General features: G+C 69.5%; 58 protein-coding genes and 1 pseudogene (2 of these 59 cut by a window edge). 42 read left to right on the forward strand and 17 right to left on the reverse strand.

All coding sequences use genetic code 11. From position 1 onward, the window contains the following. Window positions 1–229 carry the 3' portion of a PadR family transcriptional regulator gene (locus AC5L36_RS12240; RefSeq protein WP_441215571.1) on the forward strand. It extends 95 nt beyond the left edge of the window, so 229 of the gene's 324 nt are visible here — the last part of the coding sequence; its start codon lies beyond the left edge, outside the window; it ends in the stop codon at window positions 227–229. Continuing rightward, a complete protein-coding gene (locus AC5L36_RS12245; protein ID WP_441215572.1) occupies window positions 223–1146 on the forward strand; it encodes a hypothetical protein in 924 nt (307 codons plus the stop codon). The genes AC5L36_RS12240 and AC5L36_RS12245 overlap by 7 nt, the downstream gene beginning before the upstream one ends. A gap of 220 nt (window positions 1147–1366) precedes the next feature. Here the strand turns inward: AC5L36_RS12245 and AC5L36_RS12250 are convergent, their stop codons facing one another. Next, complete coding sequence (locus AC5L36_RS12250; RefSeq protein ID WP_441215573.1) at window positions 1367–2566, reverse strand: MFS transporter; 1200 nt, start codon at window positions 2564–2566, stop codon at window positions 1367–1369. Between the two features lie 48 nt (window positions 2567–2614). On the opposite strand from AC5L36_RS12250, the gene AC5L36_RS12255 reads away from it, so the two are divergent. Next, window positions 2615–3058, forward strand: coding sequence for a helix-turn-helix domain-containing protein (locus AC5L36_RS12255; RefSeq protein WP_441215574.1), 444 nt, complete (start codon window positions 2615–2617; stop codon window positions 3056–3058). 264 nt (window positions 3059–3322) lie between these two features. Here the strand turns inward: AC5L36_RS12255 and AC5L36_RS12260 are convergent, their stop codons facing one another. Further along, window positions 3323–4369 (reverse strand): alpha/beta fold hydrolase, encoded by a 1047-nt coding sequence (locus AC5L36_RS12260; RefSeq protein ID WP_441215575.1) that lies wholly within the window; start codon window positions 4367–4369, stop codon window positions 3323–3325. On the opposite strand from AC5L36_RS12260, the gene AC5L36_RS12265 reads away from it, so the two are divergent. Continuing rightward, entirely contained in the window at window positions 4343–5272 is a 930-nt protein-coding gene (locus AC5L36_RS12265; protein ID WP_441215576.1) for a helix-turn-helix transcriptional regulator, read from the forward strand. The genes AC5L36_RS12260 and AC5L36_RS12265 overlap by 27 nt on opposite strands. 216 nt (window positions 5273–5488) lie before the next feature. On the opposite strand, the gene AC5L36_RS12270 is transcribed toward AC5L36_RS12265, so the two are convergent. Then, on the reverse strand, window positions 5489–6097 hold the full coding sequence (locus AC5L36_RS12270) for an ATP-binding protein (RefSeq protein ID WP_441215577.1): 609 nt from the start codon (window positions 6095–6097) through the stop codon (window positions 5489–5491). A gap of 195 nt (window positions 6098–6292) precedes the next feature. On the opposite strand from AC5L36_RS12270, the gene AC5L36_RS12275 reads away from it, so the two are divergent. The 10 genes and pseudogenes from AC5L36_RS12275 to AC5L36_RS12320 all read left to right on the forward strand — a co-directional run bounded on the left by AC5L36_RS12275 (window position 6293) and on the right by AC5L36_RS12320 (window position 18857). Then, on the forward strand, window positions 6293–7057 hold the full coding sequence (locus AC5L36_RS12275) for an IclR family transcriptional regulator (RefSeq protein WP_441215578.1): 765 nt from the start codon (window positions 6293–6295) through the stop codon (window positions 7055–7057). A gap of 294 nt (window positions 7058–7351) precedes the next feature. After that, a complete protein-coding gene (locus AC5L36_RS12280) occupies window positions 7352–8782 on the forward strand; it encodes an extracellular solute-binding protein (protein ID WP_441215579.1) in 1431 nt (476 codons plus the stop codon). 25 nt (window positions 8783–8807) lie between these two features. Further along, on the forward strand, window positions 8808–10817 hold the full coding sequence (locus AC5L36_RS12285; protein WP_441215580.1) for an ABC transporter permease: 2010 nt from the start codon (window positions 8808–8810) through the stop codon (window positions 10815–10817). Window positions 10818–11043: 226 nt separating this feature from the next. Then, the gene (locus AC5L36_RS12290) at window positions 11044–11628 is read left to right on the forward strand and encodes a dihydrofolate reductase family protein (RefSeq protein ID WP_441215581.1); all 585 of its coding nucleotides are present in this window, start codon (window positions 11044–11046) and stop codon (window positions 11626–11628) included. A gap of 253 nt (window positions 11629–11881) precedes the next feature. Continuing rightward, on the forward strand, window positions 11882–12865 hold the full coding sequence (locus AC5L36_RS12295) for an NAD-dependent epimerase/dehydratase family protein (protein ID WP_441215582.1): 984 nt from the start codon (window positions 11882–11884) through the stop codon (window positions 12863–12865). A 136-nt stretch (window positions 12866–13001) separates the two neighbouring features. After that, window positions 13002–13970, forward strand: coding sequence for an NAD(P)-dependent alcohol dehydrogenase (locus tag AC5L36_RS12300; protein WP_441215583.1), 969 nt, complete (start codon window positions 13002–13004; stop codon window positions 13968–13970). 109 nt (window positions 13971–14079) lie between these two features. Further along, window positions 14080–14964 carry a hypothetical protein gene (locus tag AC5L36_RS12305; protein ID WP_441215584.1) on the forward strand — a complete coding sequence of 295 codons (885 nt, stop codon included), beginning with the start codon at window positions 14080–14082 and terminating at the stop codon, window positions 14962–14964. A 17-nt stretch (window positions 14965–14981) separates the two neighbouring features. Then, window positions 14982–15764: a methyltransferase domain-containing protein gene (locus tag AC5L36_RS12310; RefSeq protein ID WP_441215585.1), complete on the forward strand. Its 783-nt coding sequence runs from the start codon at window positions 14982–14984 to the stop codon at window positions 15762–15764. A gap of 228 nt (window positions 15765–15992) precedes the next feature. Further along, a pseudogene (locus AC5L36_RS12315) lies at window positions 15993–16250 on the forward strand (AfsR/SARP family transcriptional regulator); the annotation flags it as partial. A 27-nt stretch (window positions 16251–16277) separates the two neighbouring features. Further along, window positions 16278–18857 (forward strand): BTAD domain-containing putative transcriptional regulator, encoded by a 2580-nt coding sequence (locus AC5L36_RS12320; protein ID WP_441215859.1) that lies wholly within the window; start codon window positions 16278–16280, stop codon window positions 18855–18857. On the opposite strand, the gene AC5L36_RS12325 is transcribed toward AC5L36_RS12320, so the two are convergent. Together AC5L36_RS12325 and AC5L36_RS12330 are read right to left on the reverse strand one after the other, a co-directional pair. Continuing rightward, window positions 18838–19437 (reverse strand): alcohol dehydrogenase catalytic domain-containing protein, encoded by a 600-nt coding sequence (locus AC5L36_RS12325; protein ID WP_441215860.1) that lies wholly within the window; start codon window positions 19435–19437, stop codon window positions 18838–18840. The genes AC5L36_RS12320 and AC5L36_RS12325 overlap by 20 nt on opposite strands. A 48-nt stretch (window positions 19438–19485) precedes the next feature. Beyond that, window positions 19486–20268 (reverse strand): helix-turn-helix domain-containing protein, encoded by a 783-nt coding sequence (locus AC5L36_RS12330; protein WP_441215586.1) that lies wholly within the window; start codon window positions 20266–20268, stop codon window positions 19486–19488. 65 nt (window positions 20269–20333) lie between these two features. On the opposite strand from AC5L36_RS12330, the gene AC5L36_RS12335 reads away from it, so the two are divergent. Beyond that, the gene (locus AC5L36_RS12335; RefSeq protein ID WP_441215587.1) at window positions 20334–21140 is read left to right on the forward strand and encodes an SDR family NAD(P)-dependent oxidoreductase; all 807 of its coding nucleotides are present in this window, start codon (window positions 20334–20336) and stop codon (window positions 21138–21140) included. 57 nt (window positions 21141–21197) lie between these two features. Here the strand turns inward: AC5L36_RS12335 and AC5L36_RS12340 are convergent, their stop codons facing one another. After that, the gene (locus tag AC5L36_RS12340; protein ID WP_441215588.1) at window positions 21198–21368 is read right to left on the reverse strand and encodes a hypothetical protein; all 171 of its coding nucleotides are present in this window, start codon (window positions 21366–21368) and stop codon (window positions 21198–21200) included. Window positions 21369–21662: 294 nt separating this feature from the next. Between AC5L36_RS12340 and AC5L36_RS12345 the strand changes: the two genes are divergently transcribed. Genes AC5L36_RS12345 through AC5L36_RS12385 form a run of 9 tightly spaced genes read left to right on the forward strand, consistent with a single transcriptional unit; the run spans window position 21663 to window position 32040 of the window. Next, complete coding sequence (locus tag AC5L36_RS12345) at window positions 21663–21863, forward strand: DUF2997 domain-containing protein (protein ID WP_441215589.1); 201 nt, start codon at window positions 21663–21665, stop codon at window positions 21861–21863. Beyond that, window positions 21854–22441 (forward strand): 4Fe-4S cluster-binding domain-containing protein, encoded by a 588-nt coding sequence (locus tag AC5L36_RS12350; RefSeq protein WP_441215590.1) that lies wholly within the window; start codon window positions 21854–21856, stop codon window positions 22439–22441. The genes AC5L36_RS12345 and AC5L36_RS12350 overlap by 10 nt, the downstream gene beginning before the upstream one ends. Continuing rightward, complete coding sequence (locus AC5L36_RS12355; RefSeq protein ID WP_441215591.1) at window positions 22438–23976, forward strand: AAA family ATPase; 1539 nt, start codon at window positions 22438–22440, stop codon at window positions 23974–23976. The genes AC5L36_RS12350 and AC5L36_RS12355 overlap by 4 nt, the downstream gene beginning before the upstream one ends. A 7-nt stretch (window positions 23977–23983) precedes the next feature. Continuing rightward, the gene (locus AC5L36_RS12360; RefSeq protein ID WP_441215592.1) at window positions 23984–25840 is read left to right on the forward strand and encodes a hypothetical protein; all 1857 of its coding nucleotides are present in this window, start codon (window positions 23984–23986) and stop codon (window positions 25838–25840) included. Then, on the forward strand, window positions 25837–27630 hold the full coding sequence (locus tag AC5L36_RS12365) for a hypothetical protein (protein ID WP_441215593.1): 1794 nt from the start codon (window positions 25837–25839) through the stop codon (window positions 27628–27630). The genes AC5L36_RS12360 and AC5L36_RS12365 overlap by 4 nt, the downstream gene beginning before the upstream one ends. Continuing rightward, window positions 27630–28223 (forward strand): hypothetical protein, encoded by a 594-nt coding sequence (locus tag AC5L36_RS12370; protein ID WP_441215594.1) that lies wholly within the window; start codon window positions 27630–27632, stop codon window positions 28221–28223. The genes AC5L36_RS12365 and AC5L36_RS12370 overlap by 1 nt, the downstream gene beginning before the upstream one ends. Further along, window positions 28220–29836 (forward strand): Hsp70 family protein, encoded by a 1617-nt coding sequence (locus AC5L36_RS12375; protein WP_441215595.1) that lies wholly within the window; start codon window positions 28220–28222, stop codon window positions 29834–29836. The genes AC5L36_RS12370 and AC5L36_RS12375 overlap by 4 nt, the downstream gene beginning before the upstream one ends. 11 nt (window positions 29837–29847) lie before the next feature. Beyond that, window positions 29848–30255 (forward strand): DUF1257 domain-containing protein, encoded by a 408-nt coding sequence (locus AC5L36_RS12380; protein WP_441215596.1) that lies wholly within the window; start codon window positions 29848–29850, stop codon window positions 30253–30255. A 42-nt stretch (window positions 30256–30297) separates the two neighbouring features. Further along, a complete protein-coding gene (locus tag AC5L36_RS12385; RefSeq protein ID WP_441215597.1) occupies window positions 30298–32040 on the forward strand; it encodes a hypothetical protein in 1743 nt (580 codons plus the stop codon). Window positions 32041–32096: 56 nt separating this feature from the next. Here AC5L36_RS12385 and AC5L36_RS12390 read toward each other — a convergent pair whose 3' ends face one another. Continuing rightward, the gene (locus AC5L36_RS12390; protein ID WP_441215598.1) at window positions 32097–32267 is read right to left on the reverse strand and encodes a hypothetical protein; all 171 of its coding nucleotides are present in this window, start codon (window positions 32265–32267) and stop codon (window positions 32097–32099) included. A 714-nt stretch (window positions 32268–32981) separates the two neighbouring features. On the opposite strand from AC5L36_RS12390, the gene AC5L36_RS12395 reads away from it, so the two are divergent. From AC5L36_RS12395 to AC5L36_RS12430, 8 genes are all read left to right on the forward strand, one after another. Beyond that, complete coding sequence (locus AC5L36_RS12395) at window positions 32982–33395, forward strand: PPOX class F420-dependent oxidoreductase (protein ID WP_441215599.1); 414 nt, start codon at window positions 32982–32984, stop codon at window positions 33393–33395. A gap of 93 nt (window positions 33396–33488) precedes the next feature. Further along, complete coding sequence (locus tag AC5L36_RS12400; protein ID WP_441215600.1) at window positions 33489–33809, forward strand: three-helix bundle dimerization domain-containing protein; 321 nt, start codon at window positions 33489–33491, stop codon at window positions 33807–33809. A 159-nt stretch (window positions 33810–33968) separates the two neighbouring features. After that, window positions 33969–34154 (forward strand): hypothetical protein, encoded by a 186-nt coding sequence (locus AC5L36_RS12405; RefSeq protein ID WP_441215601.1) that lies wholly within the window; start codon window positions 33969–33971, stop codon window positions 34152–34154. A 272-nt stretch (window positions 34155–34426) separates the two neighbouring features. Beyond that, a complete protein-coding gene (locus AC5L36_RS12410) occupies window positions 34427–35398 on the forward strand; it encodes a fatty acid desaturase family protein (protein ID WP_441215861.1) in 972 nt (323 codons plus the stop codon). 525 nt (window positions 35399–35923) lie between these two features. Further along, complete coding sequence (ppk2, locus tag AC5L36_RS12415; protein ID WP_441215602.1) at window positions 35924–36964, forward strand: polyphosphate kinase 2; 1041 nt, start codon at window positions 35924–35926, stop codon at window positions 36962–36964. Window positions 36965–37382: 418 nt separating this feature from the next. Next, the gene (locus AC5L36_RS12420) at window positions 37383–37553 is read left to right on the forward strand and encodes a hypothetical protein (protein WP_441215603.1); all 171 of its coding nucleotides are present in this window, start codon (window positions 37383–37385) and stop codon (window positions 37551–37553) included. A gap of 334 nt (window positions 37554–37887) precedes the next feature. Beyond that, on the forward strand, window positions 37888–38214 hold the full coding sequence (locus tag AC5L36_RS12425) for a GlsB/YeaQ/YmgE family stress response membrane protein (RefSeq protein WP_441215604.1): 327 nt from the start codon (window positions 37888–37890) through the stop codon (window positions 38212–38214). Beyond that, the gene (locus tag AC5L36_RS12430) at window positions 38120–38479 is read left to right on the forward strand and encodes an STAS domain-containing protein (RefSeq protein WP_441215605.1); all 360 of its coding nucleotides are present in this window, start codon (window positions 38120–38122) and stop codon (window positions 38477–38479) included. Before AC5L36_RS12425 ends, AC5L36_RS12430 begins: the two co-directional genes overlap by 95 nt. 214 nt (window positions 38480–38693) lie before the next feature. Here the strand turns inward: AC5L36_RS12430 and AC5L36_RS12435 are convergent, their stop codons facing one another. The 3 genes from AC5L36_RS12435 to AC5L36_RS12445 all read right to left on the reverse strand — a co-directional run bounded on the left by AC5L36_RS12435 (window position 38694) and on the right by AC5L36_RS12445 (window position 41132). Further along, window positions 38694–39533, reverse strand: a complete 840-nt coding sequence (locus AC5L36_RS12435; RefSeq protein ID WP_441215606.1) for a DUF1206 domain-containing protein — start codon at window positions 39531–39533, stop codon at window positions 38694–38696. 329 nt (window positions 39534–39862) lie between these two features. Then, window positions 39863–39991 carry a hypothetical protein gene (locus AC5L36_RS12440; protein WP_441215607.1) on the reverse strand — a complete coding sequence of 43 codons (129 nt, stop codon included), beginning with the start codon at window positions 39989–39991 and terminating at the stop codon, window positions 39863–39865. A 154-nt stretch (window positions 39992–40145) separates the two neighbouring features. Beyond that, a complete protein-coding gene (locus tag AC5L36_RS12445; RefSeq protein ID WP_441215608.1) occupies window positions 40146–41132 on the reverse strand; it encodes an alpha/beta hydrolase family protein in 987 nt (328 codons plus the stop codon). A gap of 73 nt (window positions 41133–41205) precedes the next feature. Between AC5L36_RS12445 and AC5L36_RS12450 the strand changes: the two genes are divergently transcribed. Both AC5L36_RS12450 and AC5L36_RS12455 read left to right on the forward strand, forming a co-directional pair. Beyond that, window positions 41206–42141 carry an AraC family transcriptional regulator gene (locus AC5L36_RS12450; protein WP_441215609.1) on the forward strand — a complete coding sequence of 312 codons (936 nt, stop codon included), beginning with the start codon at window positions 41206–41208 and terminating at the stop codon, window positions 42139–42141. A gap of 210 nt (window positions 42142–42351) precedes the next feature. Then, on the forward strand, window positions 42352–42852 hold the full coding sequence (locus tag AC5L36_RS12455) for a DinB family protein (RefSeq protein ID WP_441215610.1): 501 nt from the start codon (window positions 42352–42354) through the stop codon (window positions 42850–42852). A gap of 90 nt (window positions 42853–42942) precedes the next feature. Here AC5L36_RS12455 and AC5L36_RS12460 read toward each other — a convergent pair whose 3' ends face one another. Together AC5L36_RS12460 and AC5L36_RS12465 are read right to left on the reverse strand one after the other, a co-directional pair. Further along, the gene (locus AC5L36_RS12460; protein WP_441215611.1) at window positions 42943–43494 is read right to left on the reverse strand and encodes an SMI1/KNR4 family protein; all 552 of its coding nucleotides are present in this window, start codon (window positions 43492–43494) and stop codon (window positions 42943–42945) included. 16 nt (window positions 43495–43510) lie between these two features. Beyond that, entirely contained in the window at window positions 43511–43876 is a 366-nt protein-coding gene (locus AC5L36_RS12465) for a winged helix-turn-helix transcriptional regulator (protein WP_441215612.1), read from the reverse strand. Between the two features lie 57 nt (window positions 43877–43933). Between AC5L36_RS12465 and AC5L36_RS12470 the strand changes: the two genes are divergently transcribed. After that, window positions 43934–44782 carry an SDR family oxidoreductase gene (locus tag AC5L36_RS12470; protein WP_441215613.1) on the forward strand — a complete coding sequence of 283 codons (849 nt, stop codon included), beginning with the start codon at window positions 43934–43936 and terminating at the stop codon, window positions 44780–44782. Between the two features lie 144 nt (window positions 44783–44926). Here the strand turns inward: AC5L36_RS12470 and AC5L36_RS12475 are convergent, their stop codons facing one another. Further along, a complete protein-coding gene (locus AC5L36_RS12475; protein ID WP_441215614.1) occupies window positions 44927–46129 on the reverse strand; it encodes an alanine--tRNA ligase-related protein in 1203 nt (400 codons plus the stop codon). Between the two features lie 18 nt (window positions 46130–46147). On the opposite strand from AC5L36_RS12475, the gene AC5L36_RS12480 reads away from it, so the two are divergent. Together AC5L36_RS12480 and AC5L36_RS12485 are read left to right on the forward strand one after the other, a co-directional pair. Beyond that, window positions 46148–46753 carry a hypothetical protein gene (locus AC5L36_RS12480; protein ID WP_441215615.1) on the forward strand — a complete coding sequence of 202 codons (606 nt, stop codon included), beginning with the start codon at window positions 46148–46150 and terminating at the stop codon, window positions 46751–46753. 133 nt (window positions 46754–46886) lie between these two features. Beyond that, the gene (locus AC5L36_RS12485) at window positions 46887–47486 is read left to right on the forward strand and encodes a winged helix-turn-helix transcriptional regulator (RefSeq protein WP_441215616.1); all 600 of its coding nucleotides are present in this window, start codon (window positions 46887–46889) and stop codon (window positions 47484–47486) included. Here AC5L36_RS12485 and AC5L36_RS12490 read toward each other — a convergent pair whose 3' ends face one another. Then, window positions 47487–48608, reverse strand: coding sequence for a DNA alkylation repair protein (locus tag AC5L36_RS12490; protein WP_441215617.1), 1122 nt, complete (start codon window positions 48606–48608; stop codon window positions 47487–47489). A gap of 145 nt (window positions 48609–48753) precedes the next feature. Between AC5L36_RS12490 and AC5L36_RS12495 the strand changes: the two genes are divergently transcribed. Beyond that, entirely contained in the window at window positions 48754–49473 is a 720-nt protein-coding gene (locus tag AC5L36_RS12495; RefSeq protein ID WP_441215618.1) for a hypothetical protein, read from the forward strand. 59 nt (window positions 49474–49532) lie between these two features. Here AC5L36_RS12495 and AC5L36_RS12500 read toward each other — a convergent pair whose 3' ends face one another. Continuing rightward, window positions 49533–50186 (reverse strand): GntR family transcriptional regulator, encoded by a 654-nt coding sequence (locus AC5L36_RS12500; protein WP_441215619.1) that lies wholly within the window; start codon window positions 50184–50186, stop codon window positions 49533–49535. 153 nt (window positions 50187–50339) lie between these two features. Between AC5L36_RS12500 and AC5L36_RS12505 the strand changes: the two genes are divergently transcribed. The 4 genes from AC5L36_RS12505 to AC5L36_RS12520 all read left to right on the forward strand — a co-directional run bounded on the left by AC5L36_RS12505 (window position 50340) and on the right by AC5L36_RS12520 (window position 53108). Continuing rightward, window positions 50340–51050, forward strand: a complete 711-nt coding sequence (locus tag AC5L36_RS12505; RefSeq protein ID WP_441215620.1) for an alpha/beta fold hydrolase — start codon at window positions 50340–50342, stop codon at window positions 51048–51050. Between the two features lie 69 nt (window positions 51051–51119). After that, complete coding sequence (locus tag AC5L36_RS12510; RefSeq protein WP_441215621.1) at window positions 51120–51797, forward strand: trimeric intracellular cation channel family protein; 678 nt, start codon at window positions 51120–51122, stop codon at window positions 51795–51797. A 143-nt stretch (window positions 51798–51940) separates the two neighbouring features. Beyond that, window positions 51941–52483, forward strand: a complete 543-nt coding sequence (locus AC5L36_RS12515) for a MarR family winged helix-turn-helix transcriptional regulator (RefSeq protein ID WP_441215622.1) — start codon at window positions 51941–51943, stop codon at window positions 52481–52483. 76 nt (window positions 52484–52559) lie between these two features. Beyond that, window positions 52560–53108: an SgcJ/EcaC family oxidoreductase gene (locus tag AC5L36_RS12520; RefSeq protein WP_441215623.1), complete on the forward strand. Its 549-nt coding sequence runs from the start codon at window positions 52560–52562 to the stop codon at window positions 53106–53108. A 305-nt stretch (window positions 53109–53413) separates the two neighbouring features. Here AC5L36_RS12520 and AC5L36_RS12525 read toward each other — a convergent pair whose 3' ends face one another. Together AC5L36_RS12525 and AC5L36_RS12530 are read right to left on the reverse strand one after the other, a co-directional pair. Further along, window positions 53414–54643 (reverse strand): serine hydrolase domain-containing protein, encoded by a 1230-nt coding sequence (locus AC5L36_RS12525; protein ID WP_441215624.1) that lies wholly within the window; start codon window positions 54641–54643, stop codon window positions 53414–53416. A gap of 201 nt (window positions 54644–54844) precedes the next feature. Then, window positions 54845–55269 carry the end of a LysR family transcriptional regulator gene (locus AC5L36_RS12530; RefSeq protein ID WP_441215625.1) on the reverse strand. 661 nt of this gene lie beyond the right edge of the window, so the window shows 425 of its 1086 coding nt (coding positions 662–1086); its start codon lies beyond the right edge, outside the window — the gene reads right to left on this strand; it ends in the stop codon at window positions 54845–54847.

Below are 55269 nucleotides of genomic sequence, written 5' to 3' on the forward strand. Positions count from 1 at the left end.
CCTGCCAAGCGGCACCCTGTACCCGCTGCTGCGCAGGCTTCAGGATGCCGGTTGGGTCGTTGCGAAGTGGGAGCAGGTGGATCCGGTCGCGGCGGGTCGGCCGGCGCGTCGCTACTACCACCTCACCGCCGAGGGGATCGAGCGTGCCGAAGCGGCCCTGGCCGAGCTGAGGACGGCGACCACCTCACCCAGGCCGGCCGGTGCGCCACGGACGAGGCCGGCGTGGTGACGCTGTGGCTGGTCCAGCTGTTGCTCCGGATGGCGGCGAAGCGCTGGCCAAGGCACCTGCGCGACGAGATGCTCGCCGAGTGGCGAGGCGAGCTGCATGAGCTGGCCTCGCGGCGACAGCAGCGGCGGATGCTGTGGTTCGCGGCGAGTCTCGCGGCGACTCGCCCCCGCCTGGGCGGCCGGGCGCCGTTGTTCGATCCGGACGCGTCCATCGGCCGGGTCCTCCGCCACGCGGCGTTGCTCGTCGCGGCCCCAGTCGCCTGCGTGTGGCTCGGCCTCTTCGGCACGATCGGGCTTGTCCTGAGCGTGCCGCTCGTCATGCTCGCGTGGGTCGCGGGGCTGACAAGCCCACTGTTGCGGCCCTGGTCGGTCGTGGGCGCCGTCGTGTTACCGGCCGTCGTCGTGGTCGTGGCGACGCCGTCAACGATGCCGTCCTTCGACGAAGCGTGGCGTATGCCGACCGCGACGTTGGTGTGGGGGGCGATACTGGCCGCCGCGATGCTGGTCGCTGTCCGGCTCTCCCCGCGCCTCGCGGTGCTGGTGGGTGGTGCCGGCGCCGTCGCGGGATGCTGGCTCGCGTCCACGCTCGCGGTGGCACCGCACGCGGCGAGGCTTGGTCTTGACCCCAGTTACACGGCGATGTGGTATCCGGCTGACCTGTTGTGGCCGGGACCCATCGACGTGCCGCTCGGCGTCCTGCCAACCACTCCTGACAACTGCGTCGGTGTCGACGGTGTCTGCACCAGTGTCCGGCCCGCCGTCAGCATGCTGACGGATTTCACCGAGGGCTATTCGACCTCACTTACCATGATCGCCATATACGCCCTGGCGTACCTGGTCGCCGCCATGTCCACGTTGGACCTCGACGAGAACCCGCTTCCGTCCACGGTCAGCCGCCCCGTCCACAGTGGCGGGTAGGGCACGAGACGATCTGGACCAGGAGCAGGTGAGCTGTTCGAGGCGGGGCCGTCCGCCGTCGGCGATCGATGACGCGCTCATGGCGGGGTCAGCCCGTCTGACAGTGGCTGTCGTCTGGACTGTCGGTTAGGGGGCGCATTCCTCGTAGCGCTGGCGTGCGTGCTGTTGCGGTAGTGGCGCCGTGATCGCTGAGAGTCTCGCTGGCGATGCGGGGGCACAGTTAGCGCGGTCGCGGTGCGGTCGGGAGCAGGATCGCGGCCATGAGGGCAGCGATCAGCACGGTGAGGCTGAAGATGATCAGGCCCATGCTCAGGTCGACCAGTGCCACGACTGCGGGGGCGGCCAGAGCGCCGCCAACGGCGGCGAGGGCGTCGCTGGTGTGGAAGGCGGCTGACACTCGCCCGCGTACCTGGTCCGGTGTGGAGGTTTGTAGATGGTGTCCGGTGGCGACCAGTGCGGCGGCACCGGGTAGGCCGCTGGCGGTAGCGGCGGCGACAGCGACCGGCAGGCTCGTCGTGGTGAACATGACGAGGAAGCAGAGTCCTACTGTGGCGTACCCGATCGCGATGATGGTGCGCGCGTGGTGGTGGACGATGAGCTTTCTGCTGAGCGCTGCCCCGAGTAGGTAGCCGATGCCCAGGCCGGTGATGAGGTTGCCCACGGCGCGGCCCGAGGCGTGTAGTTGTTGGGTGACGAACGGGACCAGCAGCGCGGTGAGTGCGGCGTTGGCGGTCCAGTAGAGGCAGCTGCTGGCGAGCAGGCCGCGCAATGACGGAGTGCGCGCGATGTGGTGCAGTCCTCGGCCCAGCTGGTCGCGAACGCGGGTGGTGCCGGTGGGCTGTGTGGTGGCGGGGATTGGCAGGCGGTTGATGATCGCGGCGGCGATGAGGTAGCTGGTTAGGTCCAGCAGGACGACGGCCTGAAACCAGCCGATGGCGGCCAGGTAGGTGCCCAGTAGCGGGCCGGCGATCCGCCAGGTGCTGTTGCTGATGGCCAGCAGGGCGTTGGCCGAAGCGAGGCTGGCCTCGTCAGCAACGACCGCGGGGGTCACTGCTTGAAAGGCTGGGCGCAGGAAGCACACCGCGAGGTTCTCCACGAGCAGGCCGAGGTAGATGAGTCCCACGCGGCCGGGGGTGGTGGCCGCTAGCATCAAGGCAACACCGGCGGCGCTGGCTGTGTTGGCGACCACCAGCACTGTTCGGCGGTTAAACCGGTCGGCCGCGACGCCGGCCCACGGGCCGATCAGCATGGCGGGCAGCGCCTGGATGGCCAGCGCCAGGCTGGTGGATGTCGCGGAGCCGGTCAGGGCGTAGATGTGCACTGGCACGGCGATGACCAGTAGCCAGGAGCCGAGGGCGTCCACGGTCGCGGCGATCCAGAGCCGGCGGAAGGCTCGGTGGTGCGCCAGCGTATGCCACATGCCACGGCAGGCTATCCCGTGGGAAAACTCTGTGACAAGATGTGTTCTGTGGAGATAGTCGAGTTGGGCAACGTGTTGCGGAACCGGCGGGTGGCGGCCGGCCGCACGATCGCTTCTGTGGCGACGGACGCCGGCCTGTCGGTGCCGTATATCGCCAACCTCGAAAACGGTCGGGGGAACCCGACGCTGGCCGCGGTGGCCAACCTCGCCACAGCTCTGGGTGCTCGCCTGGTTGTAGAACTGGTCGACGACGACGAACCCCGACGGACTGAACCAGAACGGTTGCCCGACTCGCTGGTGCAGTTCGCACGGGGCGCACGATTCTCGACCGAATCCACCCGATTGGCCAAGGCCACCCGATCACCACAAAGTGCGGTTCGTGAGCGTCTGCTGCATGCCATGGCGGCCATGGCCTGCCTGGTAGCCCGGCCACTGTCCGAACTGGACTGGCACCGAATCCTCGACACGGCAGTGCTGGTCACACGTGAGTAGGCCGCGGGGTGTCGGTCAGTCAGGCCGGGACCGGCGGTAGGGGCCGATCTTGGGTCGGGCGTTGGCGTGGGCGTAGCGGTGCAGGCGTTGCCAGCCGGTGCGTTGCCTTCGACCGCGCGGCGGACGTCGCGGGGTAGGCCGGGGTGGTTGAGGTAGCCTAGCGGGCTGGTGGCTGACGCCACCAACCCGCAGCGCAGGGGCATGACCAGCGACTAAAACCCGCGAGCCCTCAGCGGACCGTGCAGCGGATCTCCTGCTGGAATGCTAGGCGGCATCCCGCTGGTCCAGCCACTTCAGGATCGCCTCGGTCGTTTCCTCCGGTTTCTCCTGCTGGATCCAATGACCGCAGTCCAGGCTGACCACTTCCACATTCGGCACGAATTCCGTCAGTCTTTCAGACCTCGCGACCGTGTCGCGGTCGCCGTAGATCATGAGGGTGGGCTGTCGGATGATCGGGTCCACGTCCGCCAGCAGGCGCCAGTTGCAGTCCAGGTTTCGGTACCAGTTGATTCCGCCCGTGAACCCTGTTGATTCGAAGGCGGAGACGAAGACGGCCAGTTCGCTGTCACTCATGACGGGCTCACCGAGTGGGGTTTCCGCTCTGGCGAGGTTTATCAACGCATTGCCCGGCTGAGGCTCTGCGAGGGGCATGTTCTTGCGGTACAGGTTCCGAAGGAACTGGAACGTGTTCTCCTCGAACACGGCGTCCGCGACGCCCGGCTGCCGGTTGAAGTGGACGAAGTAGAAGTCGCTGCCGAGCACGGCTTCCATGACCTCGATCCAGGGCTTGTCTCCGCGCTCGAGGTACGGCAGGCTCAGGTTGATCACCTTGTCGACCCGGTTTGGGTGCAACAGGGTCAGCCCCCAAACGACGGCCGCACCCCAATCATGGCCGACAAAGGTGGCATCGTCGTATCCGTAGTGATCGAGCAGTGCGACGAGGTCACCCGACAGGTGCGCGATGTCGTAGTCGGTGACTTCGGTCGGGCGCGACGAGTTGCCGTAACCCCGCTGGTTCGGGACGATGACGTGGTAGCCCGCTGCCGCGAGGGCGGGCATCTGATGGCGCCAGGAGAAGGCGTGCTCCGGCCAGCCGTGACAGAGCACGATGGGGTTCTCCACGTTTTGCCGGCCGGCTTCGAAGACTTCGAGTTCCACACCGTTGACCGAAATGCGGGTTGGCTCGGGAAAATCGGTTGTCATGCCGGCATCTTGCCGACCCATACCGGTCACCTCGTGACCGGTTTTTGTGGAAGTGTTGTCGAGGTGCGAGCCGACCGGTTGATGGCCATCCTCCTTCTGCTGCAACATCGCGAGCAGGTGACAGCAGCGGGGGTCGCCCGCGAGTTGGAGATCTCCGAGCGCACCGCCCGCCGCGACCTCGACGCCTTGGGCATGGCCGGCGTGCCGGTGTACTCCATCCAGGGCCGGGGCGGCGGCTGGCGCCTCGTGGGCGGCGCCCGCACCGACCTGTCCGGGTTGACCGCGAGTGAGGCACGCGCCCTGTTCCTGGTCGCCGGCCCGGCCTCGTCTGTGACGCCGGCCGTGAAAGCGGCGCTGCGCAAGCTCGTCCAAGCCCTGCCGGAACCCTTCCGGGTGCAGGCCGAGGCGGCAGCGTCGTCGCTCGTCACGGACCCGCGGCGATGGGGGGCGAGCCGGGTCGAGCCCCGACCGCCTCACTTCCTCGACGAGCTCCAGGACGCGGTGATCCGCGGCGTCCAAGTCCGGCTCGGCTACGTCGACCGCGAAGGCAGCCAAACCGAGAGAACCGTCCACCCGCTGGGCATCGTCGCCAAAGGCCCGTCGTGGTACCTCGTCGCCGACACCGAGGCCGGTCGGCGGACCTTCCGGATCGACCGCGTGTCGTCCGCCGACCCGACCCGCGACCCCGTGCACCGGCCCGAGGACTTCGACCTTGCCGAGAGCTGGCGCGCGATCGCCGACGAGGTCGACCGCAAGCGAACACCTTTCGAGGCCCGGGCGGTATGCGCGCCCCACGGGATAGGTGTGCTCCAGATAGGGTTCGGCGGTCGGCTCGAGGTGGGAGGCACCACGACCGACGGCCGCATCGAGGTCGTGATCCGCGGCAGCGACGAATACATACTCGCCGGCGAGCTTGCCGGGCTCGTCGAATGGATCGAGGTGACCGGCCCTCCCGGTGTGCGAGACCACCTGGCCTCGATCGGCAACGCGCTCGTCGAGCGATACTGCTGAGACCGGCGCGCACGTCGCACGGCACAGCGATAACCGAGGTCGTCCGGTCCTTGATCGAACCGGCCGGCGGGCGGATCGTCGCCGAGTTCTTCGACGTCGGCCTGTCCCGCTCGCTGCCGTGGAAACGCCGCCCAAAAGCCGCCCGCCTCCTGGCCGCCCTCCGCGACCCAGGCCGTGGGTTTCGCCGCCCGCGCCGGCAAGACCGCACGCATGACACTAGAAGAGCTCAACACCGCGGTGGCGAGCAAGGCTCGGGAGTCCGCCTCGCCGAGCCCGTCCACGCGCAGCTCCGGCAAGCCGGCGAACACTTTCGCCGGTGCCGTCGGGGCACGGGTCGCGCAGCGCGAACACCATCGCCAACCGGTCCGCCTCCGCCCGCCGGGCCACGAACGCGAGGGTCTGTGCGGACGCCGCGTCCAACCACTGTGCGTCGTCCACCAGGCACAGCACCGGCCGCTCCTCCGCGACCTCGGCCAGCAGGCTCAAGGTCGCCAACCCGACCAGAAACCGATCCGGCGGATCCCCGTCCCGCTGCCCCAAGGCCACACTCAGCGCTACCTGCTGCGGGCCCGGAAGCGCACCGACCTGGTCCAGCACCCGCGCACAAACCTGATGCAACCCGGCATAAGCGAACTCGGTCTCGGCCTCCACGCCCACCGCGCGGACGATCCGCATCCCGGTCGCGGCGGCGCTCGCATGCTCCAGCAGCGCCGTCTTGCCGATGCCGGCCTCGCCGCGCACCACAAGCACACCGCTGCGCCCGGCCCGCGCCCGCGCCAGTAACCGCTCGACGCCCTCGCACTCAGCGCGTCGACCTCGAAGCATCGCTTGTTCCCCCACACCCGGGCCGAACCGGCGTCCGCCCCTGCTCCCCATCCGAGACCCCATGGTCCCGCAGCCAGACCTCGTCTGCCGACCGCGGGTCCGCGACCTACCGCGAGGGCTGCCGTTACGCTGTCCAGGTGCCGCTACGCGTGGAGGTCGTTGACGCGGGTCCGGCATTCCGAAAGGACTATCGACATGCCCCGCGTGGTACCGGCGGTCATCCGCGCACTCGACATCCTCGAACTGTTTCTGGACCGCCCTCAACTGTCGGCCCGCGAGGTGGCCGAGCGGCTCGACCTGCCCCGCACCACCGTCCACGAGCTGCTCGTCACGCTCGTGGCTCGCTCATACCTGATCTCCGTGCCAGGTCAGCCTGTGCGATATCGGCTCGGCATGCCCCTCTTCCAGCTCGGCTCGGCGTTCGCGGGCCGGCTTGACCTGGTCCGCGAGGCGCAAGGCGTCGCGCGGGAGGTAGCTGCGGCATGCGACGAGGCGGTCCTGGTCGCCGTACTCGACGGCGCCGACGTCATCTACCTCGTCAAGGTCGACAGCACGCACCCGGTCCGGATGGTCTCGGGGGTCGGCCGGCGGCTGCCGGCCCACTGCACGGCGGTCGGGAAGGTACTTCTGTCGAGCCTCGAGCCCGCGGGCCTGGACGCCGTCTTGGCCAACGGCGCCCTGCCGGCCATGACGCCGGCCAGCATCACCGACCCGGACCGCCTGCGGAAACATCTCGATCGTGTGCGGGACGAGGGCGTCGCGATCGACAACGGCGAGTCCGACACCGCCGTGCGCTGCGTCGCCGCGGCGATCCACGACCATACCGGCGCGACCGTCGCCGCGATGAGCGTCTCCGCGCCGATCATCCGCTGGACCCCGCAGGCGTGCGTGGCGTGGACCCAGCTGGTACGCGAGGGCGCGGCTACGCTGTCCGCCCGCATGGGGTACCGCCAGCCCTGATACCCGGGCCGGCGCTCGTGGTCGGCCCGCCACATCGAGACATTGACACCTCCCGCTGGTGTCCTCTACCGTCGCGTCCATTCGGTACGGTATCTCGAACCTCGTTCGAAATTTCGAACGGCGATGAGGCATGACTCGACCTTGACTTCCCGATCGTGGACGGCCCGTGTCCGTGCGCGGCACTCCAGCGAGACCCATCCAATACCTGAGTCACGCCGACATCGAGAAACGGCCGAAAGGCCCAGTACGCCTTGGGCGTGCGGCGGTGAGACGAGACGAAGGAGGCGAATCGCCATGGAGGACAACCCGTTGCGGTCTCGACGCGGCTTTCTCGGGTTGGGGGTGGGGTTACTCGGCGCGGCAGGTCTGGCCGCGTGCGGAGGCGGCTCGACGTCGCCGCCTCGGACGCAGGCCGAGGTACCGAAGGAGCTGCTCGACGCCGCGGCGTCGTTGAAGGGCACCTCGATGGGAATGCTTTCGCAGAAGCTGTACTCGGAGGCGGCGAACGCGGCGCTCGACAGCTCGATCGCGAAATTCGCCGACTCCACCGGGACGAAAATCGAGAACAGTCTGGTGCAGGCCGACGCCGGTGACGTGGTGGCCAAGCTCGACGCCGAGGTGAAGGGCGGCGTGGCGCGCGACCTGGCGTTCATGACCGACTCGCGATTCGTCGCGCAGTTCCACGCACTGGGCGACCTGGAGGACGTCACGGACGTCGTCGAGGCGCTGACGGCCACCTACGGCGAGCCCACCGCGGAGTCCAAGAACTTCTGCGTCTTCGACGGCAGGTGGTTCGCGATTCCCTACCACTTCATCGGCATCGGGTCGTTCCTACGCAAGGACTGGATGCGGGACAAGGGCATCGCCCCCAAGGACGTGTACACCTGGGAGGAACTGCGGGACCTGTGCCTGGAGATCTCCGATCCGGCCAAGCGCCGGTTCGGCTGGGGCATGACCATGAACCGGTCCGGCGACGGCAACGGCATCATCGAGGCAGTGATCAACGCCTATGGTGGCTCGATCGCCTCCAACGACGGCAGGAAGGTCACGTTCAACTCGCCCGAGACGGTGCAGGCGGTGACCTTCCTGGGCGACATCTACACCAATCCCAAGTTCAAGCCGATGCTTCCGCCAGGGGTGGCCGCCTGGACCGACTCCAGCAACAACGAGAACTGGCTCGCCGGGATCCTCGGCTACACCCGCAACCAATTCAGCGTCTACGCGGACTCCAAGACCAAGAAGAACCCCGTCTACGACAACACCCACGTCTTCGCCGACTGCATCGGGCCGGCTACCGACAAGCCCCTGCTCCTCGGCCAGTCCCAGGGCTTCGTCGTCTTCAAGGGCGCCAAGAACGCCGCGCTCGCCAAGCTCCTGGCGCAGTACCTGATCACCGCGCCCGCGCTGCTGGGCGTGGCGAAGGAGGCGCCCGGCCTGGCGCTGCCCGCCTGGGAGAAGGTCTGGGAGGCCGACCCGTTCTTCACCAGCGGCGACCCGGCGTTCCCCATCATGCGCAAGATCACCCAGCAGTCGCTGCCGCTGACCACGAAGAACGGGCTGAACTTTCCGCAGAAGGCCAGCGCGGGCCAGCAGGCCGCCGTCGGCGCCTACGTCCTGACCGACATGATGCAGCAGGTCATCCAGGGCACCGCGCCCGCGAAGGCCGTGCAGGACGCCCACGCGAAGATCGCGCAGGTCTTTACCCAGCAGGGCCTGCCGCAGTGAGCGAGCGAGCGAACCAGGAGACAAGGTGACGGCTGTCCGTCCCGCGCCGACTCCGGCGACGAAGGCGCCTTCGCCGCCGGGGTCGGGCTCACTCACGAAGGTCCAGCGGCGGCTGGGTCGGGACTGGCGGCTGGCGGCACTGTTCCTCGCGCCGACGGCCCTGCTGGTCGGCGGGCTCGTGCTCCTGCCGATCGCCCGGTCGGTGGTCACCAGCACGACGGAACGGCACGGGCCGGACAGCGTGTTCGTCGGCCTGGACAACTACCTGGCCCTCGCCAGCGACGAGCAGTTCCGCACGGGCGTGCTGAACTCGTTCGTCTTCACGGCGTACGCCGAGGTGTTCAAGGTGGTGCTGGGGCTGTCCGCGGCCTTGCTGCTGCACCACCGGCGGCGTGGGCGGTCCGTGCTGGCCGGGCTGCTCCTGCTGCCCTGGGTGGTGCCGACGGTGGTGACGGCGTTCAGCTGGCGCTCGCTACTCGACCCGATCTTCGGCAGCGTCAACATGCTGCTCACCTCGTCGGGAATCGGGCCGCTGCTGGCCGATCTGCGCCTGGTCGACACCTGGCCCGCCGGCTGGCTGTCCGACCCGTCGCTGGCCATGCCGTCGGTGATCCTCGTCAACGTGTGGAAGGGAGTGCCGTTCTTCACCGTCGCGTTCCTCGCCGGGTTGAAGGCCATCCCGGCGGACCAGTACGAGGCGGCGACCGTCGACGGCGCCTCGCCGTGGCAGCGCTTCGTCCACGTGACGCTGCCCGGACTGCGCCACGTGATGACCGTGACGGTGACCCTGTCGTCGATCTGGACGTTCAACAACTTCGACCTCATCTGGCTGCTGACGCAGGGTGGCCCGGGCGACGCGACGGCGCCGTACGTGCTCGTCGCCTACACCAAGGCGATCCTGCAACTCCAGTACGGCGCGGGGGCGGCGGTCACGCTCGTGATGGTGCCAGTCGTTGGCGCGCTGGTGTTCGTCCTGGTCCGGTTGCTGCGCCGGGACACCGACGCCGCGCCACCACAGTGGACGGAGAAGGCGCGGAAGACCCGGAAGGCACTGCCGTGGGTCATCGCCGCGGCGGTCACCGGTCTGCTGGCCTGGGCGTCACCACACATCTTCTGGAAGGCGGCGGTGGTCCTCGCCGCGATGGCACTTGTCGTGGCCGCGGTCGGCCGGGTGGTCACGGCGCTACGAAGTTGGGGGCGTGGCCGGGCGTCGTCCGTGGTGTCGGGCCTGGGATCCGCCCTGGCGCTGGCCGGCCTGCTCCTGTTCGTGCTCGGCCCGCTGTACTGGATCGTCGTCACGGCCTTCAAGACCGAGGGCCAGATCGTCATGCACGACCAGGACCTGTGGCCGACCCCGTGGACCACGCAGCAGTTCACCGACCTGTTCACCACCAAGCCCTTCGGCCGCTGGTACCTCAACACGGTGCTGGTGTCCGCGGCGTCCACCGCGGTGGCACTTGTCTTCGCCGCCCTGGCCGGTTACGCGCTGGCCCGGCTGCGGTTCCGCGGCGCGCAGGGCTTCACCGTCACGGTGCTGCTCACCTACGTGATGCCGGGCGCGCTGCTGTTCATCCCGCTGTACCAGCTGCTCATCGGGGCGCGCCTCACCGACTCGTTGTGGTCGCTGGTGCTGACGTACCCGACCTTCACGCTCCCGTTCGCCACCTGGCTGCTGACGGGGTACTTCTCGTCGATCCCGGTCGAGTTGGAGGAAGCCGCGCTGGTCGACGGCTGCACCCGCCTCCAAGCGTTCGGCCGGGTCGTGCTGCCCCTCGCCAAGCCCGGGCTGCTCGCGGTCGCGCTGTTCACCCTCACCAACGCCTGGAACGAGTTCCTCTTCGCCTTCGTGTTCATCACGAAGGACGAGTACAAAACCCTCCCCGTCGGCATGCAGTCGATGATCATCGGCGATGTCGTGCCGCAGGGACAGCTCGCCGCGGCGTCGCTGCTCGTCAGCATCCCCGTGGTCGTCATGTACGCCTTCGGGCAACGCTTCCTGACCGAGGGGCTCACCGCGGGCGCGGTGAAGGGCTGACCTATCGCTTGATCAGACCCTTGGTCAGCATGCGGCCTCACGCGGCACCGCTGCCGCGGCCCCGTCGAACAAGGGGGCCGCGGCAGGACGGTACCCGGGTCAGGCGGGCATCGGACCGAAGATGAAGCCGGTATGAAGGCATGCGAGCGTACGGTGCGCAAACGACGTGGATCGAGCGTTCGTGACGGCGAACCTCCCCACCAGTCCAGGAGGCGAAGCAATGGCAATGCTGACGGTCGACTACATCATCTCCCTCGATGGCTACGGAGCCGCCGAAGGCTGGCCGAGCTACTGGGGCCTGGAAGGGCCCGAATACCTTGCCTGGCTAAACGAGGACAGCCTCGCCGAGAAGGGCCTCGTCCACCTCATGGGCGCCAACACCTACCGGATCATGTCGCCGTGGGCCGGCAAGAACAACGACACCGCTTCACTGGCGCTGGACGCCGCGCGCAAAGTGGTGTTCTCGTCGACGCTCACCGAGCCGCTGTCGTGGGCCAACACCGAACTGGTGACCGACGACGCGATCACCACCGTGCGGGAGATGAAGCGAAGCGAGTCGGGGCAGCTGCGCACTCTCGGCAGCATCAGCCTGAGCCGGGCACTGATCACGGCCGGCCTGGTCGACCGGTTGCGTGTGGTCATCTTCCCGGTGCTCACCGGTAAAACCGGGCACGAGCCCGTGTTCGCCGGCTACCCGGACCTTTCTCTCTCGCTGGTCGAGAGTCGCAGCTTCGACACCGGCACCCAGCTGCTCGAGTACATACCCAAGGTGCTTGACGGCCCCCTGCCCCCCGGCCCCACCCGCGTGTAGCGCTCCCAGAGCGGCGGCCGCCTGGGCGCACCGCTTCAGCCGGCAGGCCGGAGCCAGCCGGCGGTCACCCGAGGCGGTCAGCCTGGCCGCTACCGGAGCCCAGGTCGACGGACCCAACAGCAGGCTGTGCACAAGGACGTACGCGGCACGCACCCGCCTATCCTCCGTGAGGTCACACACCCATCACCCGCGAGCCTGTATCAGCGGCGCGAGCTGGGCACGTGTCTTCGGCAATCGGACGTATGCTCCGGCGATGCGGGTGTTGGTGGTTGGTGGGACGAAGTTCGTCGGTCGGCATATCGTGGCCGCCGCCATCGAGGCAGGTCATGATGTGGCCTTGCTGCACCGTGGCCGCACCGGTGCGGGTCTCTTCTTGGACGCGGAGCATCGCCTGGCCGACCGTGACGATACGGCGGCGCTTTCGGCGGCGCTGGCGGATGGTGTCTGGGATGCGACGCTCGACGTGTCCGCGTATCTCCCCCGGCAGGTCACCGCGCTCGCCGACGCGCTCGACGGCCGCGGTGGCAGGTACGTGTTCGTCTCCACGACCTCCGTCTACGACCCGCGGACCGCGGGCTTCACCGAGGACGGACGCGTCGTCGGCGAGATCGACCCCGAGCCTGAGACGGTGACCGACGCGACGTACGGACCGTTGAAGGTTGGTTGCGAGCGGCTTGCCCGCGAACGCTTCCACGCGCCGTTGGTCATCCGCCCGACGTACGTGATCGGGCCTTGGGACCACAGCCAACGCTTCGACTACTGGGTACAGCGGATCGCACGCGGAGGCGAGGTGCTCGCGCCGGGCGACGCTGACGCACCGATGCAGGTCATCGACGCACGAGACCTCGCCGACTTCGTCGTGGCCTCGCTCGCGACCGGCCGGGTCGGCACCTTCCACCTGGTCGGGGCGTCGGCCACGTACACCTTTGGGGACCTGCTCGACGACATCGCGACCGGTGTCGGTGCCACGGACACGACCGTGACCTGGGTCGAAAACGCGTTCCTGCGGGCGGCCGGGGAGACCGCCCGGACGTTGCCGCTGTGGTCGGCCGGCGATCCCGTGGAGGATCTCGCGAGTACTGCGGACCCGGCGGCGTCGCTCGCTGCCGGCCTCAGGGTGCGGCCCGTCGCCGACTCGGCCCGCGATGTGCTCGTGGGTGGGCGACCGCTGGAGCGATTCATGACCCGCGATCGCGAGGCCGAGCTGTTGCGCCGATACCTCGGGCAGGGAAGCTAGCCGCTCATACAGCCGTTGAGCACGTTCCTACGCCGCGCCAGGCGATGTCAAGAACTCTTGACAGAGTGTCGGCGTTGCTTTACCTTACGTGTCAAGTTTGCTTAACATGGCGCGGGTCGTTCCAGAGGAGATGACGATGAAAGCCGCTGTCTTTACCACCTATGGCCCGCCCGACGTCGTCCACGAGGCCGATGTGGACACTCCGGTGCCCGGGCCCAACCAGGTGCTCGTCCGGGTCCACGCCGCGACCGTGACCGCGGCCGACAGCGCCTTCCGGTCGGGTACACCGCGGTACGCCCGTCTCTTCGCCGGGTTGCGCCGGCCGAAGAAGTCCGTGCTGGGCACCGAGTTCGCCGGCGAGGTCTCGGCGGTGGGCGCGGCGGTCACCCGGTACGCCGTGGGAGACAAGGTGTTCGGCGCCACCGACGTCGGCCTCGGAGCCCACGCGGAATACGTCTGTGTCAAGGAAGACGGGCCTCTGGCCACGCTGCCCAACGGCCTCGGCTATGCCGAGGCGGCGACACTCGTCGACGGCACCGCGTTGGCGTTCCTCCGCGACCACGCGAAGCTCCACAACGGACAGTCCATTCTCATCAACGGCGCGTCCGGCAGCGTCGGGGTCCAAGCGGTGCAGTTCGCCCGCTACTTCGGCGCCGACATCACGGCCGTGTGCAGCGGCGCCGGCGCCGAGCTCGTCACACGGCTGGGCGCGGACCGAGTCATCGACTACACCCGCACGGACTTCACCAACGAAGACCGCACCTATGACGTCATCTTCGACGTGGCCGGCACCAGCTCGTTCAGCCGCTGCCGGCGCCTGCTCAGGCGCGGCGGCCGGTATCTGACCACAGTGCCGTCGCTGGCCATCATGGTCCAGGCGCCATGGACCGCGGTGCTCGGCAGCCGGCGCGCGGTCATCGCCTTCACCGGGCTGCGTCCGGTGGCGGCGAAGGTGAAGGACCTGGCCCTGGTGAAGGAACTCGCCGAAGCCGGTCGGATCATCCCGGTGATCGACCAGACCGTCCCGTTGGCACGCGTCGCCGACGCGTACCGTCATCTCGACCGCAGGGGCAAGCGCGGCACCACCGTCCTCGACCTGCGGTAAACGTATCGGCTGCGCGGTTCGATGAACGCGATGATGCGGGTTGGATGAAGCCTCTCCCCATACTGCGAGACAAGGGACCGGAAAGCGGAAAGCAGGGGAGATCGGCGACATGCGCCAGATGGACGACAGCGACAGCGCTGCCGCATACGAACCCGAGCCACCGCCCGCCTCCTACGCCGAGCTCGGATGCTCGGTGAATACGGTCGCCCCGGCCGACCTGCTCCGCGGCTACGAGCGCACCCGTTTCCTGTACCCCGCCAAGCGCGAACGGGTAGCGGCGTTCCTGCCGGAGATCCTCGACAACTGGCGTCGGGGCATGGCGGGCGGCGACTCGGTACTCAGCGTCGTCACCCACGGCCAGCCCGGCGGCACGTGGGCATCGTTGAGCGGCTGGCGCACCGTCTACAAAGGCTGGCACCATCAGCACGTCGTCTCGACCGGAGGGCGCGGCGCGTCCCGCGCGGTCGTGCTCTCCGAGCAGGCGATGAAGATGCGCCACCGCGCGTGCGACTCCATCCAGGCCTGGTTCCAGCCGAGCAACAGGTACAGCCGCGCCATGTTCGGCCGCATCGCGGTCGTTGCCGGTCCGGACCGGTCCGCCGGGACCGACTTCCACTACCTCGCGGTGCCGCCGCGGGCGCCCAGCCAGGCGCCGGGCGTCACCGTCGTGCCGTGTGTGGACGGCGCCGGATCGGGCCTGCTCGACTTGGCCGTGCGCGCCCGCGGCCGGGTGTACGCGACGGCCGAGGAGCTCGATCAGGAAGATCTGTTACTCGAAAGGGTCGCCCGAGCACTCGTCGGCGCGGCCGCACCCGCCTACGCCGGCTTCCGGCCGGGATGGATACCCGTGGTGGTCGACGCGCTCCCGGCACCGCGGCGGCTCGGTGAGGGCGTGCGTCCGCTGCGGCGGTACGCGCAGGCGCTCTGGCTGCGAGCCGGCTTCCTCGCGGCGTACCGCCACATGGAGCGCCGCTACCAGCGGCCCGCCAGATGACCACCACGCGCTACCTCATGGAGGACCCACGTGAGGCGCGAAGACTAGCCGAGAAGGTGGACGCCGACGCGTGGGTCGCCACCTACCTGCGCCGGTACCTGCCCGACGCGCCGCGTGTCCTCGACGTGGGCTGCGGGCCGGCGGCCATCGCCACCCGCCTCGCCACGGCCGTGCCGCACGCGCGGGTGGTCGGTGTGGACGCCAGCGCGGAGCGGGCCCGCGTCGCACGCGAGTCGCTGTGCACGGTCGCCAACGGCAATGTGGTACGCGCTGACGCCACCGCGCTGCCGTTCCCCGACGGCGGTTTCGACCTGGTGTACATCCGGTTCCTGCTCGAATACCTCCCCGACCCCGCGCGGGCCGTGGTGGAGGCGGCCCGCGTCTGCCGGGCCGGGGGCACGGTGGTCCTCCAGGACGTCGACGGACAGCTCCTCCAGCACCATCCGCCCGACCCGACACTCCAGCGCCAGCTGGAGACGGCCATGGCGGGGCTGCGCACCACCGGCTTCGACCCGTTCGTGGGACGCAAACTGTTCGCCCTCGCACGCGCCGCCGGGATGAGTGTTCGCGACCTGCGCGTGGAGCCGTACCACCTGATCGCCGGCGAGGTCGACCAGCACACGCGACGGCTGTGGGCTCTCAAGCTCGACATCGCCCAGCCGGCCGCCGCGCGGGCCCTGGGCAGCCGCCAGGAAGCGGACGCGCTACGCAACAGGCTCCTTGCCTACCTGGACCGAGACGACACGCTCACCTGGTCGTCCCTGTTCACCGTATGGGCCAGTCCCGGCGGTCACAGCTGACCGCTTCCGAGCAGCCCGAGCCGCCGTCGATGTGCTTACCTCCTGCTGTCGGCGTGCTCACGCTCACCATCGACGGTTTTCCGCATGCCTGGGCGTCCGCGCTTGCGCGACGCTTACGCCGCGCTGACGCGACCCTTACGCGGGTGCGAACCGCGCCGGTTTACGGCTCTGCCGACCCGATCTTGCTCGTATCGTGGCTGCGTCAACGGTGTCGGCGAGGGCTGTCTGATGGATTTCCGGGTGCTCGGTCCGCTGGAGGTTCGCGACGAGTCGGGCCGTGTCGTGGCTTCCGTCCGGCGAAAGCCACGAACACTGCTGGCCCTGCTCCTGCTGCGGCCGAACAAGCCGGCGACGGCGGATGTCCTCATCGACTCGCTCTGGCCGCAGCGGCCACCCGCGTCCGCGACGGCGAACCTCCAGTCGTACATCTCAGACCTCCGGCGAGTGCTGGACAGCCCGGCCCTACCGGGACGGGAGCGGATCGTCATGACGCGCGGCGGGTACCACCTGCGGGTGGAGCAGGACGAGCTCGACGCCACTGTCTTCGAACGGCTGTCGGCTGACGGACGCCGGCACCACGCGGACGGGTGGCCGGCGGCGGCCGCCGATGCGCTGCTGCGCGCGCTGGCCCTGTGGCGTGGTCCCGTCCTGGAGGGCATCGCTCTGCCGGAGGCAGGCCAGCTGGAGGCCGAGCGCATGGAAGAACTGCGTCTGACCACTATGGAGGATGCCTTCGATGCTCGGTTGGCCCTCGGCGCACACGCGGACCTCGTCCCGGAGCTGCTGACCTCGACCGCTCGGCATCCGCTGCGGGAGCGGCTGTGGGGACAGTTGATGCTCGCGCTGTACCGCTGCGGTCGCCAGGCCGAGGCCCTGGAGGCCTACCAGCGGTGTTGCCGGTTGCTGGACCAGGAGCTCGCCGTCCGGCCGGCGCAGGCGCTGGCCGATCTGCACCGGCGCATCACCGCCGCGTCTCCCGACTTGGCGCTGTCGACGACCGGCGGGACCGGTGCGCCGGCGTCGGTCCCGCCACGTCAGCTGCCCGCCGACGTCTCGGCTTTCACGGGCCGCGCCGACCACCTGCGGCAGCTGGATTCTGTCGCGTTCGGGCTCGACGGCCGGCCCACCAGCCTGGTGATCACCGGCACCGCCGGGGTTGGCAAGACGACTTTGGCGGTGCATTGGGCCCACCGCGCGGCCGGTCATTTCCCCGACGGGCAGTTGTTCCTCAACCTGCGCGGCTTCGACCCGTCGGGGTTGCCGATGACCTCCGCCGAAGCGATCCGGGTCCTGCTCGAGGCCCTCGGTATCCCGGCCCACCGCATGCCCACCACAGTGGAGAGCCAAATCGGCTTGTACCGGAGCACGTTGGCGGGCAGACGCATGCTCGTGCTGCTGGACAACGCCCGGGACGCCGAGCAGGTACGCCCCCTGCTGCCCGGTATGCCGACGTCGCTGGCCGTCATCACCAGCCGGAGCAAGCTGACCGGCCTGGCCGCCACGAACGCCGCCCGGATCCTGCCCGTCGACCTACCCGACGCTGACGAAGCACAAAGCATGCTGGCCCGCCGCATCGGTCCGCACCGGACGCTGGAGGAACCGCGGGCGACCGCCAAGCTCGTCGAAGCATGCGCGCGGCTGCCACTGGCGCTGGCCATCGTGGCCGCCCATGCCAGCGCCCACCCCAACCTTTCCCTGACGGGCCTCGCCGACCAGCTGCGCTCGTCGAACGACGCCCTGGGCGCCTTGACCGACGCGGACGCCGCCACCGACCTGCGTAGCGTCTTCCTGCTGTCCTACCGCGCGCTGAGCCCCGCGGCGGCCGAGCTGTTTCGCCAACTCAGCGTCAATCCCGGTGCCGACATTGGTGTACCGGCCGTAACAAGCCTCGCTGGCCGCAGTGCCCCCGCGACGCGCCCGCTGCTCACGGAGCTGTCCGGTGCCAACCTGCTCACGGAGCACGCACCTGGCCGGTTCACCAGCCATGACCTGCTGCGCGCCTATGCTCGCGACCTTGCCGGCGAACCGCGCGGCGAACACCTGCGGCAGGCCGCCGAGCACCGGCTGATCGACCACTACCTCCACACAGGACACGCCGCGGCGCTGCTGCTCAATCCACATCGGGACGGCGTCACCCCGTCGCTCGCCGCCGAAGGCGTAACGCCGGAACGCCTCGAAGATCCGGAACAGGCGCTCGCGTGGTTCAGAGCCGAACACGCCAACCTGCTCGACACGGTGGAGCTCGCGGCCTCGTCCGGCTACGACGCCCAAGCCTGGCAACTGGCCTGGGCTCTGACGAACTACCTGGACCGGCAGGGATTCTGGCACGAGCTGATGGGCGCCCAGCGCGCGGCGCTGCGGGCGGCGCGACGGTTGGCCGATCCGTCCGCGCAGGCCCACGCCCACCGCGGCCTGGGGCTTGCGTACGCGAGCGTGGGCCAGCTCGACGAGGCTCCCGCACACTACCGGGCGGCCCTCGACCTGTACCAGCGCGCGGACGATCCCGTTGGACAGGCGCACACTCACCGGAACATCGCCTGGGTGCACGGCCAAACAGGCGACCACGCCCAGGCGCTACAGCATTCCGAATCCGCCCTCGCACTGTTTCGGGCCGCCGGTCTGCGCACGGGCGAAGCCAACAGCCTCAACGCCGTCGGCTGGTACAGCGGGCTCATGGGCCACCACGAACGCGCCCTGGCCTACTGCCGGGACGCGCTCGAGAAGCTTCAGGAGCTCGGCCACCAGACCGGTGAGGCGTACACCTGGGACAGCCTCGGCTACATCTACCGGCATCTCGGTGACCACACGCAAGCGGTCGCCTGCTTCCAGCGCGCGGTCGCACTGTTTCGCGAGGCCCGCGACCGGTACTGCCAGGCCGATGTGCTCACACATCTCGGTGATGCCCAGCACGCGGCCGGAACCCACGAAGCCGCCCGGGCGGCGTGGTCCGAGGCCGCGGACATCCTCGAACAGCTCGGACACCCGGACGGCGAGGCCGTCCGGACCAAGCTCCGTGACCTGGACCGGCGCCCGCAGGTCGGGCATGACGCGCCCCGCGGCGATACGGCGCGCGTCACATCCAGCTCCGGCTGACCGCCGTCAGCGTGTCACCCGAGCGCGCCCGTACGAGGGCTCGTGGCGGCGGGGCGGCCGGAAGCGCGAGATACGCACGCTGCGGCACCGCTCGTACGTGGATCGCCCACTCCGCGTCGTAGCCGACATCGATGACCTCCTGCGGGATCGCGAAATGATTCCGGTCGAGGACCTTGCCGGAACCCTCTACACAACCCGCCACATGTCTTCGTATGGTTCGATGACGACCTTGATCGCTCCGGACGTGCGGTCGGCGGCGACACGGAACGCCTCGCTTGCGCCGGATCGCGTGCCGTGCGACAGCGCCCGGTTCGATCAGGCAGGCGTCACGAACATCGAGTGTGCTCGGCAATGGGAGCAGGGTGTACTCCGGGACCAGTACACGCTCGGCCATCCCGCCGTCACGGAACACCCCCAGGTGACCGTGACCGTCCTCGGTACAACGCTGAGTGGCGCCGCGACGGCACTGCTCGCACTTCCCGCCGTAGAGGGTCGGCTCGACGAACCAGGCTCGACCGTCCTCGCCGATCCCGGCGAACTCGTGACCATAGACGAAGCCGGATATACCGGCCGCGGCGATGGTCGCCTAACTGCCGGGGCACCGCCCGCGCGGTAAGCACGAAGCCGGTCAGAGAAGTCGCGCCAGGGCGTCCGCGGAAGGGCTGGCCGGCTCCGGGTGGTACACGATGATCACTTGGTCGTCGGCGCCGGCGATGGCGAGGCTCTGGCGACGCAGGGTGAGCCGGCCCACGTCGGGATGGTCGAACCGCTTGATCTCGTTTCGGGATGGGCGTACGTCGTGCCGCGCCCACAGCCGGCGGAAGTCCTCGTCGTGGGACCGCAGCTCGGCGACCAGGGCGGCGGTCCGCGGATCGTGCGGGTCGGCCGCCGCCCGTAGCGCGGCGACCGTCTGCTCGGCGATGTGTGGCCAGTCGGGAAACAACCGCCGGGCGGTGGGGTCGAGGAACATGTCGCGGACCAGGTTGCGGCCGGGGTGGTACATCGGGGCGAGCAGCATGGCCGCCTTGTTGGCCATCAGCACGTCGAACCGGCGGTCGCGGACGTACGCCGGCGTGCCGCCCCACGAGTCGAGCAACTGCCGCACCTCGGCGCCGGCCCCGCTCGGCTGGCGGCGGGCGGGGGCGGCCAGGGCGCGCAGGTGGGCGGCGGCGTCCGGATCGAGGCGCAGCGCAGTCGCCAGCGCGTCCAGCACCTGCGCGGACGGGTGCCGGTCGACGCCCTGTTCCAGCCTGGTCAGGTACTGGACGGAGACGCCGGCCAGCTGGGCGAGCTCGTCGCGGCGCAGCCCGGACACGCGGCGCCGGCCGTGCCCGGCGAGCCCGACCTCGCCGGGCTGTACGCGCGCCCGGCGTGCCTGTAGGAACTCACCGAGTAGGTTGCCGCGTGTCATTCCTGTCGAGGGTATCCCTATCAGGGTGCTGGCTGGCGACCGCCGGCGGGGGCACTGTCGAGGCCATGAAGACATGGTTCATCACCGGGGCGTCGCGCGGCTTCGGCCACATCTGGACGGCGGCTGCGCTGGAGCGCGGCGACCGGGTCGCCGCGGCCGCACGCCGGCGGGAGACGCTGCGGGACCTGGCTGACATGTACGGCGACCGCCTCCTGCCGATCACCCTCGACGTCACCGACCGCGCCCAGGTGTTCACCGCAGTGAACCACGCCGCGGAGACGTTCGGCGGGTTGGACGTGGTCGTCAACAACGCCGGCTACGGGCTGTTCGGAATGATCGAGGAGAGCACCGAGCAGCAGGCGCGGGCCCAGATCGAGACCAACGTGTTCGGCCCGCTCTGGGTGACCCAGGCCGCCTTGCCGTTCATGCGGGCACAGGGCCACGGGCACCTACTGCAAATCTCCAGCATCGGCGGCATCGCCGCCTTCCCCACGCTGGGCCTCTACAACGCCTCGAAGTGGGCGCTGGAAGGGATGAGCGAGGCGCTGGCTCAGGAGGTCGGCCCGCTCGGCATCAAGGTGACGATCGTCGAGCCGGGGCCGTACGGCACCGACTGGGCCGGCGACTCGGCGGCGCACACCGCCCCGATCCCGGCCTACGAGCCGATCCGGCAGGCGCGCCGAGCCAGCGCCACCGCCCGCGCGCCCCGCGACCCGTCCCACACCGCGGCGGCCATCCTCCGCCTCGTCGACACACCGGAACCGCCGCTACGGCTGTTCCTGGGCGGCTACCCGTACCCGATCGCGGAAAAGATCTACGGAGAACGGCTGGCCACGTGGCAGCAGTGGCGGGAACTGGCCGAGACGGCGTGACGCTTGAACGGTTCGCGTTCAGGAGAGCCGTCGTTGTGCCAGCGCGTCGGGTGCTGATCACTTTCTTTGAAGACGTTCGCGTACCTCTGGGACGGCGGCGCGGTAGGCCAGGGCCAGCAGTGCCCCGTCGGGATCGAGGGCCTGCCGCTGGGCGTCGTGACCGACGAGTGCTAGATACGCGGCACGGTCGGCGGGCACCGTGGGCGCCGCCGCCAGCAGGTCGAGCATGTCTGCCTCGGGCAGGCTTGAGGCTACGTCCCGTATCGCATCCTGCGCGGCGCGATTGCCTCTGGCGCAGGCCCGGACCAGCCGGCGCCATGCCCAGCGCGCCCGCAGCCCCCGGGAACCGTCCGGGCGTCGCTCGCGGCCCGCCGCGCCAGCCGGGCTGCGGCCTGCCCTGTCATGCCCTACACCTCCACGGTGGGTTGTTGGTCTATCGAAGCAGGTAGTCATCCGGGAGCACCGGTGGTTGGCGGGTTTGTCCAGGTTGGATGGCTGGCGTTCGACTTCTACCATTGGCGCGTGGCGGACGAGGTGGTGGAGGTCAGCATCGGCCCGGATGGCACGGTCGCGATGTCGGTGCGTGGGGTCGCCGGGATGGAGTGCCTGACGCAGACCGAGGATCTGGTTCAGCTGCTGGGCGGCGAGATCGAGTCGCGCGAGCTGACCGACGAGGCTTTTGTCGAGGTGGAGCAGGACGCCCAGGATCGACTGTGGCATTGACGGCGCTGATTACGCCGTGGCGGGTGCATGCCGTGCTGCCGCGCAGCGTCGCGAACGGGCCGGGGCAGCGGTTCACGATCTGGAGCCAGGGCTGCGCGCTGGCCTGTCCTGGGTGTTTCAACCCCGAGACCCACGGCCTCGCCGGCGGTGCCGTCCGGACCGTGGGCGAGTTGGTGGACGCGGTGCTGGCCGAGGTGCCGGGCATCGAGGGCGTGACGCTGACCGGGGGTGAGCCGCTGGAGCAACCCGGCGCGGTCGCGGCGTTCTGTGCGCAGGTCACGGCGCGGGCCGACCTCGGTGTCATCGTGCTGACCGGGTTCACCAGGGCGGAGATCGAGGCCGACCCGGCGCGGGCGGGCGCTGTGGCGGCGGTGGACCTGGTGGTGGCCGGCCGGTACAACCGGCGGATGCCGGTGGCGACCGGTCTGCGGGGGTCGGCGAACAAGGTGTACTGGGATCGCACCGGACGGTACCGGCCCAGCGAGCTGGCAGCGGTGCCGGAGCTGGAGGTCACGCTCGGGGTGGACGGCACGGTCACGGTGACCGGCATGGCGGCGCCGGGGAGGGCCTTGTGGTGAGCATCCAGGACGAGATTCGGCTGTACCTGCGCGCGCGGGTGGCGTTGATCGTGCTGGTCACGGTGGAGGAGCAGCGGGCGCTCGAGGTGCTCGACGAGGTCCGCCGGGGCCGCGACGCCGACTCCGACCTGGTGCTGTGGGACGTCGCCGACCGGTTCGCCTCGACGGCCGGTCGGCAGCTACCCGACGCCACCGACCCGATCGTCGCGCTCGACAAGGTCAAGGAGCTGGCGTTGAAGGCGCCGGCTCGGCGGGATCTGTACGTGCTCAAGGACTTCCACGAATTCTGGGGCAAGGATCCGCGGGTGCGCCGCAAGCTGCGGAGCCTGGCCCAGCAGCTGGTCTACACGGGTGCCTCCCTGATCGTCACCACCCCGTCCCGGGCCGTCCCGATTGAGTTGCGTGACGATGCGGTGGTGGTGGAGATGCCGCTGCCGACGGTGGAGGCATTGCGTGCGGCGCTGGACACGCTGATCGACGACACCAAGGGTGTGCGGTCCAGGCTGACGCCGCACGGCCGGGCCCGGCTGGCGCAGGCCGCCTTGGGGTTGACGGCGGCGCAGGCCAAAAGGGCGTTCGCCAAGGCGATCGTGCGTGACGAGGTGCTCGACGACCGGGGTATCGACGCGGTGGTGGCCGAGAAGAAGGTGATCATCCGGGAGAGCCAGGCGCTGGAGTTCTACGCGGCCGAGGAGACGCCGGACGACGTCGGCGGGCTGGACTCGCTGAAACGGTGGCTGGCGTTGCGCGAGCGGGCGTTCACCGAGGAGGCGGCCAGCTATGGCCTGCCCGCGCCGAAAGGCCTTGCCCTGATCGGGATTCCCGGCACCGGTAAGAGCCTGACCGCGAAGATGATCGGTGGCCTGTGGCGGCTGCCGTTGCTACGGCTCGACATCGGCGCACTGTTCGGTTCGTTGGTCGGTGAGTCCGAGGAGCGGGTCCGCCGGGCGCTGCAGCTGGCCGAGACGGTCGCGCCGTGCGTGCTGTGGATCGACGAGATGGAGAAGGGTCTGTCCGGTGGGGACGCCGACGGTGGGACCTCGCAGCGGGTGTTCGGCACGATCCTGACCTGGATGCAGGAGAAGACGAGCCCGGTGTTCGTCGTCGCGACCGCCAACGACGTGACCGCGCTGCCGCCGGAAACGTTGCGGCGCGGCCGGTTCGACGAGATCTTTTTCCTCGACCTGCCGACCGAAGAGGAGCGCCGGGAGATCATCTCGGTGCACCTGCGCAAGCGTCGCCGGGATCCGGGCACCTTCGACATCTATCACCTCGCGCAGGTCTCCGACGGCTTCACCGGGGCCGAGCTCGAGCAGGCCATTGTGGACTCCCTGTACCACGCGTTCTCCGAGGACCGGGACGTGCGCACCGCCGACGTCACGGCGGCGATCGGTCGGGCGGTGCCGCTGAGTCGCTCGCACCGCGAGGTGATCGAGCGGCTGCGGTCCTGGCTTCATGAGGGCCGCGCCCAGTCTGCCTCGTTCGCCGAGGCAGCTCAGGCCGAGCGGGCGCAGGTGCGCCTCGAGCTGAGTTGAGCGCGCCATGCGGGCGGGGCGAGCGAACCGGTTGGCCCGGCGGGCGGGCCGGCGGCGTCCGGACGGCACCCTGACGTGGCGGGCGCGGCGGGCCTGGGAGCGGCTCGCGGACGCGTCCCAGTCGCGGGACGACTTTTCGGCGGCGGCGCTGCACGAGGCGTGGCTGGCTGACCCGCGGGAGGACACGTGGGGGTACGTGGGCCGCTGGTGCACTCCGGCCGACATGTTCGCCGCGACGGTGGACCCGGATCGGGGCGCCGAGTCCCGGGCCGCGATCGGCGGCTACTGCGTCGAGCACGACCTGGTCCCGGACAACCCGGTGGAGCGTGCGCTGTTCTTCGTCCTGACCGGCCAGCATGAGAGGCACCAGGCGCTGGACCTGGACGGGACGCTGCTGGCCGCCGTCTACCGGGGTGCCACCGAGGCGACTCGGGAGGTGTTGCGGGAGACGATGGTCGAGCTGGGCGAGCTGAACCTGGTGCGGGTGATCGCCGACCGGCCTGACCGGGTGCTCACCGGGGCGGAGGCGGACTACTTGGCGAGGCAGGTCGCCGATGCTGGTGACTGGGAGCGGTTGTGGCGGCTGGTTCCGGTCATGCCGTTGGCCAGCGCCGTGCGGACGGCCCGGCTCTTTCCGCACTGGCGGCCGGACGACGGCGTGGGCCGCGACTTCTTCGCGCGGCTGGCCGGCACCAGTCCAGATGCGATCATCGCACTCGGCCAAGCCGCGGTGACGTCGCTGAAGCCCTGGTACCACCGCCGCGACCGGTGGAAAGGCGCTCCCTCGTTCGCGCCGGACAACTCCGAGATCGCGGTCAGGGGCACGCTCTTCACGCTGCCCCGTGGGCACGTGGTCGCAAGCTACGAAACGAGAACCCAGGAGTTGGCGCTCGGTAACGCGACGATCGTGCACGTGGCCTACGTGCGCCCGTACGGCCCGACGGTCATCCGCAACGCCCCCGGCCGTGCCCCCGAAACTCTGCTGCGGGGCCTGAACTCCTTGCACATCGGCAGCACACGGGGCGGGTTCGTCGTCGGCGCGCAGGACAAGCTGTGGTTCGGCAGCGCCACGCGCTCCTGGTCGCGGGTGGCGCGCGTCGAGTGGCCGGCCGACGTCGCGACCTCCGAGAAGACCCTGCTCGCTGCGGACCCGGGAAGCGGAAACCTCGCGTTCCACGTCGGCAATGGCGACGAGGGCGACGACGGCTACACGGAAGGTCTCGCGCTGGTCGATGCCAGCGGTCAGCTGCTTGCCCGTGCCAAACTCGACGACGACTTCGGCCACGTTCACGCGTTCTACGGTCCTGATCAGGTCCTCGTCGAGAGCTTGGGCAGTCGCCTCAGCCTGTGGCGACGGGACGGCTCCGACCTCGTGCAGGCCGCCGCGGCCGAGATCGATGCGAGCGTCGTGGCGCCGGTGCCGGCGCGCAACCTGTTGGTCGTCCGCCGAGAGGGCAAACCGGAGCTGGAGCTCCTCACCGAGGCCAGCAGGCTGGCGTGGCTCGACGCCAGCACGCTTGTCGAGGTCGACCCGCCAGCGGGTTTCCCCGTGCTGGACGGCCGGTTGGCTTCGTTCTCGCCCGACGGGTCGCTCGTCGCCGTGCAGGTGGAGAACAGTATCGAGGTGCACGACCTGGCGCTGCACCAGCTCGCCGACCTGGCCGCCGGCTCGCTGTCCCAGGGCCGCGTGGCGGACCTGGAAGCCGCGGCCGAGCTGCGCAAGCGCAAGGTCGCCCCACATCTCAGTCCGGCGGTGGAGTTGCTGCACGCGGGACTCGCGTACCGGTTCGCCACCGACATCGCGCTCGGAGCCGGTACCCGGATCGCGGGTGGTGCGTCCGACATCGCGCTAGGTGGGCAGTGACGGTGGTGTCGGCGGAGCGGCGGGCGCGGCGCGCGGAGCGGCGGCGCCCGGACGGCAGCCGGGGTTGGTTCGCCCGACACGCTTGGCGGAGCCTCGTCGGCGGGGCCGAGCGCGGCGACGTCATCGCGATCGATGCCCTGAGGCGGGCTTGGCGGCGGGACCCGGCCGGCGAGTTGTGGACCGTCGCGAGGCGCTGGCTTACGCCGGCCGACGTCCTGGCGGCGGCGGTGGAAAACGCGACCGACGCCTCGGCTGTGGCCGCGATCCGTGCCTTCTGCGCCGGCCACGGACTGGTCCCGGACGACGCGGTCGACCGCGCGCTGTTCTTCGTGCTCACCGGCCAGCGGGAGCAGTACCAGGCGCACGACCCGGACGGCTCGCTGCTGGCCCGCGGCTACCGCGCCGCCGACGAGCCGGCGCGGGAAGCCGTGCGCCGCACCATGATCGGCCTCGGCGACCTCAGCGCGTTGCGGGTCATCGCGGACCGCCCCGACCGTCCGCTCACCGCCGCGGAAGCGGACCACCTCACCGCGCGGCTCGCCGAAGCCGGTGAATGGGACCAGCTCTGGCGGCTCATCCCGACCGTCCCGATCGCCAACGCGCTGCGCGCCGCCCACCTGATCCGCAACTGGCGACCGGCCGACGGTCCCGGGCGGGCGTTCCTCGACCGGCTCACCGGCACGGCCCCGGACGCGATCGCCGCGCTGGGACCGGCCGCGGTGACTCGCCTGGACTTCGCCAAGGCACGGCGGCTCTCGTTCGCCCCGGACAACTCCGAGCTCGCGGTCGCGGGCGAGTCGGACGCCACGATCTTCGACCTGCCCGGCGGCAGCCCGGTCGCGAGCTACGACGGCGTTTACGAGATGGTGGCCTTCGGCGACGCGACGATCGTGTGCCGCGGCTGGTACGCCTACCGCTGGTCGCTCATCCGCTGCTCCCCGGAGCAGCCTCGCCAGGTGCTGCTGCCCGACACGGGCGAGAGGACGCTTGCCCGGACACCGGGCGGGTTCGTCGTCGCCATCCGTGATGGCATGTGGTTCGGCACGGCCGAGGGTCACTTGTCGCGCTTTGTGCCCTGGAACACGTTGCCCCCGGTGCGCCGAAAGACCAAGAGGCTGGTGTGCGCCAACCCGACGACCGGGTGGGTGGCGATCGACGGATTCGGCACCTTGCTAATGGCCGATGCGGACGGCTCGGTGCTGGCTACCGCCAAGAGCAACGGGTTCGGTGCAGGGGTGTACTGTGCGCCTGGACGCCTGATCACCGTCATTCCCAGTAGCAGCGGGCTCCACTATGACCACACGCTCCTGTCGTGGCGGTACGACGGCACGAACCTCGTTCGGGAGGCCGAGGCCGGGTGCCGGATGGTCGGGACCTTAGTTCCGGTGCCGGGGCACGACCTGGTCCTGACACATTTCGAGGACAGGCTCTGGCTCGACACCGGCACGCTCAAGGAAGCTGGCCCGCCATCGGCATTTCCCCCGTTGGGCGGGAGGCTCGTCACGTTCTCCCAAGACGGGTCATTGGTCGCCGCCGCGTCGCACACCGAGGTGGAGGTGCACGACCTCGCGGTGCACCGGCTCGCCGCGCTGGCCGACAGGTCGCTGACCGAGCTGGGCCGCTCGGGTCTGGAAACCGTTGGTACGCCAAGAGACCACCCGGCCGTTGCTGCCGTGCTCGGGCTGGTACGTGCCGGCCTGGAGTACCGGTTCGGCGCGGACATCGCGCTCGGCCCCGCCACCCGGGCCGCGGCACGCGGCGACGACATCGCGATCGGCGGTGCCGGCTGATGGCACTGTCGGCGGCGCATGCGGCTCTGCTGGCCGACCAGGTGCGGGGGCGCGGTCGGCTGGCCCGGTGGGCGCTGCGGTGGTTGGTCTGGACCGGCAATCGTGGCGATCCCAGGGCGACCGACACGGTGTGGGACCTGTGGCTCGGCGAACCACGTGGCGGGCTGTGGGCGGCGTTGGCCCGCTGGCGGCGGCCACACACCGAAGGCGGGCCGAGCCTCGTCACGCTTGGCCAGCCGGCCGCCGCGGCGGTCGTGATCGAGGCGGCGTGCCGGGCCGACCCCACGTGCCTGTTCGCCTCGCCGGACGGCATGCTCGCGGTCGGCGGCCAGGAGTTCGTCGAGGTGGCCGCGGCTGGGTGTAGCACGGCTGTGGTCGCCCTCGCCGACTGGCCGCTCGCCGCGACCAGCCCGGCCTACCTGTACGCGGTGACCTCCCAGCTCAGCCGGACCCCGCCGCGCTCACCCGTCCGGCTGTTCCTCGAGCTGCTCCGCGGGTGCCTGGCGTACAGGTTCGATATGGAGGTCGCGATCGGTGCGGCCGCACCGGTCCACGCGCGCGACGACGACATCGCCCTGGGAGGTCCGGCGTGACGGCCCGCATCGGTATCGACTTCGGCACCGCCAACACGGTGGTCGCGCGGTGGGACGAGGCACGCGGGCGGGGCGAGCCGGTCCCGCTCGACGGCCTCGACCTGAGCCGGCCGGCCGGCGAGGGAGTACGCCAGCGGGTGGTGCCGTCGCTGGTCGCCTACAGCCACACCGGGTCGCGGCGCTGGCTGGGCGCCCAGGTGACCGAGCGGCCCGAGCTGTGGGACGACCCGGACGTCACCGTCTTCCAGTCGACCAAGAGCAATGTGACCGGCCGGGCCATCGACATCGCCCGGACGGTGGGCGACCGCAAGGTCACCGCACGGGACGCGGCCACCCAGTTCCTCGGCGACGTCACCGCGCTCGCCGTGCTCGCGGTCGGTGCGGACGACCTGGAGATCGTGGCCACCGCCCCGGTCGAGACGTTCGACACTTACCGCGACTGGCTCGTCCGCGAGGTCGGCGCGGGGATCGGCGCGGCGCGGCTGCGGGTGGTCGACGAGGCCACCGCGGCCGCGGTCGGGTACAGCGCCCGGATGAGCCCCGGCGACGTGTTCTGCGTGTTCGACTTCGGCGCCGGCACGCTGGACGTCTCGGTGGTACGGGTGCAGGAGCCGGGCACGGCCGGCGCCGGCGCGGGCGTGCGGGCGATCGCCAAGGTCGGGCTGGACCTGGGCGGAAACCATGTCGACGCGCTGCTCGCCGAACACGCCGCGGCCGAAGCCCGGCTGCCACACGGCGACCCGGTCACCTACAACCGCGTGTTTCGCCGGCTGCTGCACTCCGCCGAGGCTGCCAAGGTCGAGCTGACCCGCGCCGAGCAAGCCGAGATCACCGCGACCGACCCGGCGACCGGCCGAAAGTACCGCAGTGAGATCACCCGGTCCCGGTTCGAGCGGCTGCTGCGCGACAAGGACGTGCTCGGCCGGGTCAACCGCGCGCTGCGCAAAGCCCTCGAGAACGCGGCCGCGAAAGGCTACCCAGCCGACGGGTTCGCCGGTGTGTTCCTGGTCGGAGGCACCAGCCTCATCCCTGCGGTGCAGGACCTGCTGCACCTGCAGTTCGAGCCGAGCCTCGTGCATCTCGACCGGCCGCTGGAGGCCGTGGCGGCCGGAGCGGCCGGCATCGCCGGCGGGCGTGAGCTGCACGACCACATCCAGCACGACTACGCGATCCGGCACGTCGAGCAGGCCACCGGCACGTACGAGTTCGAGCTCCTGGTGGAGGCCGGCACCGCCTACCCGACGCCGGAACCGGTCAAGTCGATCACGATCAAGGCGATCCACCAGGGGCAGCGGCGGATGGGCATCGCCATCTACGAACTCGCGCACGCCACCCACCGCGACGCCGGCGGCGACCTGGAGATCGTGTTCGACGCGCGCGGCGGGGCCCGTACCGTCGCGGTGACCCCACAGCAACGCCAAGAGCGGGCCACGCTGTGGCTCAACGAGGACAGCCCCACGTTCCTCGAAGCCAACCCTCCGGCCGCGGCCGGCGTCGACCGGTTCCGGCTGGACTTCCGGATCGACGCGCAGAAACGCCTCACCGTCTCCGCGTTCGACATCGAGCGGCGCACCTGGGTGCTACACGGCCACCCGGTCGTCCAACTGGCCTGAAGGGAGATCCGTTGTCCCACTTCACCCGGATCCGCACCCGACTGCGCGACCCCGAGATCCTGGCCGCGGCGCTACGCGAGGTCGGCCACCCAGACGTCGAGGTCCACGACCAGCCACAGACCCTCTACGGGTACCGGGGCGACGCACGCCCGGAGAAGGCCGAGGTGATCGTCCGCCGCGAGCACATCGGCACGGCGAGCAACGACATCGGCTTCGCCCGCCAACCGGACGGCTCCTTCGAAGCGATCATCAGCGAGTACGACCGGTCCAGATACAACGCCGCATGGCTGGCAAAGCTCACCCACTCCTACAGCCACGCCGCGACACTGCGCTACGCGGCGACGCACGGCTACGAGGTCGCCACCGACGAGCTCCAGCAGGATGGCACCCGCCGCCTGACCCTGCGGCGAGCCACCTGACCCATGGGCTGGTGGGAGAACCTCGTCACCGACCTTCGCATGATGGGGACCGAGGACCGAAGGGTGAAGGCGCGGCGGCTGGCGCGGATCGCCGAGCAGCGCGGCGCCGACGGCGTCCGGAGCCCGAAGGCACGCCGTGCGTTGCGCACCCTGTGCCGGATGGCGGAGGACGATCGCTGGTTGGTGGCCGTCTTCGACGCCTTCATGGACGAGCACAGGGTCTACAGCGCCCGGCATGGCGGTTTCGCCGCCGTCCGGTTGACACCGACCGGCAGCGTCGAACGTGCCTTCCTCAGCCTCTACACCGAACAGCTGGCCGAGTACGACGCACTCGACCCGGACGGGTCCCTCATCGCCAAGGCCTACCCGCTGGCGTCCGAGGCGACCAGGGACGAGCTGCGGCGGATCCTGGTGACGGCCGGCATGCTGCACGTGGTGCGGCTGCTGCCCACCGTCGGTGGCCGGCGCGGTGTCCAGGACATGTCCGAGGAGGAGATCGGCGACCTGGCGCGCCTGCTGGCCGAGCACGGCGAGTGGGCGCAGCTGTGGCGGCTGGTGCGGGACGCACCAGTGGCCGCCGCGGTGACCGCCATGCCGCTCTTCGGCACCTGGCGCCCCACCGACCCGGCCGACGCGGAGCTGTTCGACCGGTTCTCCGTTGCCGGCCCGGCTACGGTCACGTCGGTGGTCCAGCGGTCGCTGCGCCGCATCGGCAGCGGGGGAAGCCGCGAGGCGTCGTTCGCGCCGGACCTGTCCGAGATCGCCGTCGCCTACGAGAAGTCCATCACCGTGTACGGCCTCCACGACGGGCAGCCGGTCGTCACGTACAAGACCCGCCCCTTCGCCTCCGACCTGCTGCACCTCGGCGACGGCACCGTCGTGTACGTCGTTTCCAAGGGGCTGGCACGCCGGCTCGTCCGCCAACGCCGTGGCCAGCCCGAAGAGGTACTCGCGGACGGCCTCAATCTCGATCTGGCCAGGACCCCGTCGGGTTTCGTGGTCGCGACCGGGACCAGCCTGCGGCTCGGCACGGCCGCCGGTCCGCTCGGTGCCAAGGTCGACCTGGAGGCGCTCGGACTCGACGGGTGGCTGGCCCGCATCGCCGGCGATCCGGTGGCGGGGCTGCTCGCGATCGCGGCGAGCGACGGCACGAAATACGGGGTCGTGCTGCTGACCGCGGACCTCGAACCGCTCGCGCGAGGCACGGTGGACGACCGCCCGTGGGGCCTCCATGTGTCCGGCCCCGACCACGTACTCACCTGGGGCTCGGAGAGGGGCACGCTGCGGTCCTGGCGCCGGGAGGGCACAAGCCTCACCGTCGCCACCGAGTGTGAGGACGCCTTTCCCGAGTCGGTGCGCATGGAGCTGGGCGTCCCCGTCCGGCGGAACGTGAGCGTGCTGGCGTGGTACGACCCGGCCACCCTCGAACAGGTCGCTGGGCCGCCCGGCCACCGGTCGTCGGACGCACCGACGCCGGCACTGTCGCGGCACCGCGACTTCGCCGCGTCAGAGCCGAAATGGACCTGGCCGCGGGTTGGCCTGGAGGTACGGGACCTGCGCCTCTGCGAACTCGTCGACCTGATCCGCTGGCCCATCGCCAAGGCGACGCCGGCGATGCTGCACACCGTGGCCGCACTGGAGGGAGAGGACCTCGACGACGAGGCCGCCGCGCTGCTGCGTGCGTTCCGCGCCGCCGTCGAGTACAGGCTCGGGACCGACGTGGCGCTGGGCTCCCTCGCACGGCGGCGGGCGGACGACGACGACATCGCGCTGGGCGGTGGGTGACCGCTGAGCCACGGTCGGCGGACGCGCGTCGGCGATGGGCCGGATCTCGTGGTCGCCTACCTTGTCGCGGTCACCGGTTCGAAGCTGGCAAGCAGCTCCTCCAGCGCGTGCTGATCGGGGCCGACGAACGGGTCGGATCGGGGCGCCTCGGCGAGTATGTCCAGGAACTCTGTGGTCTGGCCCAGTGCCGGCGCAAGGTGCGTACTGAGGATGGCCCGCGGGTCCATCGCGCGCAGTGGCCGGACGGTCTGGTAGGTACTCGAATCAGGGCTGTCCGAGCCGCAGGCGCTACCGCGGCCTCAGCCGCTATTTGCCTGGACGCGTCCGACAACGCGTCAGCGATCGCACAAAGACCATCGCCGAGATCACCGGCGTCGAATGCCTCCGCCATTCGATGCAGAGGATCGCAGGCGTACGCCTCCGACGGGATCGGGGCCGCCGGCTCGGGTACTAGTCGTGCTCCCAGTGCGAGCGCAGGTACCGATACCAGTCGCGTGGACCCCTCCGATGGCAAGCAAAATCGATGGCACGCCAAGGATTTCGCCACCAGGGACCGGGGTGACACGGTGGACACTACACCCCACCGCCCCGTGTCACACCCATCCCTACGTTTCCGGCAGGCTACCGACTGCTGTTCCCGCCGACGGTCTGGTGAGCCGGCCTCCCGTCATTGACAGCCGCCGGCGTGCCATGCGCCGGAGTGTCTACTTCGGACACCGCGACCGCGGGCCAGCCACGAGCCGTGTGCTCGTCCCGGCACGACCAGCCCGTGGGCCGACGATCGTCCGCGCTGGCAGCCCCTGCCGTACCGCCACGAAACCAGCTCCTTCACCTGCGGCGGCAGCAGCACGACGACGAGGCATGCCGCGACGTGCAGGCCATCGAACCTGCTGACCGCACGGTCGAACCCGGCCCCTCACCGTCAGCGGTACGCTGGCGTGGTGAGCGCACTCGATCGTCTCGCTGGCGAGAAGTACCTGCTGTTGACCACGTTCCGCAAGGACGGCCGCGAGGTCGCCACACCCGTGTGGGCGGTCCGCGACGGCGACACCCTCGCGGTGTGGACGGTCGCCGACTCCGGCAAGGTCAAACGCATCCGACGCAGCGGCAAGGTCACGGTCGCGCCGTGCGACTTCCGCGGCAACCCACGCGGCGAGGCGGTCGCCGGCCACGCCGCCTTGACTGGCTCGGTCGCGGCCGACCAACACATCCGCGGCATCATGGCGCGCAAGTACGGACTCATCGGCCGGATGAGCATGCTCGGTAGCCGGATTCGACGCGGCCGCGACGGCACCGTGGGCATCCGCGTCACGCTAACCGAAACAACACCAGCGCCAGGATCGGGTGAGGCTTGATAGCGCTCCACTTCCGATGTTCATGATCGACTCGCCGACGGCAGGTGGCTGGCATGGGATGATTGAATCCTTCCAGCTAAGGCCGTGACAGCCATGTCGACACTGCACGTTTCCCAGCAAGCCCCCGTCCGGCTCGTTCTGCCAAATCCACCCGCACGCGGCGACGAGAGCGGGGACGCAGCACAGATCAGGTCTGGGTACGACGATGAGATCGCCGGGATCGTCGACCGGCTCGAGCAGCGGTACCCGCGCGAGGTGGTATCCGGATTCGACCTCGAAGGCCGGGTCCGGCGCGTTTACCGCCAGTTCGGCACCGCCCACGTCCGAACCTTCGTCGCCATCTTCGTTGAGCGCGTCGTGCGGCGTTCCATTGATGAGCCGTCCGTTGCCGCGTTCGGCGCAGTCGCGGTGTAGACGCAGGTTAGATCGCCTGGCGCGACGTGGCGGCGGACCCGGTAGCACCTTGCCGCTGGCCCGAGGCTGCTGATCGTCGGGCGTCGCGATCCTGCCGGTAGCGGCCGACTACGCCTGCGTCCCCAACAGCGCCATCGACGTGACGAACGCGAGGACCAGATGCAGGTCGACAAAGCCGACATCATCGCGACACTGCGATCCAGAGGGCAGCGGGAAAGGGCCGACTGGGTCGACCGAGAACTGCCCGCGATCATCGATACGTCCAAGAACGGCTCACTGCTGCGGACGCTTCACATCGACCCCGCCGCCATGGCACCTGTGAGCGGCGCCCCGCGAAACGGTTGAGCGGAGCCGCGCCGACGCTCCAGATCGGCCACCGGTAGCGCTGCGGCGTCGTGGACGATCCGTACGTTCACCTCCCGCGCAGAGCCTGATCACGTCGATCGCACCCGGGCGGCGAACCCCCGCCCTGGGTAGAATCAGGGCGACGCTTGCTCCGGACCCCGGCGACGTGATGACCGCTCTTTTGCCGGAGGCCCACAGTGAGCACCATTGACGTGACCATCACGCAGGTCCGCGCCGGTTCACCGCGCCGCGGCAGCGACTACGCCGAGCTTATGCGGCAGGTGCGCCAAGCCGGTCTGCTTGAGCGACGCCCGGCCTTCTACGCGGTGTACATCACCGCGTGTCTGCTCCTGCTCGCCGCCGGCTGGGCGGTGTTCGTGCTGTTGGGCGACTCGTGGTGGCAGCTGGCCACTGCGGCGTTCCTAGCCTTCGCGTTCGCACAGAACGGGTTCCTGGCCCACGACGCCGGGCACCGGCAGATCTTCCGATCCCGGCGTTCCAACGAACTGGTCGGGTGGGTGCACGGCAACCTCGGCATCGGGTTGGCGTTCGGCTGGTGGGTGGACAAGCATCACCGCCACCACGCCCATCCCAACCAGGAAGGACTCGACCCCGACATCGGCGGTGAGAACATCGTCTACACCAGCGCCCAGGCCGGCGCCCGACGCGGACTGGGACGCCTGGTGGCCCGCTACCAGGGTGCGCTGTTCTTCCCGATGCTGCTGCTGTTGGCCCTGAGCCTGCGCGTGTCCGGTGTGAAAGCGTTGATGCGCCCGGGCTACCGCAACCGGCTGCCGGAAGCGCTGTTGTTCGGCCTGCACATCGCGGCGTACCTGACCGTTGTGCTGCTGGTGCTGTCGCCGGTCAAGGCGCTGGTCTTCATCGTCGTCCATCAGGGACTGCTCGGCCTGTACCTCGGGTCGGTGTTCGCCCCCAACCACAAAGGCATGCCGATCCTGTCCAAGCACGACGACAGCGACTTCCTGCGCCGCCAGGTCCTGACCGCCCGCAACGTGCGCGGTGGACGACTGACCGACCTGCTGCTCGGCGGGCTCAACTACCAGATCGAGCACCACCTGTTCCCGCACCTGCCACGCCCGTCGCTACCCCGCGCGCAACCCCTCATCCGCGCCTACTGCCTGGATCACGGCCTACCCTACGCGGAGACCAGCTTGATCGACTCCTACCGGCAAGCCCTGCACCACCTGGACACCGTAGGGCGCGGCGACCAGCAAGGCGGATAGGTCGCCCCCCGGCCGACGGCCACTGACCGCACCTCGGGCACACCACGCCGGCCAATGATCTGCGACCCCAGTCCCCGGACGTCAGCTCAGCCGCTTGACGAACCGCACCGTTGTGGCCGGCCGGCGACCGGTAGCCGTGCGCCGGGTCCGCGTGGCGGAACACGTTCGTGCACGCCTCGGCGCCCACGACGCCGATCGCGCGCCCCACTGCTTCGTTCACGCTGCCGACACTGGACGAGTTCGAACGTGCCGTCGCATCAACGCGCGCGCCGTTTGGCGCGGCGAAGGCTGGCCGCCGCGCTGTGCCGCCTCGAGTCGAGCGGCACGCCGATTAACGTGATCGCCGCCGGGGCGGTCTATCGTTGTCATTCAGGCACGGCGTGCACTGCCGTCAACGAACCCGCTCCGGACCCCGGCGGTCGTCCGCGTATCACAGCGCGACGCGAAGAGGGGTGTGGAGATGGTTGTCATCGAACTGGCCGAGGTGTCACCGGCTCGGCCGGCCGCCGTGTGTGGATTGCCACGATGACCGGGGATTCCAGCATCCGCTTGGGCGAGAACGACGACCCGGACCAGCCAGAGGATGAACCTGGGCGCGCCGCTCTGGACGACGCCGCGGCGCCCCTTGCCGGCGAACCGGCGCCGTTGGCGCAGCCGGTCAGTGGCCCGCTGCTGGACCGGCTGGACGGCTACCGGGTGGTCGACGACGACGATGACGATCCGGTCCTGCTCACCCGCGACGGGAATCCGGTGGACACGTGGCGGGAGGGTTACCCGTACCAGGAGCGGCTCAGCCGGCAGGACTACGAGCGGGACAAGCGGCTGTTGCAGATCGAGCTGCTGAAGGTGCAGAGGTGGGTCAAGGCGTCCGGGGAACGGCTGATCGTGTTGTTCGAGGGGCGAGACGCTGCCGGTAAGGGCGGCACGATCAAACGGTTCGTGGAACACCTCAACCCGCGCGGTGCCCGGGTCGTGGCATTGGAGAAGCCCAGCGAACGCGAGTCCACGCAGTGGTACTTCCAGCGTTACCTTACCCACCTGCCGGCGGCTGGGGAGATGGTGTTCTTCGACCGGTCCTGGTACAACCGGGCCGGCGTCGAGCGGGTGCTGGGCTACTGCACCCGCGTCGAGTACATGGAGTTCATGCGCGAGGCGCCGGAGCTCGAGCGGATGCTGGTCCGCTCCGGCATCCACCTGGTCAAGTTCTGGTTTTCGGTGTCCCGCCGTGAGCAGCAAACCCGGTTCGTCATCCGCCAGGTCGATCCGGTGCGGCGGTGGAAGCTCTCACCCACCGATCTGGCCTCGCTGGATCAGTGGGATGACTACACCGAGGCCAAGGAGGCGATGTTCTTCTACACCGACACCGCCGACGCGCCGTGGACGCTGATCAAGAGCAACGACAAGAAACGAGCCCGGATCCAGGCCATGCGCCACCTGCTCGGCCAACTCGACTACAGCGACAAGGACATCGACGTGGTCGGCGCCCCGGACCGGCGGCTCATCGGCCGAGCCTCCCAGATTTTCGAGGACGACGAGCGGCCCGTCCCCCAGTTCCCTCAGCTGTAACGCACGCCGGCGAAGGTCTGCCCCGGTTCCGTCCCCCGTTCAGTCGACGGGTTCGGCCTCCGGCTGTTCGAGTCAGCCGATGTCGGGAACGAGAACGTACAGCCCCGCGACCTGGCCTTGAGGGTTGTGGGCGACGCGGTAGCGGGGTGTCACGCGATGTCCTTCCCGCCTCTCGCTGGAAGGGGATCCGGCGACGGGCCGCGGTCGGAACAACGGTGGTCCAGGGCGTCGATCGTCCGTGGCGCGGCTAGGGCCGCTGGTGGCGGGACGGGCGGCGCAGTTGGGTGATCCGGGCGGCGCCGACCACCATGGTGAAGATCGCGGCGCCCGACGCCGGCGATCAGCAGGGCCAAGGCCAGCGGCAGGGTGCCGTGCATCCACAGGAAGCTGACCTCGACGCTGCGGGTGTTCTGCAAGCATGAAGACGATCAGCACCACGAACAGCAGCGCGGCAACGCAGATCCCGAACCAGGCGGCGCCGGTGCGGGTGAGCGGCACCCGAGGTGTCGGCGATGTCATGGACGGGCCGTCCGCGGCCTGCGGCGACGCCGTGTGTGCCGGTGCGGCGAGCATCCCACGATCAGGATGACGCCGATTCCGGATACTTCGATCGCAGGCCTATTCGGCGCGGGACGCTCATCGGCCGGCAGCGGATCCGTGGGTGTCCAACGGGGCTGCGCCGTCCACAAGGTACGCCGCCTCCCAATCTGCCACCACGCCTCTGCCACCACGACTGCGGGGCGACCGGCGACGCCGGCTGAGCAGGTCCCAGGTCGCGGACCGCCGGTAGCGGGTAGCGCTGGCGTATTGACGTCTGCCTGGTTCGGTATCGCGCAAACCGTTTAGGAATCAGTCGATGGGGAACCCGACAGTGTGGGCCGCCCCGGCTTGCGGGAGATTGGCCCACCATCAAGGAGAGCGTCATGGGCGTTGTCGCCTGGATCGTGCTCGGTGCTGTCGCCGGCCTCATCGCCGAAAACCTCACCGGAAAGAAGGCCGGCCTGCTGCTGGCCACCGTCATCGGGATCGTCGGTGCCCTGCTCGGTGGGTTCCTAGGCAAGGAACTGTTCGGAGTGAAGACTCTGGACACGTTCTTCGACCTGAGCACCTGGGTCACCGCGATCATCGGCGCCGTCGTGCTGTTCCTGCTGTTCGGTGCCGTCCGGGGTCGCGGCGGACGGACGCGGCGCTCCGGCGGCGGGTGGCGTAGCCGCAGTAGGACAGCCTCTGGCCGCCGGAGCCGCTGGTAGCAGGTGGAACGAGGTCACGTTCCTGGACTGCACCGGTCTTGCCGCGCTGGTCGCGGTGCGCAACGCCGCCGTCCAAGCCGGAGGCCAGATGCGGGTCAGCCACCCGCAACCCATCGTGCGTCGGGTGTTGGAGGTGACCGGACTGCTGGCCGTGTTCACCGCCCCGACGATCGTGCCAACGCCGACGGGATCCGGACGCCCGTCCAGGCTCGCACCTGCCCTGGCGGCTGTGACGCAGCCGCCCGACCTGATGGTCGCCGCCTGAGCGATGTCCTGATGGCACTGGCTGATCGCCGCCCCTGCGACCGGAGGGTGGTCGCAGGGGCTATGGCCGCTGTGGCCTCGGCGAGGAAGCAACGACGTGCCGGGTGGCTGGGCTGGCGGCGACGTCATAGTAGGCGTCCCTTCCCGGGGGACGCTCACTGGACGGCACCCCCTTTGGTAGGGGCGACGCACCGCTGTGGGCGGGTTGTTGCACGTCAGCCGCGGCGGTAGCGGGCGTCGAACAGGCAGTAGACGCCGAAGCAGGCCAGCCCGGCGGCGACGAGCAGCAGCAGCGCGGTGCCGTAGGCCTGCGCGGCGAGGGTGGTGAGGGCGGCGTCGAACCCGACCTTCTTGTCCGGGCGGTAGCTGGCCGCCATGGTCACGATCAGGATGCCGATGATGGCGTACGCGACGCCGAGCGCGGGGTAGCCGACCTGTCCCAGCCGGATGGCCGCCCGACGGGTGGTGGGGTTGGCGGTGGACAGGTCGAGATCCGCGGTGAACGTCTTTCGCACCCCGCGGTGCACCAGCATCGCGGCGACCACGATCAGGGCGACGCCGGCCGCTCCTACCAGCAGTTGCCCGAGTGGAAGGGCGAGCACCCGGGCGGTGAAGGTTTCCTGCGTCTGCCCGGAGGAGCCGGCGCCGCCGGCCGCGAGTTTCCCGGCGCTGAGGGCCAGGACCCCGAACACCACCGCTTCGACGACGCTTTCGATCCGTTTACGGGTGCGCTTGTTTGGCGGTCGTATCCACCGCAGGCCCACCGCGGCCTCGCCGAGCTGCCACAACACGAGCGTGGCGAGCCCGACCGTGATGGTCCAGAGCAGTACTTGCCCGCCTGGCTGGGCGGCGAGGGTTTGCAACGCGCCGCCCTTGTCCGGCTTGGCGCCACGGGCGTCGAGCGCGACCTGTACGGCGAGGTAGGCGATCGTGAAGTGCACCAGCCCGTACGCGGCAAGACCTACTCGGCCGACGAGCTGAAAGTACTTGTTTCGGGTCGTCTGCCGCGCGGCGTCTGCCGCGACGTGACCGGCCTGGGCTACGGGTGCCGCCACAGTGGACCTCCAGGGGTGCGCATCTGATCGTGCCGGTGATGCGTCGCCCGGGGTCCGGGGGTCGACCATTGCCGTTGTGCCGTCCAGGTGACCGGACGGCGGGCCGGGGAAGGTGCTGGCTGCGTTCAACATGGACGCTAACAGTGGCCGCCGGCACGCGCGAGCCGAGGCGGGAGAAGGTGCGGGCCGAGCATGGCGGTGTCGTCGCGCGCCGCTGAGTGCTGCCGGCTGTCCACAAGCGGCGTAGTGTTGATCGCAGAGTTGGCTGGACACGCCGACGTTCCAGTCGGCGTTCGCGCTGACATTTCGTTGCCGCCCGGACCCCGCGGTCATTTGATCAGCGAATCCGGCGCTTTCAGCAGAGGCGCCGTCCCGGCCGGCTCACCCGCGGCGTGTCCCCCGTAACGAGCGTCGACCAACATGACCATGCTCGCCGAGCCACCCTCGATCATCGCCACCTTGACCCACCCCGGGACCACGCGTACCGGACGCCTCCTCCGCCAACGCGGTTACCCGCCGGCCGACGATGTCGTGCCGGGCATCGCGGCTGCCGCGGGGTCGGCTGGCCGGCGACGCCCGGCCGGCAGTTGGCCGCTTCACGCGCACCACTCCTTACGAGGTCATCGAATCTTTGCCAGGTGTGGTCTCCACCCGGCCCCACGGGGTGTCCATGCTTCGCAGCATGGTCACCGCCTCCTCCCAGGACTTGTCGTCCGGATAGAGCTCGCTACGCAGGTAGGCCCAGACCAGGGCGCGGAGCGCGGCGACCCGCTCGGGGTTCTCGTCGGTGGTCTCCGCCGCGTCGTAGGTGCTGATGCCGCCGAAGCTGTGCCCGGCTCCGTACAGCCACAGCAGGCTCTTGCGGCCCGGGCCCAGGCGGTAGGCGTCGGCTCGCCAGTCCTTGCGCTCGCTGAAGTACTCGTTGGTGTCGTCGTCGCTGGTGACGACCAGCGCCGGTGTGGTCATCCGGTCGAAGCGGGTGGTGCTCAGGATCGGCCAGTGCTCGGTCGCGTACGGCGCGAGGTCGTCGCCCAGGCCGGGCGCGCCGAGGAGCACACCCGCCCTGATCCGCTGGTCGGGCAGGTAGACCCGCGAGCCGTCGACCGGGTGGGTCAGTGTCGCGCCACAGAGCATCCCCACGGTGTGCCCGCCCATCGAGTGGCCGACCGCGGCGATGCGGCCATGGTCGATACGCCCGCCCAGACCTGGCACGGTGGCCTCGATCCGGTCGAGGTGGTCGAGGATCGTGCGCACGTCGTCGACCCGGGTACGCCAATAGAGTGGCGCCTCGAAACTGTCGGCCTCGCGCAGCCCGAGTGTCATCGAGTCCAGGTGCGTGGGCTGGATGACGACGAAGCCGTGTGCGGCCCAGAAGTGCGCGACCGGACCGTATCCGTACAGCGAGGACACGAAGTTGGACGGGCCGTTGCCGTGGGACAGCACGATGATCGGCAGTTCCTCCCCGGCCTCGGGGGCGGAAACCTTGATCTGTAGGTCGACGGCACGGTCGGAAACAGGTATGGCCATCGGGCCGTAGGAGATGACAGGACTGGCCTGGTTGACCGGGAAGCCGGCGGCTTCGCTGAAGGCGTCGCTCATGCCCATAGCCTGCGCGCCGAGTGCCGTACGTTGAATGGTTGTTAGTTCGTAATTCTTGTGCGAGAGTACGGGAATGGCTGTTGACGGCCTCTCCGCGGTGGTTGACCTGGTCGAGGTCCGCGGAGTGTTGTCCGGCGGGTTCGCCGCCCGGGGACGGTGGTTCACGCGCGCCGAAGTGCACCTCCCGCTCAAGTTCCTCGCCGTCCCATTCGGGCAGGTCCGCCTCACCACCGACGGCCTCGACACGCCGCTGACCCTCCAAGCCGGCGACGTCGCGATCCTCAACGATCGGTCGTGGCTGCGGCTCGACGGCGGCACAGGCGACGAGCCGCCACGCGAAGTCATGCCGGACGAGCACTTCTCGTTCGCCGTCGACCGCGAGCGCGACGACGTGGTCGTGGGCGGCCGCATCGACCTCAGTTCCGCCGGCCGGGCGCTGCTACTCAACGCGCTCCCGCCCGTGGTACACATCGGACCGTCGACCCCGGCCACATCCTCGTTACGCGGCTGCGTACACCGCATCGTCGACGAAATGACCAGCACCAAGCCCGGTGCCGCCTTCGCGATCCGCCAGCACGGCCAGCTCCTGCTACTCGAAATCCTGCGCACCTTCATGAGCACCAACGACCTGCCACCGGGCTGGCTCGCGGCCCTACGCGACGAACGCCTCAGACCGGCCCTCGACCTCATGCACGACCGCCCGGAACGCGCGTGGAGCTTGCACGAACTCGCCCGCGCCGCCGCCATGTCGCGCACCACGTTCGCCGTGCGCTTCCGCGAAGTGGCAGGTACGCCGCCGCTGACCTACCTCACCCGGTGGCGCATGCTCCTCGCCCAGCGGGCCTTACGCGATGGCAACGTCCGGATCGCATCTCTCGCAGCGAAGCTGGGCTACGCGTCGGAGGCCGCGTTCAGCACAGCGTTCAAACGCGAGGTCGGCGAAGCACCACTACGCTTCAAAAGCCACTTGGCGACCGGCACCCGTCCACCTGCTACCGCAGGTGCATGACGCGACCGGAGCCCTGAGCTGGCGGTAACGGTCGCTGGTCACAGCGCTCATCGGTGGATCGTGGACCGCGGGCGTGGCAGCGGAGGCCGGGGGTTTCGGCGAGCCCTGGCGAGCCGCCGGCCGCAGCGGTCTCCGGCGGGAGCGGCGGTCCGCAGCTGACGCGAATCCGGGAAACCTGTCTCGACAGGACCATGCGTTAGCCTCCTCCGCGTGGATCACTGCGACGAGTGCGGTTTTACCTACACCACCATCGCGGCGGAAGATCTGCCTCGCCGGCTGGAGGCAGCCGGCCCCCGGTTCGTCGCCACCCTCGCCACCATTCAGCACCCGCGCCGTCGTCCCGCCCCGTCGGTCTGGTCGCCGTTGGAGTACACCTGCCACGTCCGGGACGTCCTCCGGGTACAAGGCGAACGCCTGGCTCTCGCGTTGCGAACCGACAATCCGCAGTTCACGCCGATGGGCCGCGAAGAGCGAGCAATGCAATACGCCTACAACGACCAGGACCCGCAGACCGTGCTGACCGAGCTGGCGGAGGCCGCGAATGATCTGGCGCACGCCTTCGGCGCCCTAAGCCCACCGCAGTGGAACCGCACTGGCGTATACAACTGGCCAACTGTCGAGACACGCTCGATCCTCTGGCTCGGTAGGCACACCGTCCACGAGATAGAACACCATCTGATGGACCTCACACGCGGCCAGTCCGCCACGTGACGATCCGACGTCCGAACTGGCTACCGAGCCAGCAACAGATCACCCACCATGAACCCATCCTCGCGACCGGCCGGTGCACGCGTGTGGGGATCAACCCTCGTCGTCGTACGCGCTCTCGGGCCGCAGAGCCTGCACGAAAGACACGAAGTTGGGCGCCAGCACTGTTATCCGGTAGTCCCACTCCTGATCGACGTGGACTACTCGCGGCTCGCCGTCCGGGCCCACGTCGCGGTAGTCGAAGGCGATCATGTCGTGTCCCGCGGACGGGCAGGTGCCGAAGTACACCCCGATCGCCGGGTAGGCCCATTCGTCGATCCAGAACCGGCTGCCGGCTTCGCCCGCCAGTGAGTAGCGCTTCGCCCGTCCGATCCCCATGATCCCGTCGACTGCGACATGATCCTCGGCCCAGGTGGTGCGGCTCGGCGCTGGGCAGCACGCGTGGTGCGGCATTCCGCCGTTGTGCGACCGCATCAGCGCCACGTACGACGCCGGTAGCCGGTAGCCCAACTCCGCCTCCACCGAGGCGATCAGTGCGGTCGACGGAGCCGCGCCGACATAGGCGTCAAGCGCGTACTCGGTGTCGACCCAGAACGCGTCCATGTCAACGCCCGGGAAGATGCGCTGAACAGGCCCGTCGAACATGCGACTCCTCGCGGCGTCAAGCCGATGGTGTGTCAGGCTCGGGATTCGCCTCGCCCCACACCAGCATCGCGTACAGGATGTCACTGAGGCTGTATCCCTGCTCGGTCAAGGCGTACACCACTCGTGGCGGCACCTCGGCGTGGATGGTACGCGTGAGGATGCCCTGGTGCTCGAGCATCCGTAGCCGATCGGTGAGGGTCTTGGCGCTCGGCATGCCGAGGGCGGCCCGGAGCTCACCAAAACGCTTCGGCCCGCTCAGCAGTTCGCGCACCACCAGGGTGGCCCATTTGCCGTCGAGCACCCGCAGCGTCCGCTCGACTCCACAGCCGGATTCCTTCGCGCCGAGCAGCCGCGCCAGCCGCTCCCGGCCAATGGTTTCCATGGGGAAACAATATAACGTCTTGGGTACTAGTTGGGTTTGGTAACTATGGTCTCGCCCATGAGCGAAACCACCATCGTCGTCCACGGCGCCACCGGGACGCAGGGCCGCGCGATCGTCCGCGCCCTGCGCGCGGCCGGGCACCGGATCCGCGCTGTGGCCAGGCATCCGCGGGCAAGCACCGACCCGGCCATCGAACCCGCCGCGGCCGACCTGCTCGACCTTGACGCGCTCGTCGCCGCGTACGCCGACGCCGACGCGGTCATCGTCCAGCTGCCACTGCACTTCGCCGCCGACGCGCTGCGGCAGGCCGACGTCGTCCTCACCGCGCTCTCGAAAGCCGGCGTGGCCCGTGCGGTCTTCAACACCGGCGGCGTACTCCCGGCCGACCCGGTCGGCGTACCGTTCGTCGACGCGAGGCTCCGTCTCGCCGCACGCTTGCCCGACGCGGTACCGGTAGCCTCGGTGGTCGCGCCGGCCAGCACATACCTGGAAAACCTCGTGGCTCCCTGGTCGCGGATCCTGGTGCACCGCGACGGCGAGCTGCGATACCCACTCCCGGCGCACCTGGCGAACCCGTGGGTGGCGGCCGACGACCTCGGCGCGGTCGTCGCCGACCTCACTGTGGCGGCGGCGCCACCGACCGCGCGATACGTGGCCGGTCCCTCCGCCCTGACCGGTCCGCAGGTCGCCGCCGAGGTCGAGGGCGCGCTCGGCCGCCGGGTCCGCTGGCACACGATCGAGCCCGACGAGTACGCCCGGATGCTGACACCACATGTCGGGCCAGCGACGGCAGCGGGCATCGCGGCCGCGTACGCCAACCCCGCGCCGCAGGCGGACCCGTCCCTCCTCGTCCACGGCCCGACCACCGTCCGGGCCTGGGCCGCGCGGCAGGACTGGACCACGTGAACCACCGACGGCCCGCTCCGCGCCGACCACTTCCTGGACCCGCCGCTCAGGGTCGGCCGGCGCCCCGCCGGTGTCGGTAAACGGCACGCACGCCGACGACTAACGCGCCGACGATGAGCAGGAGGCCGACGAGCACCAGGCCCCTCAGTCTCCGGTGGTCTGACCGCGGACGACCTGGCCGTCGGTGTCGACCAGGCCGCGCACGAGCTCCGGGGGCAGGCCATGCGTCTCGTGCAGATCCTGGTAGTCGCGGTCGGTGAGGGTGCCGCGCGACAGCCGCCGCGACACCACCCGCCGCCCGCGCCGCACCAGGTCGTGGAAGCGGCGCTGCTCCTCCAGCAGCACCCGGCGCACCGGCTCGACGCCGGTGGACAGTCCGAAGTGGTCGACGGTGTGCTCGACCGGTCCGGATGGCAGGTCCACAAGCGTACGGGTCGGGTCTTCCCGCCACAGCACGGTCAGCACCCGCCGGACCAGGCGGCGCAGCACGTACCCGCGTCCGGTGTTCGACGGGCGTACCCCGTCCCCGACGACCACAATGGACGAACGGAGGTGGTCGCAAACGACGCGGGTGGACGTCTCGTCGAGCCGCCACAGCACCGGCACCGTCGACATCCATGGCTCGAAGACGTCGGTTTCGTACACGGAGTCCTTGCCCTGTAGCACGCAGAGCAGCCGCTCCAGCCCCAGTCCGGTGTCCACGCCGGGCCGGGTCAGCGGCCGCAGCGTGCCGTCGCCCAGGCGCTCGTACCGCAGCCCGACGTGGTTCCACACCTCGACCCACCGGTCGTCGGTGGTGGGCGTACCGCGTGGCGGCGAGTCGCCGGTCCACACGAAGATTTCCGAGTCGGGGCCGCACGGGCCGGTGGGACCGTTGGACCACCAGTTCTCCTCGCCGGTCAGCTCGACCGGCAGGCCCAGCTCACCCCAGGTCCGCATCGACTCGGTGTCCGGTCCGACCTGGCCGTCGCCGCCGAACACGGTGACGTGCAACTGGCCCGGGTCAAGGCCGAAGCCGTCGCGGAGCAGTTCGAGGCCCCATCGCAGGCTCTGCGGGCCGTCGTAGTCGCCCAGCGACCACGAACCGAGCATCTGGAACACGGTGAGGTGGGTGCGGTCGCCTACTTCGTCGAGGTCGGTGGTGCGCAGGCAGCGCTGAACGTCGACGAGGCGGGTGCCCTGCGGATGGGGGCGGCCGGTCAGGTACGGCGTGAGCGGGTGCATGCCCGAGGTGGTGAAGAGCACGGGATCGCCGGGCGGCGGGATGAGCGAGCTGCCGACGACGCGGCGGTGGCCACGCTCTTCGAAGTACTCGATGAAGGTGCGGATGGTCTGGTCGACATGCATGGCGATGGCCTTCCGTGCATGGCCGGACGGCGCGCACGGCGGTGCCTGGACACGAAACACCGGCGAGCCGATCTCGGCCGCCGGTGGGTGGGATTGCGGAGGTCAGGCAGCGGCGACCGTCGAGCTGGTAGCTCGCGCGGCCGTCACGGTCGTGATCCTCATGCGTCGACGGTAGCGCGTAAGGCACAGCGACGCCCGACATTTGTCCCTCCCGCGCCAGCGCCGAGGAGCGGAAGTCAGCCGTTCTTTCCCGACGACCAGGCCCAGGCGTGGCTGACCGACAACGTCCTGGCCGAGCAAGGCATCACGCCGGATGGCGGCGACTTCGCCGCCATCCACCGCGCCCGCAACGCGCTGTTCGGCGTGTGGGCCAACGCGGCACACCTGCTCGCGCAGGGACGTCCCGACGAGGAGGTCGGGGGCTACCTGTGTCGTTGGGGGCTCCTGTCTGAGGCCGACGCGGAAGGTGCGCTGCGGTCGCTGCGCGGCCCCGGCATGCAGCTCTACACCCTCGGCTACTACCACGGATGGCGACTGGTCGGCCGCTGGCTCGACGCCCCCGACCGCGATGACCGGATCCGCCGGCTCCTCACCGAGCAGCTCCTTCCTTCTGACCTACGCTGACGACCACAGGTGAGCACCGCCGACACCCCACACTCCTGTCTCAGGACTGGCCGATATCGGTTAAGCACCAAGTGCTTACTGTTGACGCATGCCACAGCGGAGTTATGAGGACGCCTGCGGTACCGCTTTGGCCATGGACGCCGTCGGCGAGCGGTGGGCCCTGCTGATCGTCCGGGAGTTGATCTTTGGTCCGAAGCGTTTCCGGGATCTTCGGGCTGGGCTGCCGCAGCTGAGTCAGAACGTGCTCAGCCAGCGCCTGCGTGACTTGGAGGAGAACGGGATCGTCCGGCACACCCGGTTGGGTCCGCCGGTCAGCGCGCAGGTCTACCAGCTGACCGACCGCGGCCGTGAGCTCGAGCCGACGCTCATCGCCCTCGCTCGCTGGGGCGCGAAGCAGCCGGCGCCGAAGGACGCGCAGATGAGCACCGACTCGTTCATGTTGATGCTCAAGGCCCTCTATCGTCCGCAGAGCCCTAGCGTCCCACCGACGACCGTTCGCCTGCACATCGCAACGGACACGATCGAGGTGGAGGTCGGACCGGCGGCCGTCGACGTCACCCGGGGCGCGACCGCGAAGCCCGACGTCACCATCACGTCGAGCGTGGCCGTGCTGCGCGAGGTCATGTTCACGGATCGCACGCTGGAATCGGCCGCCGAAGCCGGCGATCTGGACCTCACTGGGGACCCCGCGGCCGCTGCCCACTTCTTCACTCTCTTCAGGCCGCCCGACTGATCATGTCCGTGTTGGTTCGGTGACAAGCTCGAACTCGGCGCGCGGGGTTTCAACTCCATTGACCTGGAGGGAAATGGCGTGCGGTCCGGCGTAGTAGCGCCGCGTTGTGATGGGTCGGAAGGAGTGCACGCGCCGCACTTCGATGCTTTCCCCCGGGCGCACCGTGCCGGTCGTCAGTTTGAAGGTCTTCGGAGCCTGCGTGCCGTTCGCCTTGTTGTGGTGCACCACGTAGTCGACGGCCACGCGTACGTCCTCGCCACCGATGTTGCGGATCGTCCCGTGGACTTCGATCGCGTTACCCATGGCGACGAGGCTGCGGTCAAGGTGGGGGCCGTCGATGTCGAGCGATGCGGCCGCGGCTGGGAATCCCAGCAGGGACAAAGCGTCGGGGTGGCCACGCTTGACGAGGGTGCGCAGCCCGTGGCGGACTACGGCGGTCGTGTGCTCGTCGGGATCGGCGAGCCATCGCGCTGCCGTGTCGACGACCAGCTTTGGGTGGTCGCGGCTAATGTCGTTGAGATGGTTGGCGACCGAGCGGCGCACGTAGTCGCTGGGATCACGGTAGAGGGCGTCGAGGATCGGTACCGTGACGCCTTCCCGGCGGATCAGCTCGTTTACGCGCACCGCCCAGGGCAGGTACGGCCGCGTGCCCTCCGAGGCCAGACGGCGGGTGGCGACGTCATCGGAGGCGGTCCAGGACAGGATCGTCCGCAGTGCACGGTCGAGATCGTGGCGCAGGAGCGAGCGGATGGCGAACTCTGACGTCAGCAGCCCGGTCAGCTCCGCAAGCAGGCTCATGGCGTCGTCGAGCACCGTCGACCCACCGTCCTCCACAGCCTTGGCGGCGACCGCGGTGGTTACGGGCCAGATCATCCATCCGCTGAAGTCGGCCGCCACATCGCGCGCAGTCCGCACCACGTGGGCCAGATCCGAGTAGCTACCTGGGATATCGGCAAGCAGAGCGTCCCGTAGCACGTCCGCGCGAGCGCGGAGTGTCAGGCCGTCAAGTTGACCGGGCGCTCGCCGCAGGTGCGGCAGCGGCGCTTCGGGGGCGGCCGATCCGATGGCCTGCGCGAGGCGCTCCGCGGTGACCGCGCTGATGAGCTGGTCGGCGAACGGCATTGTCTTCCTCTCTTCGGTGGCGCAGGACGACGTTACGGCGCCGCTCCGACAGATCTGGCGGTGCGGGAATAACAGCCCGACAGGTAGCGCTGGCTAACTCATTGGTCCTTACTTAGGACCAGACGATACCTGTTCAGGAGGAACTGTGACTGACCTGCTCACCAAGGTTCTGGACGCCCACGGAGGGCTGGACCGCTACCGCTCCATCTCGACCATGACGCTGGACATCGAGTACAGCGGGCCCTTCTGGGACTTCAAGGGTCATCCGGACTTCGCCGGTACCGAGCAGGTGGTTGCCGACCTGCACTCGCAGAAGATCAGCCAGCGGCGGCCGGATGGGCGCACGGTGGAGTTCGACCGCGCCAAGAGCCTTGTGACGGTGACCTCGGCGGACGGGACGATCCTCGACAAGCTCGAGAATCCGCGAGCGACCTTCGAGGGATACACCAGCGAGACCAAGTGGGGCCTTGCCCAGATGGCCTACTTCCGCTGCTATGCGACGTGGCACTACCTGCCCGAGCCCTTCCTCTTCGCATGGCCCGGAGCCTCAACCGAGGAAGTCGCACCGTGGGTGGAGGACGGGCAGAGCTGGCGCGGACTCGATGTCACATTCCCTGACCACGTCGACACACACAACGAAACCCAGCGGTACTACTTCGACGACGACGGTTTGTTGCGCCGCATGGACTACCAGCCGGTGGTCAACGGCTACTCCCCCACGGCTCACTACGTGACCGCGCACACCAAGATCGACGGCTTCGTCGTCCCGACGAAGCGCAACATCTACATCCGCCAGGAGGACGGCACGCCGGATCGGTCGTGGATTCCGATCGAGCTGACGCTGAGCAACATCTCGATCAAGTAGTCACCCCCGTGAGGACGCCGGCCGCGTGCCGACGCGGTCGGTGTCCCCCGCCTTGGAGATCAGCCGTCGGCATCCTCGGCCGGCAGGGTGTGCCAGATGTTGAACGCCACCGACGCGGCTCCCTGCGCGTCTCCGGCCGCCATGAGTTCGATCAGCCGCGAATGAAGTTCGACGGACGCGTGCCCATCCGCGCTGAAACGCAGCCGCTCCGCGCGGCGTACGAGGGGATCGAACTGGTCGAGCACGGTTTCGAGCGCTTTGTTGCCCAGCGCGGTGACCGGAATCCAATGTATCTCTTCGTCGGCGTCGAGTGCCGCGTCGACATCGCCCGAGTCCACCGCCTCGGCGAAGCGGCGATTGGCCTCCCGCATGCGATCGATGTGCTCTTCGCCAAGCCGGCCCGTTGTCTGGCGAACGGCCAGTTCGTGCATCGCGGCGATGACGTCGCGAGCGTCCCGTACCGCCCCCGGATCGATGGCGCTTACCCTCGTCGATCGGCCGGGCAGTGCCACCACCAGACCGCTGGCCCCGAGGCGTAACAGAGCCTCGCGCACCGGAGTGCGGCTCACTCCGAGCCACTCTGCGAGCTCACCGTCTTTGAGCTGCTCCCCTGGCAGGAAGGTGCAGTCGACGATGGCGTCGCGAAGGCGCCGGTAGACATCGTCGCGCAGGAGGGAGCGGTCCACGGCCGGGCCGCTCGATGGGATCGGCATGCAACATATTGCACACATTGTGCCAGTGGACACAAGTCGGCATGATCCTTGTCGAGTCCTTCTGCATGCAATATATTGCATGCAGAGACGGCGACCGCCGGATCACTGAGGACCCGCCTGGGAAGCCGGCGCGGCGACGGAAGGAAGCTCCTCATGAGCACCACCGGTCAAGAGATCAAGAATGTCGTGCTCGTGCACGGCGCGTTCGCTGATGGTTCGGGTTGGCGCGGTGTGTACGACAAGCTGACGGCCCAGGGCTACCGCGTCACGATCGTGCAGAACCCACTGACCTCGCTGGAGGACGACGTCGCGGCGACCACAAGAGTGCTCGACCAGCAGGACGGCCCGACGATCCTCGTCGGCCACTCCTGGGGCGGCACGGTGATCACCGAGGCGGGAGTTCACCGGAACGTCGCCGGACTTGTCTACGTGTCGGCACTGGCGCCCGATGCCGGCGAGACCACCGCCCAGCAGTACGAGGGATTCGGCGCGACGCCCGACTTCGTCATCGACGTCGGCGCGGACGGATACGGCTTCCTCAACCCCGACAAGTTCAAGGCCGGGTTCGCCGCGGATGTCAGCGACACCGAGGCCGCTTTCCTTCGCGACTCGCAGGTACCCATCAATATGGCGGTGTTCGCGACGCCGGTGAAGAACGCCGCCTGGCGCGACAAGCCGAGCTGGGCCGTCATCGCGACGGACGACAAGTCGTTCGACCAGGCAATGCTTCAGCACATGGCCAAGCGCATCAACGCGAAGATCACCAACGTCCCGGCCAGTCACGCGGTGTACGTGACGCAGTCCGGCGTCGTCTCCGACGTGATCGTCACCGCCGCGCAAAACGCCGCCGGCGGCGCTCGCTGACCACTTCCACCCCGGGCCGGCTCGCACGTGACACGTGGGCCGGCCCCGAGCTCTGTGGAGGGTGACCGCATGTCCACCACGTCGTTTGAAGTGGCGCTGTGGATCGAGCTCCTCGCCGCAGGACTCGGCGGCCTTCAGGGTGCCCTGTTCGCGGCAGGCGAGAGGCATCGCCGCATCGACGTGCTCGGCGTCATCGTCATCGGGCTCGCCGTATCGCTCGGGGGCAGCCTGCTGCGCGACATAGTGCTCAACCAGCCGCCCGTCGTGGTCTGGCAGAACTGGTACCTGCCGGTGGCCGGCGCCTCGGCGGTCCTGGGCATGGTGCTCCAACCGGTATTCGCGCGAGCGGACTGGCTGATCACCGCGCTGGACGCGGTCGTCATGGGACTGTTCGGCGCGATCGGGGCCTCGAAGGCGCTGTCTCTCGGCGTCGGCGAAGCCGGGGCACTGGTCGTCGGGGTCATCGGAGCGATCGGAGGCGGGATGCTGCGCGACGTCATCCTGAGCCTGCCGATCTCCGTTCTCCAGATCGGCACCCTCTATGCCGTCGCCGCCGGCGCGGGGGCCGGGACGCTCGTCCTGTTGACCGGATTCGGCACACCGACCCTGATCGCGGGTCTCGGCTGCCTGGTCGTGACCACGTCCCTGCGTCTGGCCGCCGTTCGCTTCGGCTGGACGTTCCCCGAGCAGCGCACCGTACGGCCTCGGCGTCCGAAAGGGCCGTCAGCTCCCAAAGGTTTCCTCTGAGACCGCGAAGGCACTCGCCTAGCGGCGAATCCCACCACCGGCCGGGCACACTGTCATCGGCCATGAGCGGATGTTGAGGCCTGAGTCTCGGCTGCGGCGGAGCGACCGGGCGACCGGCTATCGAGGGCGGAGGGGTGTGGGTGGTGGGCGGCCGGGATGAGCTGGTCAGTGGGTTGGTGGAGGAGATGCCGCGGTACATCTCCGCCGCGGTGCGGTTCCAGGTCGCGGTCGCTCATCAGTTGGACATGCCGGTCTCCGATGTGCACGGGCTCGCCGCGTTGTTGGAGACCGGGCCGGTCGGGGTCAGACGGCTGGCCGATCTGATGGGCATGACCACGAGTGCGGTGACCCGCCTGGTGGACCGCCTCGAGCGGGACGGGTACGTGCGGCGGGAGCCGGATCCCGCGGACCGGCGGCGGATATTGGTGCACATCGTGCCGGAGCGCATCGCGCGGGTCGCCCGGTTCTACGAGCCGCTGAACCTTCGCTGGCAGCGGCAGATCGGCCAGTACTCCGACGCCGAGTTGCGTTTCCTGCTCGGGTTCCTGCGGCGGGGCCGCGAGGACGCCCAAGCGGAGACCGTCAACCTGCGGGCCGGTGGCCGGCAGCACGGCACCCGGGGCCGCCGTGTCGGGCATCCGCCCGCTGGGGGCCGGCCCCTAGAGAACGATGGGGGCACACCCTGATCCATCCCGGATAGCTGCTGCAAGCACTAGCTGCTCGCAGCAGCGACTGTTTGACTGGGCGCCACAGCCAAGGCCTTTGGCACTCGTCGGTGAAGGGATTGGGGCATCCATGAACGTGCGACGTTTCCGGTTCGGTCCGTTGGTCGCCGCGTCGGTCATCGCCATCGTCGCGTCGACCGCATGCGGCTCGGACAACGGCGCGGGACAGGACACATCGGCGCCGCCACCGGCGAGCGCGAGCGTGCCGTCCGCGGCCGACGAGACCGCCGTCCGGGGCTTGCTCGACAAGATCAATGAGGCGTGGGCACGTGGTGACGCGACGGCGTACGCATCGTTCCACACGGCCGATGCTGATCTGATCGACTTCCGCGGCACCCACGCCGCCGGCAGGCAGGCGATCATCGACCTGCTCCAGCCAGCTTTCGACGGCGTGCTCAAAAACAGCAGGGTCGAAGCGCGGATCGTCGACCTGCGCTTCCTGGCCTCCGATGTCGCGGTCTTCCACACGGAGGGCAAGATCGTGCCGATGGGCGACAACTCGATCCAAACGTTCGTGGCCACCAAGGGTCCGGACGGATGGCTGATCGCCGCGTTCCAGAACACCCGTATTCAGGCCGGAGGGTGAGCGATGGCGTGCCTGCGCCGGACCTTCACGCGCCTAAGCGTCCAAGTACCCGGCTCGCGCCGCCGACGGCAGGCGTGAGCTGCCATCGGCGACGGAGCGTGGGGCTTTGTGGCTTTGGACAGCGGCGTCGATGGCGGTGCTGCGGAAGTTGTCGGCCTCGGCCGGATCCGCCTGCTTGAGCAGACCGACGGCCTGGGTCAGCGACGGCAACTGTCGGCGTCCCGCCTGACGCGGCCCTGCCACCGCCCTGACACGACCCCTGACCCGGTGTCCGCGCGCGTTCGCGCGCACCGGGATGCTTGCCGTCAGTCGTCGATGGCCTGGTAGAGCGTGGTCCAGAAGTCGTGGAAAGCCCATGCCGAGTTCGGGTTGGATGCCCCGACCTGGGTGAGCAGGATGCCGATCAGGTCCTTGTCCGGGTCGGCGTAGGTAGAGGTGCCGCTGCCGCCGTCCCAGCCGAATTGACCGATGGATGCGTAGTCGCCGCGGTAGGTGCGTACCGCCATGCCGAAGCCCCAGCCGCCGTGCTGGCCTTGGCCGAACGAGATGTTGACGTTGTCGCGGGCCAGGGCCGTGCGGGCGGCCAGTTGCTCGGGCGTGAGACGGTTGGTGGTCATCAGCTCGACTGCCGGCCGGGACAGGATCCGTTCGCCGTCCTGGGTGCCGCCGTTGAGCAGCATCCGGAAGTAGGCGTGGTAGTCCGCGACGGTGGAGACCAGCCCACCGCCGCCGCCGGGGAACGCCGGGGGCTGGCTCCAGCGTCCGCTGGCGGGCTCGTCCCAGACGGTGAACTCGCCGGTCTGCGGGTCGGGGGCGTACAGGATCGGGAACCGGTCGATCTTTTCGGCAGGTACGTGGAAGCCGGTGTCCTTCATGCCCAGCGGGTCGAAGACGCGTTCGCGCAAGAACTGTTCGAACGGCTGGCCGGTGACCCTGGCGACGAGCACGCCGAGCAGGTCGTTGCTGATGTGGTACTGCCAGTGTTCGCCGGGCTGGTGCATCAGCGGCAGCGTGCCGAGGCGGCGCATCCACTCGTCCGGCTCGGGCACCGGCACCGGCAGATTCGGGGTCAGCCCCTCCTCGAAGACCGCGGTCATGATCGGCGTGCCCAGCGCCGTAAAGTCCATACCCAGCCCGAATGTGGAGGTCAGGAGGTCCCGTACCGTGATCGGCCGCCGGGCCGGCACGGTGTCATCCAGCGGGGCGTCGATCCGGGTCAGTACCCGCCGGTCGGCCAGCTCGGGCAGCCACGGCTCGACCGGGTCGTCCAGCCGCAACCGGCACTCGTCGAGCAACACCATCGTGGCCGCGACCGTGACCGGCTTGGACGTGGAAGCCATCCGGAAGATCGTGTCCGGTCGCATCGGCGGTCCACCGCCGTGCCGCATCGTCCCGATCGCTTCGACGTGCGTCTCGTCACCCCGGCTGACCAGAGCGACGAGCCCGGGAATCCGGCCCGACTCGACATGCCGCGCCAGCACCTCCCGTAGCCTGTCCAGTCCCGTTTTGGAGAAGCCGACGTTGCCTTGTCCCATCATGAATCTCCCTTGCGTGCGGCGTTCGGCCATGAAGTCCGATTTCGGCGTGGCCGCGGGAAGGCCGGCGCCGCCCACAGCGTGCGGCGGGCTTGTCTGGTCGATCAACGACGACTTCCGCATCGACTCATAACGCGTCGGTTATCGCGAGCCGGCGGGAGAGTGCGGCATCGGCCGCCTCGCTTGAAGCGGCAGAGCGCGTTACGCGGTCTGCCGCGCGTCAGTGGCGGCTTGGACGAACGCACGGACCAGCAGAGTCTCGTCGGTCCTGCGCCACACCAGCGCATACCGCAGGATCGGTCCATCGGTGAGGGGTACGAAGGTGATGTCGCCGCGCCGCCGGGTGGCTGCCGCGTCCACCCCGATGGGAGAGACGACGCTGCCGCTGGCGATCGCCGTAAACGCCTCCTCGAGGGTGGCGACCGCGATTTCCCGCCGGATGGGCCGGCCGGCCGGTGTCGCCGACGGGGTGTGCGCCTCCCACACGTACTCGGGGATGGGCCCGTCCGGGTACACCACCGGGTGGTCGCCGAGAGCTTCCATCTCGACCTGTTCGCGACCGGCCAGCGGATGATCGGAGGCGACGGCAAGCGTCAGTTGCTCGGTATGCAGCACCGGCCCAACGG

It is taken from the genome of Phytohabitans sp. LZ39 (assembly GCF_059359075.1).

What these genes read in the sequence shown, in the direction of transcription:
- AC5L36_RS12485 (WP_441215616.1), top strand. Translation starts at nt 46,887, where the DNA reads ATGGACGCCGTCGGCGAGCGGTGGGCCCTGCTGATCGTCCGGGAGTTG.
- AC5L36_RS12445 (WP_441215608.1), bottom strand. Translation starts at nt 41,132, where the DNA reads ATGAGCGACGCCTTCAGCGAAGCCGCCGGCTTCCCGGTCAACCAGGCC.
- AC5L36_RS12370 (WP_441215594.1), top strand. Translation starts at nt 27,630, where the DNA reads ATGGCACTGTCGGCGGCGCATGCGGCTCTGCTGGCCGACCAGGTGCGG.
- AC5L36_RS12465 (WP_441215612.1), bottom strand. Translation starts at nt 43,876, where the DNA reads ATGGAAACCATTGGCCGGGAGCGGCTGGCGCGGCTGCTCGGCGCGAAG.
- AC5L36_RS12475 (WP_441215614.1), bottom strand. Translation starts at nt 46,129, where the DNA reads ATGCATGTCGACCAGACCATCCGCACCTTCATCGAGTACTTCGAAGAG.
- AC5L36_RS12310 (WP_441215585.1), top strand. Translation starts at nt 14,982, where the DNA reads ATGGAGGACCCACGTGAGGCGCGAAGACTAGCCGAGAAGGTGGACGCC.
- AC5L36_RS12250 (WP_441215573.1), bottom strand. Translation starts at nt 2,566, where the DNA reads ATGTGGCATACGCTGGCGCACCACCGAGCCTTCCGCCGGCTCTGGATC.
- AC5L36_RS12275 (WP_441215578.1), top strand. Translation starts at nt 6,293, where the DNA reads ATGCCCCGCGTGGTACCGGCGGTCATCCGCGCACTCGACATCCTCGAA.
- AC5L36_RS12405 (WP_441215601.1), top strand. Translation starts at nt 33,969, where the DNA reads ATGCAGGTCGACAAAGCCGACATCATCGCGACACTGCGATCCAGAGGG.
- AC5L36_RS12450 (WP_441215609.1), top strand. Translation starts at nt 41,206, where the DNA reads ATGGCTGTTGACGGCCTCTCCGCGGTGGTTGACCTGGTCGAGGTCCGC.
- AC5L36_RS12390 (WP_441215598.1), bottom strand. Translation starts at nt 32,267, where the DNA reads ATGGACCCGCGGGCCATCCTCAGTACGCACCTTGCGCCGGCACTGGGC.
- AC5L36_RS12295 (WP_441215582.1), top strand. Translation starts at nt 11,882, where the DNA reads ATGCGGGTGTTGGTGGTTGGTGGGACGAAGTTCGTCGGTCGGCATATC.
- AC5L36_RS12425 (WP_441215604.1), top strand. Translation starts at nt 37,888, where the DNA reads ATGGGCGTTGTCGCCTGGATCGTGCTCGGTGCTGTCGCCGGCCTCATC.
- AC5L36_RS12460 (WP_441215611.1), bottom strand. Translation starts at nt 43,494, where the DNA reads ATGTTCGACGGGCCTGTTCAGCGCATCTTCCCGGGCGTTGACATGGAC.
- AC5L36_RS12280 (WP_441215579.1), top strand. Translation starts at nt 7,352, where the DNA reads ATGGAGGACAACCCGTTGCGGTCTCGACGCGGCTTTCTCGGGTTGGGG.
- AC5L36_RS12470 (WP_441215613.1), top strand. Translation starts at nt 43,934, where the DNA reads ATGAGCGAAACCACCATCGTCGTCCACGGCGCCACCGGGACGCAGGGC.
- AC5L36_RS12305 (WP_441215584.1), top strand. Translation starts at nt 14,080, where the DNA reads ATGCGCCAGATGGACGACAGCGACAGCGCTGCCGCATACGAACCCGAG.
- AC5L36_RS12340 (WP_441215588.1), bottom strand. Translation starts at nt 21,368, where the DNA reads ATGCTCGACCTGCTGGCGGCGGCGCCCACGGTGCCCGCCGACCGTGCC.
- AC5L36_RS12505 (WP_441215620.1), top strand. Translation starts at nt 50,340, where the DNA reads ATGAGCACCACCGGTCAAGAGATCAAGAATGTCGTGCTCGTGCACGGC.
- AC5L36_RS12290 (WP_441215581.1), top strand. Translation starts at nt 11,044, where the DNA reads ATGCTGACGGTCGACTACATCATCTCCCTCGATGGCTACGGAGCCGCC.
- AC5L36_RS12525 (WP_441215624.1), bottom strand. Translation starts at nt 54,643, where the DNA reads ATGGGACAAGGCAACGTCGGCTTCTCCAAAACGGGACTGGACAGGCTA.
- AC5L36_RS12360 (WP_441215592.1), top strand. Translation starts at nt 23,984, where the DNA reads ATGCGGGCGGGGCGAGCGAACCGGTTGGCCCGGCGGGCGGGCCGGCGG.
- AC5L36_RS12400 (WP_441215600.1), top strand. Translation starts at nt 33,489, where the DNA reads ATGTCGACACTGCACGTTTCCCAGCAAGCCCCCGTCCGGCTCGTTCTG.
- AC5L36_RS12330 (WP_441215586.1), bottom strand. Translation starts at nt 20,268, where the DNA reads ATGACACGCGGCAACCTACTCGGTGAGTTCCTACAGGCACGCCGGGCG.
- AC5L36_RS12260 (WP_441215575.1), bottom strand. Translation starts at nt 4,369, where the DNA reads ATGTTGCAGCAGAAGGAGGATGGCCATCAACCGGTCGGCTCGCACCTC.
- ppk2 (WP_441215602.1), top strand. Translation starts at nt 35,924, where the DNA reads ATGACCGGGGATTCCAGCATCCGCTTGGGCGAGAACGACGACCCGGAC.
- AC5L36_RS12490 (WP_441215617.1), bottom strand. Translation starts at nt 48,608, where the DNA reads ATGCCGTTCGCCGACCAGCTCATCAGCGCGGTCACCGCGGAGCGCCTC.
- AC5L36_RS12385 (WP_441215597.1), top strand. Translation starts at nt 30,298, where the DNA reads ATGGGGACCGAGGACCGAAGGGTGAAGGCGCGGCGGCTGGCGCGGATC.
- AC5L36_RS12420 (WP_441215603.1), top strand. Translation starts at nt 37,383, where the DNA reads ATGAAGACGATCAGCACCACGAACAGCAGCGCGGCAACGCAGATCCCG.
- AC5L36_RS12410 (WP_441215861.1), top strand. Translation starts at nt 34,427, where the DNA reads ATGCGGCAGGTGCGCCAAGCCGGTCTGCTTGAGCGACGCCCGGCCTTC.
- AC5L36_RS12270 (WP_441215577.1), bottom strand. Translation starts at nt 6,097, where the DNA reads ATGCTTCGAGGTCGACGCGCTGAGTGCGAGGGCGTCGAGCGGTTACTG.
- AC5L36_RS12500 (WP_441215619.1), bottom strand. Translation starts at nt 50,186, where the DNA reads ATGCCGATCCCATCGAGCGGCCCGGCCGTGGACCGCTCCCTCCTGCGC.
- AC5L36_RS12300 (WP_441215583.1), top strand. Translation starts at nt 13,002, where the DNA reads ATGAAAGCCGCTGTCTTTACCACCTATGGCCCGCCCGACGTCGTCCAC.
- AC5L36_RS12265 (WP_441215576.1), top strand. Translation starts at nt 4,343, where the DNA reads ATGGCCATCCTCCTTCTGCTGCAACATCGCGAGCAGGTGACAGCAGCG.
- AC5L36_RS12510 (WP_441215621.1), top strand. Translation starts at nt 51,120, where the DNA reads ATGTCCACCACGTCGTTTGAAGTGGCGCTGTGGATCGAGCTCCTCGCC.
- AC5L36_RS12480 (WP_441215615.1), top strand. Translation starts at nt 46,148, where the DNA reads ATGGCCGGACGGCGCGCACGGCGGTGCCTGGACACGAAACACCGGCGA.
- AC5L36_RS12335 (WP_441215587.1), top strand. Translation starts at nt 20,334, where the DNA reads ATGAAGACATGGTTCATCACCGGGGCGTCGCGCGGCTTCGGCCACATC.